The organism is Peptoniphilus sp. BV3C26 (assembly GCF_000478985.1).
GTDB lineage: Bacteria > Bacillota > Clostridia > Tissierellales > Peptoniphilaceae > Peptoniphilus_B > Peptoniphilus_B koenoeneniae.
In genome coordinates this window covers 57,672-103,669 of the sequence record NZ_AWXB01000057.1, presented here as the reverse complement: position 1 = coordinate 103,669, position 45,998 = coordinate 57,672, and the positions used below count along the sequence as shown (strand labels likewise).

General features: G+C 31.5%; 44 protein-coding genes (1 of these 44 only partly in view). 40 read left to right on the top strand and 4 right to left on the bottom strand.

Annotation, left to right across the window (positions count from 1 at the left end):
- Positions 1 to 191 precede the first annotated feature (191 nt).
- The 10 genes from HMPREF1253_RS06625 to HMPREF1253_RS06580 all read left to right on the top strand — a co-directional run bounded on the left by HMPREF1253_RS06625 (position 192) and on the right by HMPREF1253_RS06580 (position 11,389).
- A complete protein-coding gene (locus HMPREF1253_RS06625) occupies positions 192 to 914 on the top strand; it encodes a FadR/GntR family transcriptional regulator (protein WP_023055936.1) in 723 nt (240 codons plus the stop codon).
- 390 nt (positions 915 to 1,304) lie between these two features.
- Positions 1,305 to 2,447 (top strand): acyl-CoA dehydrogenase family protein, encoded by a 1,143-nt coding sequence (locus tag HMPREF1253_RS06620; RefSeq protein ID WP_023055915.1) that lies wholly within the window; start codon positions 1,305 to 1,307, stop codon positions 2,445 to 2,447.
- A 265-nt stretch (positions 2,448 to 2,712) separates the two neighbouring features.
- Positions 2,713 to 3,501: an electron transfer flavoprotein subunit beta/FixA family protein gene (locus tag HMPREF1253_RS06615; RefSeq protein WP_023055951.1), complete on the top strand. Its 789-nt coding sequence runs from the start codon at positions 2,713 to 2,715 to the stop codon at positions 3,499 to 3,501.
- A gap of 11 nt (positions 3,502 to 3,512) precedes the next feature.
- Positions 3,513 to 4,520 (top strand): electron transfer flavoprotein subunit alpha/FixB family protein, encoded by a 1,008-nt coding sequence (locus HMPREF1253_RS06610; protein ID WP_023055919.1) that lies wholly within the window; start codon positions 3,513 to 3,515, stop codon positions 4,518 to 4,520.
- A 23-nt stretch (positions 4,521 to 4,543) separates the two neighbouring features.
- Entirely contained in the window at positions 4,544 to 5,752 is a 1,209-nt protein-coding gene (locus tag HMPREF1253_RS06605; RefSeq protein ID WP_023055917.1) for a CaiB/BaiF CoA-transferase family protein, read from the top strand.
- A 33-nt stretch (positions 5,753 to 5,785) separates the two neighbouring features.
- Complete coding sequence (locus tag HMPREF1253_RS06600; protein WP_023055925.1) at positions 5,786 to 6,574, top strand: acyl-CoA dehydratase activase; 789 nt, start codon at positions 5,786 to 5,788, stop codon at positions 6,572 to 6,574.
- Positions 6,567 to 7,811: a 2-hydroxyacyl-CoA dehydratase subunit D gene (locus HMPREF1253_RS06595; RefSeq protein WP_023055892.1), complete on the top strand. Its 1,245-nt coding sequence runs from the start codon at positions 6,567 to 6,569 to the stop codon at positions 7,809 to 7,811. The genes HMPREF1253_RS06600 and HMPREF1253_RS06595 overlap by 8 nt, the downstream gene beginning before the upstream one ends.
- Position 7,812: 1 nt before the next feature.
- The gene (locus HMPREF1253_RS06590) at positions 7,813 to 8,931 is read left to right on the top strand and encodes a 2-hydroxyacyl-CoA dehydratase subunit D (RefSeq protein ID WP_023055928.1); all 1,119 of its coding nucleotides are present in this window, start codon (positions 7,813 to 7,815) and stop codon (positions 8,929 to 8,931) included.
- Between the two features lie 10 nt (positions 8,932 to 8,941).
- Complete coding sequence (gene acdB / locus HMPREF1253_RS06585; protein ID WP_023055893.1) at positions 8,942 to 10,075, top strand: putative isocaproyl-CoA dehydrogenase AcdB; 1,134 nt, start codon at positions 8,942 to 8,944, stop codon at positions 10,073 to 10,075.
- Between the two features lie 174 nt (positions 10,076 to 10,249).
- Positions 10,250 to 11,389: a transporter, SSS domain protein gene (locus HMPREF1253_RS06580; protein ID WP_023055942.1), complete on the top strand. Its 1,140-nt coding sequence runs from the start codon at positions 10,250 to 10,252 to the stop codon at positions 11,387 to 11,389.
- A 140-nt stretch (positions 11,390 to 11,529) separates the two neighbouring features.
- Here the strand turns inward: HMPREF1253_RS06580 and HMPREF1253_RS06575 are convergent, their stop codons facing one another.
- Entirely contained in the window at positions 11,530 to 12,660 is a 1,131-nt protein-coding gene (locus tag HMPREF1253_RS06575) for a cell wall metabolism sensor histidine kinase WalK (protein ID WP_023055960.1), read from the bottom strand.
- Positions 12,657 to 13,331 (bottom strand): response regulator transcription factor, encoded by a 675-nt coding sequence (locus tag HMPREF1253_RS06570; RefSeq protein WP_023055943.1) that lies wholly within the window; start codon positions 13,329 to 13,331, stop codon positions 12,657 to 12,659. The genes HMPREF1253_RS06575 and HMPREF1253_RS06570 overlap by 4 nt, the downstream gene beginning before the upstream one ends.
- Before the next feature lie 157 nt (positions 13,332 to 13,488).
- Between HMPREF1253_RS06570 and HMPREF1253_RS10505 the strand changes: the two genes are divergently transcribed.
- The 4 genes from HMPREF1253_RS10505 (at position 13,489) to HMPREF1253_RS06555 (ending at position 16,512) form a co-directional block, all read left to right on the top strand.
- A complete protein-coding gene (locus HMPREF1253_RS10505; protein WP_369758376.1) occupies positions 13,489 to 13,605 on the top strand; it encodes a CD1871A family CXXC motif-containing protein in 117 nt (38 codons plus the stop codon).
- Positions 13,592 to 14,491: a 4Fe-4S binding protein gene (locus HMPREF1253_RS06565; protein ID WP_052648947.1), complete on the top strand. Its 900-nt coding sequence runs from the start codon at positions 13,592 to 13,594 to the stop codon at positions 14,489 to 14,491. The genes HMPREF1253_RS10505 and HMPREF1253_RS06565 overlap by 14 nt, the downstream gene beginning before the upstream one ends.
- Entirely contained in the window at positions 14,488 to 15,375 is an 888-nt protein-coding gene (locus HMPREF1253_RS06560; RefSeq protein WP_023055902.1) for a TlpA disulfide reductase family protein, read from the top strand. The genes HMPREF1253_RS06565 and HMPREF1253_RS06560 overlap by 4 nt, the downstream gene beginning before the upstream one ends.
- Positions 15,376 to 15,558: 183 nt before the next feature.
- The gene (locus HMPREF1253_RS06555; protein WP_023055986.1) at positions 15,559 to 16,512 is read left to right on the top strand and encodes a DMT family transporter; all 954 of its coding nucleotides are present in this window, start codon (positions 15,559 to 15,561) and stop codon (positions 16,510 to 16,512) included.
- Positions 16,513 to 16,575: 63 nt separating this feature from the next.
- On the opposite strand, the gene HMPREF1253_RS06550 is transcribed toward HMPREF1253_RS06555, so the two are convergent.
- The gene (locus tag HMPREF1253_RS06550; RefSeq protein ID WP_023055978.1) at positions 16,576 to 17,244 is read right to left on the bottom strand and encodes a hypothetical protein; all 669 of its coding nucleotides are present in this window, start codon (positions 17,242 to 17,244) and stop codon (positions 16,576 to 16,578) included.
- A 55-nt stretch (positions 17,245 to 17,299) separates the two neighbouring features.
- Between HMPREF1253_RS06550 and HMPREF1253_RS06545 the strand changes: the two genes are divergently transcribed.
- The 7 genes from HMPREF1253_RS06545 (at position 17,300) to trmB (ending at position 27,158) form a co-directional block, all read left to right on the top strand.
- Positions 17,300 to 18,244 (top strand): RluA family pseudouridine synthase, encoded by a 945-nt coding sequence (locus HMPREF1253_RS06545; RefSeq protein ID WP_036739686.1) that lies wholly within the window; start codon positions 17,300 to 17,302, stop codon positions 18,242 to 18,244.
- Positions 18,207 to 20,552 (top strand): cation-translocating P-type ATPase, encoded by a 2,346-nt coding sequence (locus HMPREF1253_RS06540; RefSeq protein ID WP_023055922.1) that lies wholly within the window; start codon positions 18,207 to 18,209, stop codon positions 20,550 to 20,552. The genes HMPREF1253_RS06545 and HMPREF1253_RS06540 overlap by 38 nt, the downstream gene beginning before the upstream one ends.
- A gap of 113 nt (positions 20,553 to 20,665) precedes the next feature.
- Positions 20,666 to 22,282 carry an alkaline phosphatase gene (locus HMPREF1253_RS06535; protein ID WP_036739707.1) on the top strand — a complete coding sequence of 539 codons (1,617 nt, stop codon included), beginning with the start codon at positions 20,666 to 20,668 and terminating at the stop codon, positions 22,280 to 22,282.
- A gap of 208 nt (positions 22,283 to 22,490) precedes the next feature.
- On the top strand, positions 22,491 to 22,697 hold the full coding sequence (locus HMPREF1253_RS06530) for a hypothetical protein (protein ID WP_023055910.1): 207 nt from the start codon (positions 22,491 to 22,493) through the stop codon (positions 22,695 to 22,697).
- Between the two features lie 133 nt (positions 22,698 to 22,830).
- Positions 22,831 to 24,171 carry a butyryl-CoA:acetate CoA-transferase gene (locus HMPREF1253_RS06525; protein WP_023055900.1) on the top strand — a complete coding sequence of 447 codons (1,341 nt, stop codon included), beginning with the start codon at positions 22,831 to 22,833 and terminating at the stop codon, positions 24,169 to 24,171.
- 142 nt (positions 24,172 to 24,313) lie between these two features.
- A complete protein-coding gene (locus HMPREF1253_RS06520) occupies positions 24,314 to 26,422 on the top strand; it encodes a 5'-nucleotidase C-terminal domain-containing protein (protein WP_023055961.1) in 2,109 nt (702 codons plus the stop codon).
- A gap of 97 nt (positions 26,423 to 26,519) precedes the next feature.
- Positions 26,520 to 27,158, top strand: a complete 639-nt coding sequence (gene trmB, locus HMPREF1253_RS06515) for a tRNA (guanosine(46)-N7)-methyltransferase TrmB (RefSeq protein ID WP_023055913.1) — start codon at positions 26,520 to 26,522, stop codon at positions 27,156 to 27,158.
- Positions 27,159 to 27,252: 94 nt separating this feature from the next.
- Here trmB and HMPREF1253_RS09695 read toward each other — a convergent pair whose 3' ends face one another.
- Positions 27,253 to 28,806, bottom strand: coding sequence for a copper amine oxidase N-terminal domain-containing protein (locus HMPREF1253_RS09695; RefSeq protein WP_023055944.1), 1,554 nt, complete (start codon positions 28,804 to 28,806; stop codon positions 27,253 to 27,255).
- A gap of 1,086 nt (positions 28,807 to 29,892) precedes the next feature.
- On the opposite strand from HMPREF1253_RS09695, the gene HMPREF1253_RS06505 reads away from it, so the two are divergent.
- The 19 genes from HMPREF1253_RS06505 to pstB form a co-directional block, all read left to right on the top strand.
- Positions 29,893 to 30,249 (top strand): GntR family transcriptional regulator, encoded by a 357-nt coding sequence (locus HMPREF1253_RS06505; protein WP_023055962.1) that lies wholly within the window; start codon positions 29,893 to 29,895, stop codon positions 30,247 to 30,249.
- Complete coding sequence (locus HMPREF1253_RS06500; protein WP_023055990.1) at positions 30,242 to 31,588, top strand: PH domain-containing protein; 1,347 nt, start codon at positions 30,242 to 30,244, stop codon at positions 31,586 to 31,588. The genes HMPREF1253_RS06505 and HMPREF1253_RS06500 overlap by 8 nt, the downstream gene beginning before the upstream one ends.
- The gene (locus HMPREF1253_RS06495; RefSeq protein ID WP_023055896.1) at positions 31,563 to 32,279 is read left to right on the top strand and encodes an ABC transporter ATP-binding protein; all 717 of its coding nucleotides are present in this window, start codon (positions 31,563 to 31,565) and stop codon (positions 32,277 to 32,279) included. The genes HMPREF1253_RS06500 and HMPREF1253_RS06495 overlap by 26 nt, the downstream gene beginning before the upstream one ends.
- The gene (locus tag HMPREF1253_RS06490; protein ID WP_023055924.1) at positions 32,276 to 33,937 is read left to right on the top strand and encodes a hypothetical protein; all 1,662 of its coding nucleotides are present in this window, start codon (positions 32,276 to 32,278) and stop codon (positions 33,935 to 33,937) included. Before HMPREF1253_RS06495 ends, HMPREF1253_RS06490 begins: the two co-directional genes overlap by 4 nt.
- 227 nt (positions 33,938 to 34,164) lie before the next feature.
- Complete coding sequence (rsxC, locus tag HMPREF1253_RS06485) at positions 34,165 to 35,496, top strand: electron transport complex subunit RsxC (RefSeq protein WP_023055903.1); 1,332 nt, start codon at positions 34,165 to 34,167, stop codon at positions 35,494 to 35,496.
- Positions 35,497 to 35,499: 3 nt separating this feature from the next.
- Positions 35,500 to 36,480: an RnfABCDGE type electron transport complex subunit D gene (locus HMPREF1253_RS06480; protein ID WP_023055939.1), complete on the top strand. Its 981-nt coding sequence runs from the start codon at positions 35,500 to 35,502 to the stop codon at positions 36,478 to 36,480.
- Positions 36,477 to 37,073: an FMN-binding protein gene (locus HMPREF1253_RS06475; protein ID WP_023055979.1), complete on the top strand. Its 597-nt coding sequence runs from the start codon at positions 36,477 to 36,479 to the stop codon at positions 37,071 to 37,073. The genes HMPREF1253_RS06480 and HMPREF1253_RS06475 overlap by 4 nt, the downstream gene beginning before the upstream one ends.
- Positions 37,073 to 37,669 (top strand): electron transport complex subunit RsxE, encoded by a 597-nt coding sequence (rsxE, locus tag HMPREF1253_RS06470; protein WP_023055923.1) that lies wholly within the window; start codon positions 37,073 to 37,075, stop codon positions 37,667 to 37,669. Before HMPREF1253_RS06475 ends, rsxE begins: the two co-directional genes overlap by 1 nt.
- Complete coding sequence (gene rsxA, locus HMPREF1253_RS06465) at positions 37,669 to 38,247, top strand: electron transport complex subunit RsxA (protein WP_023055909.1); 579 nt, start codon at positions 37,669 to 37,671, stop codon at positions 38,245 to 38,247. The genes rsxE and rsxA overlap by 1 nt, the downstream gene beginning before the upstream one ends.
- 10 nt (positions 38,248 to 38,257) lie before the next feature.
- Positions 38,258 to 39,226: an RnfABCDGE type electron transport complex subunit B gene (locus HMPREF1253_RS06460; RefSeq protein ID WP_023055958.1), complete on the top strand. Its 969-nt coding sequence runs from the start codon at positions 38,258 to 38,260 to the stop codon at positions 39,224 to 39,226.
- A 191-nt stretch (positions 39,227 to 39,417) separates the two neighbouring features.
- Positions 39,418 to 39,702 (top strand): 30S ribosomal protein S6, encoded by a 285-nt coding sequence (rpsF, locus tag HMPREF1253_RS06455; protein WP_023055916.1) that lies wholly within the window; start codon positions 39,418 to 39,420, stop codon positions 39,700 to 39,702.
- 10 nt (positions 39,703 to 39,712) lie between these two features.
- A complete protein-coding gene (locus HMPREF1253_RS06450; protein ID WP_023055945.1) occupies positions 39,713 to 40,213 on the top strand; it encodes a single-stranded DNA-binding protein in 501 nt (166 codons plus the stop codon).
- A 12-nt stretch (positions 40,214 to 40,225) separates the two neighbouring features.
- Positions 40,226 to 40,450 carry a 30S ribosomal protein S18 gene (gene rpsR, locus HMPREF1253_RS06445; protein WP_023055959.1) on the top strand — a complete coding sequence of 75 codons (225 nt, stop codon included), beginning with the start codon at positions 40,226 to 40,228 and terminating at the stop codon, positions 40,448 to 40,450.
- A 183-nt stretch (positions 40,451 to 40,633) separates the two neighbouring features.
- Complete coding sequence (locus HMPREF1253_RS06440) at positions 40,634 to 42,253, top strand: ABC transporter substrate-binding protein (RefSeq protein ID WP_023055932.1); 1,620 nt, start codon at positions 40,634 to 40,636, stop codon at positions 42,251 to 42,253.
- Complete coding sequence (locus HMPREF1253_RS06435; RefSeq protein WP_023055973.1) at positions 42,253 to 43,233, top strand: ABC transporter permease; 981 nt, start codon at positions 42,253 to 42,255, stop codon at positions 43,231 to 43,233. Before HMPREF1253_RS06440 ends, HMPREF1253_RS06435 begins: the two co-directional genes overlap by 1 nt.
- Before the next feature lie 2 nt (positions 43,234 to 43,235).
- Positions 43,236 to 44,123, top strand: coding sequence for an ABC transporter permease (locus tag HMPREF1253_RS06430; RefSeq protein WP_023055975.1), 888 nt, complete (start codon positions 43,236 to 43,238; stop codon positions 44,121 to 44,123).
- Positions 44,124 to 44,127: 4 nt separating this feature from the next.
- Complete coding sequence (locus HMPREF1253_RS06425; RefSeq protein ID WP_023055952.1) at positions 44,128 to 44,931, top strand: ABC transporter ATP-binding protein; 804 nt, start codon at positions 44,128 to 44,130, stop codon at positions 44,929 to 44,931.
- A complete protein-coding gene (locus HMPREF1253_RS06420; RefSeq protein WP_023055953.1) occupies positions 44,919 to 45,536 on the top strand; it encodes an ABC transporter ATP-binding protein in 618 nt (205 codons plus the stop codon). Before HMPREF1253_RS06425 ends, HMPREF1253_RS06420 begins: the two co-directional genes overlap by 13 nt.
- A gap of 167 nt (positions 45,537 to 45,703) precedes the next feature.
- On the top strand, positions 45,704 to 45,998 hold the 5' end (the start) of the coding sequence (gene pstB, locus HMPREF1253_RS06415; protein ID WP_023055966.1) for a phosphate ABC transporter ATP-binding protein PstB. 458 nt of this gene lie beyond the right edge of the window; 295 of the gene's 753 nt are visible here — the first part of the coding sequence; its start codon is at positions 45,704 to 45,706; its stop codon lies beyond the right edge, outside the window.

Here is a 45,998-nt window from a genome sequence, read left to right as displayed (position 1 = left end):
TTTTTTTATAAATAAAACGAATAAAAACCATTTTTCTTTTCTGTAAGAATAGATATGTTTCGGATTCAAATTATCAGAGGTAATTAAAAACATAGAAATCATTGAAAAAAGTGATATACTAAATTGTATATGATATAAAAATAGAAAAGAGATTTATAAAAAATAGAGTTTTAAATGAGTAGGTGTTTTAATTGGATATAAAAAGTTCAGTTCAAAATAATGATGATAAAAATAACAAACCGCAATATTTGCAAATAGCGGAAACTATAAAAAATAAGATTTTTTTGGGGACTCTTTCAGTGGGAACCAAACTACCACCTGAAAGAGAACTTGCAAAAAAATATGACTCAGGAAGACCTTCAGTTAGAGAAGCAATAAGAAGTCTTGAGAACATGGGCTTAGTTGAAACAAAACATGGAGACGGCTCCTATGTTGCTAATAACATGAAGAATGTAATGTTTTCATCTTTAAGTGCAATCTCTCGTATGAATTCAGTTACCATTTCAGAAATTATGGAGTTTAGAGAAATGTTTGAATATGAAGCTGTAAAACTTGCAGCAGAAAGAAGAACTACCGATCAACTTAAAAAGATGGAAGAAATTTTAATAAAAATAAAAGTGTCAGACACAATATATGAATTTCAAAAATTAGACGGTTTATTTCATACATTAATTTCGGAAATGTCTAATAATGCCTTAATAATAGAATCCTATTTAGCCATGAATAAACTATTTTATGATAGCATAAAAGATACAACGGTGGCAATTACCTTAGAGGGAGAAAGTTCAGAAGAACTTTTTAGCTATCACAAGCCAATTTATGATTCTATAAGGGATTCAGATCCAGTACTCGCACAAATATTTATGAACAAACATTTTAACAGAATAAGAAAATCAATTAAAGATATAAAATAAAAGGACAGTCCTCATAAAAGAGGGCTGTTTTTTTATGGAGAAAATTTTTATAAAAAATAAATAAATTCATAAGGTATTACCACTAAAAAAATTAAAAATAATTGATAATAAAAAATTTTTTAACAAAATATTGTAAAAATCGAAAAAAATAAAAAATTTTTTTATTTTTTATTCAATAAATAAAAAAATTTAAAAATTTTATTTTAAAGGTAGAAAAAGGCTAAATTTAGGCGTATAATTGGTATTACCAATAATGAATTAATTAAGTATTTCGATTATTTGATTATTAATATCATATACTTGACCTATAATTTTTAAATTAGTACAATAAGAGTGACGAGATAATTAAAAAATCGTTAATACTAAAAAAGAAAAAGAGGAGGTTTTTTGATGGATTTTCAACTATCAAAAGAACATTTAGAAGTTCAAGCACGTGCTCGTAAGTTTGCGGAAGAGAAAGTTCTACCTGGAGTATTGGAAAGAGATAGAGATTCTATTTTACCTATGGATTTATACAAAGAACTTGTTAAAGAAGGATTTATAGGCTTCCAATTCGATAAAAAATATGGTGGACTTGGAAAAGACTATATGTCTTATATTTTAACTTTAGAAGAACTTGCAAAAGTTGATGCTTCTCTTTGCGTATTTTGCTCAGTATCTCTTTCTTTATTCCTTGGAGGAATTTTGAAATATGGAACAGAAGAACAAAAGAAGTTTTTTGTAGGGGGAGTTTGCGACGGATCTATTACAGGATGTTTTGCATTAACTGAAAAGAATGCAGGAAGTGATGCAAGTGGTGTACAAACAATAGCAAGACGTGATGGAGATAACTACATAATCAATGGTACAAAAAGATTCATTACTAACGGAAAAGAAGCAGATTATGCAATGGTAGTTGCTAAAACTGATTTAGATGCACCGGGAACAAAAGGTCTTACCTCATTTATGATTCCAACAAATACACCGGGATTTGAACTTGTAAGATTGGAAGATAAAATGGGACTTAGAAGCCTTGAAGTAGCTGAGCTTAAATTTACAGACATGGTAGTTCCGGCAACTTGCCGCCTTGGTAAAGAAGGGGACGGATTCAAACTTGCTATGGACACTCTAAATGCAGGACGTGTTGGAGTTGCAGCACAAGCTTTAGGTATTGCAAAGGGAGCTTATGAAAGAGCTATTGAATTTTTGAAAAATAGAGTTCAATTTGGAAGACCTCTTTACAAAAATCAATATCTTGCTTTTAAAGCAGTTGACCTTGCAAATATTATTGACCAAGCTGAGCTTATGCTATACAAGGGAGCTTGGATGCTTGATCAAGGAATTGTTGAACCGAAAACATGTGCACAAGCTAAACTTTTATGTACAGATGCTGCTATGAAAGTTACAACAGAATGTATTCAATTAATGGGCGGCGAAGGATATATGAAAGAATTCCATGTAGAACGTATGATGAGAGATGCAAAAATCACACAAATCTATGAAGGAACTAATGAAATTCAACATATGGTTATACAAGGAGCTATCTTTAAGTAAATAATAGTTAATTGAAGGATTATAATAGAATTTTTAAAAATATGGCATTACCTTATATTTTTAGGTAATGCCATATTTTTATTTTGCCTTTTTTTGGATTTTTAATTTTTAAAAAATATGCTTAATAAAAAAATGGCATTAAAATATAACAAAAATCATTAAAAGTGTTAAAAAAATAAAATAAATTGAAAAAATATTGACAAAGTCATGCAAAACGTTTACCATAAAGAAAAAAGGTATTACCAATAAACAAGGAGGTATTATTTTGAATATTGTTGTTTGCATTAAGCAAGTACCTGATACGAATGAAGTTAAACTGGACCCCAAAACAAATACTTTAATTAGGGATGGAGTACCAAGCATAATAAATCCTGATGATAAATCAGGGCTTGAAGCTGCTCTTAAAATTAAAGATCAAACAGGAGCTCATGTAACTGTTGTATCAATGGGACCGCCTCAAGCAGAAAATGCTTTAAGAGAAGCACTTGCTATGGGTGCTGATGAGGCTATTTTAGTAACTGATAGAGTTTTTGGAGGAGCTGATACTTGGGCTACTTCTTGTACAATTGCAGGTGCTCTTAAGCATTTGGATTATGATTTAATAATCACAGGAAGACAAGCTATTGATGGAGATACTGCTCAAGTAGGACCACAAATGGCGGAGCATTTAAATTTACCCCAAGTTACATATGTTGAAAACATAGAAGTTAACGAAGGATTTTTAACTGTAACAAGACAATTCGAAGATAGATATCATAAAATAAAACTTAAAACTCCGTGTCTAATAACAACACTTTCAGAACTGGCTGAGCCTAGATTTATGAGTGTTGGAGGAATTTTTGAAGCTTTCAAAAAAGATATTAAAATTTGGCATTATGAAGATATAAAAGATGAACTTGATGATTCAAATCTTGGATTAAAGGGTTCTCCTACTAAGGTAAAGAAGTCATATCCTAAACAAGGTAAAGGTGCAGGTGTCATACTTACTGATTTATCTGCAGATGAAGCAGCTAAGGCAATCTTATCTAAACTTGAAGAAAAATATATTATCTAAGGAGGCTTGAAATGAGTAAAGATGTATTTGTATTCATCGAACAAAGAGATGGAGAAATTCAAAAAGTCGGCATAGAGCTTCTTGGAAAAGCGAGAGAATTAGCTGACGATTTAAAACAAGACGTTGTTGCAATTTTATTAGGAGAAAATATTAGAAATAAAGCTGATTTACTTGTTAGACATGGTGCTGACAAAGCAATAGTTGTAGATCATCCAATGCTTAAAGAGTATGTTACTGAACCATATTCTAAAGCAGTTTACGAGATAATAAAAAAATATGACCCTGAAATTGTAATATACGGTGCAAGTTCTATAGGAAGAGATTTAGCTCCCAGAATGGCAGCAAGAATTCACACAGGACTTACTGCAGACTGCACAGGTTTAGCAATTGAAGAAGATACTAAAAATCTTAGAATGACAAGACCTGCTTTTGGGGGTAATCTAATGGCTGAAATTTTATGTGAAAATTTCAGACCGCAAATGGCAACTGTAAGACCAGGTGTTATGCAAGCGTTAGATTCAGATCCTTCAAGAAAGGGAGAAATCATTGATGAAACTATTGAATTTGTAGATTCTGATATGAATATTGAAATTCTTGAAATAGCTAAAAAAGAATCAAAGAAAAAAGATATTACCGAAGCTAACATATTAGTTTCAGGTGGTAGAGGTATAGGAGGTCCTGAAGGATTCGAAACCTTAAAAGAGCTTGCTGATGAATTAGATGCAGAAATTTCTTCTTCAAGGGCAAACGTTGATTCTGGATGGATAGAAAAAGATGCTCAAGTAGGACAAACTGGAAAAACTGTAAGACCGGAACTTTATTTTGCTCTTGGAATTTCTGGAGCTATACAACATTTAGCCGGAATGGATGAATCTGAACTTATCATTGCAGTAAACAAAAATAAGGAAGCTCCTATTTTTGATGTAGCAGATTTAGGAATAGTTGGAGACTTACATTCAGTAGTTCCAAAATTAACTGAGTTAATAAGAAAAACAAAAAAGTTAAAGTCGGAAATTTAACTAAATAAAAGGAGTTGAAGGTTATGGAAAAACAAAACATGTTAGAAGGATTAAAAGTTGTTGAATTTGCTAACTTTGTAGCTGGTCCCTGCTGTGGAAGGCTTTTAGCTGACTGGGGTGCAGAAGTAGTAAAAATTGAGCCTGATTTTGGTGATACTATGAGAGTCGTTGGAGTTCAATGGCTATCACCTACAGAAGAAGATGAAAATCCTCTTTTTGAAAATGAAAATGCAGGTAAAAGAGGAATAGTAGTTAACGCAAACACAGAAGAAGGTGTTAAAGTTATCTATGATTTAGTAAAAGATGCTGATGTATTTTTAACAAATACAAGACAAAAAGCATTAGTTAAATCAAAATTAGACTATGAATCAATCAAAAAAATAAATCCGAAAATCGTTTACGGACACTTATTAGGTTATGGCGAAAAAGGACCTGCAAAAGATACTCCAGCATTCGATTATACAGCATATTTTGCAAGAGGAGGAGTTTCCTTAGGTTTAATGGAAAAAGGAACTAGCCCATGTAATACAGCAGCAGCTTTAGGAGACCACTATGCAGGTATGAGTTTAGCTGCAGGAATTTTGGCAGCTGTTCTTAGAAGAAATAGAACAGGTGAAGGAGAAAAAGTAAATGTAGCTCTATTCCATACAGCAATTTTTGGAATGGGTCTTTATGTTGTTGCTGGTCAATATGGCTACAAGATGCCTATAACAAGAAAGCAACCTCCAAATCCATTAAATACAACATTTAAATGCTCAGATGGAAGATGGATTCAAATAGCATTTTTCCAATATGATAAGTGGTTCCCGAACTTCTGTAACATGGTTATAGAAAGACCGGAATATATAGGTGGTAAGTATTCAACTTTGAAGAGTTCTGTAAATTATGTAGATGAACTTGTTCCTATAATGGAAGATATCTTCATTAAGCATCCTTCAGATTATTGGTGTGAAAGACTTCAAGCAGCAGGTATACCATTTGAAAAACTTCAAGCACCTCATGAATTATTAGAAGATGAACAATGCTGGGCAAATGATTACCTATTTAAGCACACTTATGATAATGGAAATGAAGGCGTTTTATACAATACTCCTGTTATGTTTGAAGAATATGGAATTAAAGATTTCGTAAGAGCACCTAAGAAAGGTGAACATACAGATGAAGTAATGGAAGAACTTGGATATTCAAGTGAAAAAATTCAAGAATTAAAAGACAATAAAGTTATAAAGTAATAAGGTAAAAATATAACCAAAAGGGATGTGAATATGTATACGTTGGGATTGGATTTTGGTTCAACGGCATCAAAAGGAATAATTTTAAAAGATGGAAAAGAAATAGTAGCTTCATCTATTGTTCCTTTTGGAACAGGAACGTCTGGACCAAAAAAGGTTAAGGATGATCTATTTTCTAAAAGTGGGATTACCATAGAAGATATAGCGAACACTGTTGTAACAGGATATGGAAGAATAAAATATAAAAGCGAAGAAGATACTCAAATATCTGAACTTAGTTGTCACGCTAAAGGAGTTAATTTTCAACTTCCCAGCGTAAGAACAATAATTGATATAGGCGGACAAGATGCAAAAGCTATGAAACTTGACAAAGATGGCAGAATGACAAATTTTGTTATGAATGACAAATGTGCGGCAGGTACAGGTAGATTTTTGGATGTAATGTCTAATGTATTAATGGTTGAAGTATCTGAACTTGGTGATATAGATAAAAAGGCTACAGCACCTGTAGCAATTTCAAGTACATGCACTGTTTTCGCTGAATCTGAGGTTATATCCCAACTATCGGGAAATGCAAAATTAGAGGATATTATTGCAGGGATTCATATATCTGTTGCCAATAGAGTAGCAGGGCTTGTAAAAAGAATTGGAGTTGAAGAAGACGTAGCTATGGTTGGCGGAGTTGCTCAAAATTCCGGAATTGTTAGAGCACTGGAAAGAGCTTTAAATGTCAAAATAATAGTTCCGAAAAATTCTCAACTTAATGGAGCACTGGGCGCAGCAGTATTTGCTTATGAAAAAATGGGAGGTAAAAATGTCTGATAATGAAGTAAAAAAAGAAGAAAAAAAAGAAGAAAAAATAACAGCGGCTAAGTTTATAAATGGATTATTAGCAAAATCATATAAAGAAGCTTGGGAAGCAAAAGAAAAGGGAATACCTGTAGGTTGGTCAACATCAGTATTCCCACAAGAAATTGTGGAAACTTTCGGTCTTCCTCTTTGCTATCCCGAAAATCAAGCAGCAGGTCTTGCAGCTAAAAAAGAATCTTTAGGATTAGAAGAAAAAGCAGAAGCTCAAGGATATTCAATAGACCTTTGTGCATATGCAAGAACAAATTTTGGTTTCCTTGAACAAGGAGGATCTGAAAGTCTTAATATGCCAGTACCTGACTTTGTATGCTGCTGTAACAATATTTGTAATGAAGTAATTAAATGGTATGAAAACCTATCTAAAAAACTTAATATACCACTAATAATGATAGATGTTCCATTTAATAACGAAGATTATGTTACGGAAAGTCGTATAAAGTATTTCAGAGGTCAATTTGAACATGCAATAAAACAACTTGAAGAAATTAGTGGCAAAAAGTTTGACCCTGAAAAACTAAGAGAAGTTATGAACATTTCAAGAAAAAATGGTCGTCTTTGGAGAGAATCAATGCAAATGTCAAAAGACGTTTATCCATCACCTATGAATGGATTTGATTTATTTACCTATATGGCTTGTATCGTTTGTTATAGAGGTAAAAAAGAGACTACTCAAGCCTTTGAAATGTTAATGGAAGAACTTAAAGAAAATGCTAAAGAAGGAAAGACATCCTTTAGAGGCGAAGAAAAATACAGAATCATGATGGAAGGTATACCTTGCTGGCCGTATATAGGATATAAAATGAAATCACTATCTAAATATGGCGTAAACATGACAGGATCAGTATACCCACACGCATGGGCATTGGAATATGGTGACAATGACTTAGATGGACTTGCAAGAGCTTATTCTTCAATGTTTAACAATGTAAACATTGACAAGATGGTAGAGTATAGAAATAACGCTCTAAGAGATGGAAATTGCGTAGGAGCTTTTTACCACATGAACAGAAGTTGTAAACTTATGAGTTTTATACAATATGAAATGGCAAGAAGAGTAAATGAAGCTACAGGACTACCATATGCTGGATTTGATGGAGACCAAGCTGATCCAAGAGGATTCTCTCAAGCACAATTTGAAACGAGATTACAAGGTCTAATTGAAGTAATGGAAGATAAGAAGGAGAATTAATGTGAAAAGTTATATAGAAGAATGTAAAAGTATTGCTTTAAATCCCTTATCAAAGCTTAAAAGTTACTTGGAACAAGGGGTAAAGGCCATAGGAATGGTTGCTTTTTTTGGACCTAATGAAATAGTAGAAGCAGCAGGATTTTTACCTTTCGGAGTTTGGGGAGGTTATGGAATAGAACTTGATTTATCAAAACAATATTTCCCTGCTTTTTGTCCGTCAGTTATATCTATTATCTTAGAACAAGGATTAAATGGAAGCTTAAACGGATTAGAAGCTGTTATTATCCCTGGTCAAACAGACACAATGCAGTGTCTTGGACAAAACTGGAAATCTGGAGTAAAGAATATACCTTTTATTTCTATAGTTTATCCTCAAAATAGAAAACTTGAATGTGGTATTGAGTTTTTAGAAAGTGAATGTGTACATGTTAAAGAAGAACTTGAAAAGATAAAGGGTTCAAAAATAACAGACGAAGAAATTAATAAGACAATAGAACTTTATAATGAACATAGAGCTGAAATGAGAAAATTTTCAGAACTTGCTGCTAAACATCCAAATTCAATAAATAATCTTGAAAGAAATTATGTATATAAATCAGCTCTTTATATGAAAAAAGAAGATCATTTAAAGATTATTAAAAAAATCAACGAAGAGTTAGAAAAAATGCCTGAAGAAAAATATTCAGGACATAAAATTATAACAACAGGTTTGTTACTGGATGATGAAAATATTTTAAATTCTCTTGAAGAAAATAATCTTAGAATAGTTGGAGATTATGTTGCTCAAGAATCAATACAATATAATACTGATGTGCCAGATGGGAAAAATCCATTTAGGAGATTAGCAGAACAATGGGCTAATGTTGAAGGATTTTCATTAGCATACGATCCTGACCTAAAAAGAGGAAAATTAATATCTAAGCTTGCTAAAGAAAGAGGCGCAGAAGGCATTGTATATGCCACAGTTAAGTTCTCTGATTATGAAGAATATGATATGCCTATTTGTGTAAAAACAGTAAGAGAAAATGGCTTACAAGCAGTTGTATTTGAAACAGATCAACAGGATAACAACTCAGAACAAATAAAAACAAGAATTCAAACATTTGCAGAAATCTTGTAATGGAGGAAATATGAATTTTAGTAAGGAACATGAACTGTTAAGGCAAACAGTAAGAGATTTTGTAGAAAGGGAAATGTCTGAATACCCTGACAATGTAGATGAAACAGGTTGTATTCCAAAAGATATAATAGAGAAACTTGCAAGATATCAATTTATAAGCCCTATAATACCAAAAGAGTATGGTGGAGCAGGAGCTGACTATGTATCTTATGCAATAATCATGGAAGAAATAAGCAGAAGATGTGCATCTACAGGAACATTTATAACAGCAGGTGCATCATTAGCAGCATTACCTCTACTTAATTTCGGAACTGAAGAACAAAAACAAAAATATTTAAGACCACTTGCAACAGGTGAATATATAGGATGTTTCGGACTTACAGAGCCCGGAGCAGGTTCAGATGCATCAGCAACAGCTACAGTTGCAAAATTTGATGGAGAAAACTATATACTTGATGGTAGAAAGTGCTTTATAACAAATGCACCTTTCGCTGATTTTGCAATAATTTCAGCATCTACAGATAGATCAAAAGGTACAAAAGGAATATCTACATTTATAGTTGAATCAAAATGGAAGGGATTTTCTACAGGAGCTCATGAAAATAAAATGGGTATAAGAGGAACTCAAACATCAGATATTATTCTTGATTCAGTTGTTGTACCTAAAGAAAATTTGCTTGGTAGAGAAGGAAAAGGCTTTAACATAATGCTTAACACACTTGACTATGGAAGAATAGGTGTAGCAGCTCAAGCATTAGGAATCGCACAAGGAGCTCTTGACGAAGCAATAAAATATACAAAAGAAAGAGTTCAATTTGGAAGAAGCCTTTCAAAATTCCAAAATACACAATTTAAGATAGCTGAAATGGCAACAAAAGTTCAAGCAGCAAGACTATTAGTATATGATGCAGCTCAAGTTAAAGATTCAGGAAAAACTCCGGGTCTACAATCTGCAATGGCAAAATATTATGCAGCTGAAATAGCAAACGAAGTTGCATATTGGGCTTTACAACTTCATGGTGGATATGGATATATGAAAGAATATCCTATAGAAAGAATTTATAGAGATGCAAGAATCACATCTATTTATGAAGGAACAAGCCAAGTTCAACAAATGGTAATAGCAGCACATTTATTAAAGTAAAAAACATAATCAGACAATATCTCGGCTGATTATAGCGAGATATTGTCTGTTTAAAATTACTGACATTCAGTAAAAAAAATAATAAAGTTGTTTCTAAATTTTAAAAGTTTAAATAAGCTTTTAAGAGTAATTTAGATAAAAAAAGATATTTTATAAATTGAAAAGGAGGTTTTTATGCAAAATAAAAATTTTAGCGAAGTATCTTGGAAAACTATATTTGGAGTAGTAGCAGTTTGGTTTGGAGCTCACGTTGGTGGTGGATTCGCAACAGGAAATCAAACAAGAACATTTTTTGTTCAATATGGATTTACATCTATTTTCATGCCATTTTTAATAGTGGCTTTAATAGGATGGGTTTTTTATGAAGGACTTTTATTTGCGAAGAACACAAACTCATACAATTACCATAATTGGATAGCAAACCTATATGGTCCTTTGGGCGGTTTGGGAGGATATTTATTTGATATAGCATACTTACTTTTAACTATAGTTGCAGTAGGTGCATCAATAGCCGGCGGAGCATCACTTTTTGAAAACTTATTTGAACTAAAGTACATAATAGGAGTTCTTATAACTGGGGGAATATTTTTCATATTAACTATTTTTGGAGCAGACTTAGTTAGAAAATCTTCAGCAATAATAACAGTATTATTACTTGTATTTTTAACAATGATAACTTTTGTAGGAATTTCAAAGGGATCAAGTGATCTTTCAACAATAATTTCTACAAAACAAACAACAGCCCCAATGTCAACTATTTTATATAATTCATTAAAATATGCAGGGTTCCAATCTCTTGTAATAGCAATAATGCTTGGAGCAGGACAACCTTTATCTACAGATAAATCTGTAAAAAGATTTGCTGTACTTGGAATAATAATTAACGGTATAATGATAACTTTGTCTTGCTTAATGATGCTCGCTTGGCTTCCTTTAATAGATGGAGAAACTCTTCCAATTTTAACAATAATAAAAGAATTTGATTCTGAAATTTTGATTTGGATATATTCTATAACATTATTTTTAGCCTTTGTATCAACAGGAGTTGGATGTATTTTTGGAATAGTTGCAAGATATGAAAATTCTTTCCAAACATTCCATATTACAAAAAGAAGAATGTTAATTTCTTTACTTGGAATGATAGTTTCAATGCTTATTTCCCTATTAGGGCTTAATACCTTAGTTATTAAGGGTTATGGTTATTTAGGAGTTTTATCAATATTCTTCTTAATAATTCCAACAATTGTAATTGGAAGAATTAAAAATTCTAAATTTAAAAGAGGAATAAATAGCACTTCAGAAGTGGAAAAATAAAAGACACTAAATAAATACAAAGCGAAAATGCAAAAATATTTCATTTAATTTAAAAGTAATTAAAGAATAATCCTTAAAATTTTTATATACTAAAAAAATCCCTGGAAAATAAAATCCGGGGATTTTTAATTTATAAAATATTAAATTTTATTTAAGGGTAAGCTTATTTTAAATTTGCTTCCAATACTACTGTCAATAACTTTAATATCTCCTCCGTGAAGTTTTAAAGTTTCGTAAACAAGAGCAAGACCCAGGCCAGACCCTTTAATTTTGTCCTTGGACTTGTCTGCCCGGTAAAAAGGCTTAAAAATATTTTCTCTTTCTTGAAAATCTATGCCAATACCGCTGTCTTCAATAAAGATTTCAGCAAAATTATTGTTTTTTATGGAACTTATATTTATAAAACCATTTTCTTTATTATATTTTATGGCGTTTTCAATTAAATTGAAAAAGACCCTGTAAAGTAAAATATCACTGCCTAAAATATTTATCTCTTCACACTTATTTCTAATGCTTATATTTTTTTTATCTGCAAGGGAAGAAAGATCTTGAATAACTTCATCAATAAGGGGCAAAAGTTCAATTTTTTCATTTCTTGGAATTGAATTAAGCTCGCTCATATCAAGAAGACTTGTAAGAAGTTTTGAAAGCCTATCCGTTTCATTTTTAATTTTTAAAATAAGGTCTTCTCTTTCTGCATCAGTCATAGGAAGATCTTTATAAAGATCAAGTTGAGATGCAATTACAGCAAGAGGAGTCCTAAGTTCATGGGCAGCCCTTCCAGTAAGCTGCCTTTGATTTTCAAAAGAGTTTGAAAGTCTAAAAAGCATTTGGTTAAAAGATTTACTTAAAACTCTAAATTCTTTAGCAACATCTTCATTAACCCTGTACTCAGTAATGTTTTTCATTTGAATTTGCTCAATCTGTTCTGAAAAATCCTTAAGAGGTTTTAAAGATTGTCCACTAACAAAATAAGCAACAATACTACCTAAAGAAGTTACACTTAAAGTTATAATCCAAGCCCTCTTATTAAAATTTACCTTTGTATCTGTAACCTCATCGGAAAATTTATCTAAAAAATCATTCATCCTGTATTGAGGGATGTTAATATAAATTTCATTTCCATTTTCAAAATTATTGACATAACCACCTAAAGAATCAATATAAAAAGAAGCAGTCCTGTTCATTAAAAGATTCATGGTTATACAGGTTATGGCAATTAAAAGACCGGTCATCAAAGTTATTCTCAGTTGCAAAGATATTTTTTTCATTTTTCTGCACCTAACAAATAACCTATGCCTATTCTGTTTTCTATAGGATCATAACCCATTTGGCTTTTTAATTTTTTTCTTAAAGCCGAGATATGCACTCTTATGGAATTACTCATAAGGTCCACACTGGAATCCCAAACGTGTTCTATAAGCTCCTCTTGACTCACAGGACGGCCTAAATTCAACAAGAGATATTCCAGTATGCCTGTTTCTTTTCTTGTTAAATTTAAGGGATTTCCATCAACCTTGGCAATTCTCTTTTTAGTGTCAAAGGATATATTTTTAAAATTTAATTCCGTATTATTTTGAATAAAATTCCTTCTTGTTAAACTTCTTATTCTTGCCTTAAGTTCATCTAAATGGAAGGGCTTTTGCAAAAAATCATTGGCGCCAGCATCGAGACCTTCAACCTTATCTTGAATTTGGCTTCTGGCAGATAAAATTAAAACCTTGGTTTCTTTGTCAAAAGTTCTTAAATTTTTAAGAATTTCCATTCCGTCAATTTCAGGCAAATTTAAATCAAGGACTATAAGATCATAATTTTCAACTTCAACCATTTCCATGGCATCATTTCCCCTTGAACAAGTATCAACTTCATAACCTGAAGCCTTTAAACTTTTTTCAATTGTCTCTAAAAGTATTTTTTCATCTTCTACAATTAAAAGTCGCATATTACCTCCCTTTCTATGAATAATTATATCAAAAAAATATAAAGTTTATGTTAAGTTTTATTTCTTAACAATAATTTTATACAGGGGGGTGTATTATAGAAACATAAAATGTGAGAGGGTGGTAAAAATAAAATTTAAGAAAAATAAAATTTTACAAATATCTCTTCTTGTTCTTGCCCTCGTCTTTATAGGCTATGGGGCAAAAAGAGGAGAAATGGCAACAGTTCTTGCAAAAGCAATTAAACTTTGTCTGGAGTGTGTTGGAATTGGATAGGATAAATTCAAAAATTTTAGCAAAATTCCGCTACTTAATTCAAATATTTGCAAGCTTACTTACAAATATCCATTTGCCAAATTTTTTAAAAGGACAAATTTATAGGGGTGGAGGCAAAAATTTCTGCGTGCCCGGACTAAATTGTTATTCCTGTCCAGGAGCAGCGGGAGCTTGTCCCATAGGAGCATTTCAAGCTGTAGTAGGCTCATCAAAATTTAAATTCAGTTATTATATAAGCGGATTTATAATCCTTATGGGAGTTTTACTTGGAAGATTTATATGCGGATTTTTATGTCCCTTCGGATGGTTTCAAGAAATATTGCACAAAATACCCACAAAAAAATTCTCGACTAAAAAATTTAAAATTTTAACTTACTTAAAATATTTAATTTTATTAGTTACAGTTATGATACTTCCTGTGGTATTAACAAATAAATTAGGTATGGGTAATCCATATTTTTGTAAATATATTTGCCCAGCAGGAGTATTAGAAGGAGCAATTCCCTTATCTCTTGTAGATAAAAGTATAAGAAGTGCCTTGGGAAATTTATTCACTCTTAAATTTACAATTTTAATAATAACAATTGTATTGAGCATTATATTTTTCAGACCTTTTTGCAAATGGATCTGCCCCTTGGGAGCCTTTTATGCACTTTTTAATCACATATCTCTATTTAAAATAAATTTAGATCAAAATAAGTGTATAAGTTGTAACAGATGCGTAAAAGCTTGTAAGATGGATGTAAATGTAAGAAAAGACCAAAATCACAATGAGTGTATAAGGTGCGGAATGTGTATAAGTGCCTGTCCAACTAAAGCCTTAAAATATAATTATGGCTTTGATAAAGAAAGTGAAAATAAAAAAATATTGGAGGAAACAAAATGAAATTAAAAAAATTAGGAGTATTTGCCCTTGCGGCAACAATGGTATTTTCTTTGAGTGCTTGCTCAAAAAAAGAAGGAAATGCAAATCAAAAAGAAGGACAAAAAGTTGAACAAAATGAAGATATAGAAGGTAAACTTAATGAGCTTACAAAAAAAGAAAATGAAATCTTTGAAAAGCACAAAGGTCTATGGGAAAAAGCCTTTAGCAAGGCAGATAAAGCTGACGTAGAAGCAAGCAAGGAAATGGCTTATGAAGACTTTTTGGCATCTTTAGTAGAAAAAGTTAAAGGGGACTTAAAGGAAGAAGAAGTAAAAAGCCTTGAAGAAGATTTAGAAGCAATAAAAGCAATTGAAAAAGAAATGGCACCCTTAAAAGAAAAAATGGCAAAAAATGTCCAAGAAAAAACAAAAGAAAACATGGAAAATAAATTTCCTGAATTTAAAGCAAAAGACTTAGATGGAAATGAAGTAACAAGTGACACCTTTAAAGACCATGCAGTAACTTTAGTAAACTTTTGGTTTAACGGTTGTGCCCCTTGTGTAGGAGAACTTCCTGACCTTCAAAAATTAAATGATGCAATAAAAGAAAAGGGTGGACAAGTAATAGGAATAAACACTGAATGTATGGATAACAACGAAGGTTCAGTAAAAGAAGCAAAAAATATAGTGAAAGAACAAGGAGTAACTTATTCTAACCTTATTTTAGATTCACAAAGTCCAGCTGGAAAATTTGCCCTAAAAATTATGGCATTTCCAACTTCAATCTTAGTAGATAGAAATGGCAACATAGTAGGAGATCCTATAGTTGCAGGAGTTGACAGAAAAGATGTCTTAGAAGAAGTTCAAAAGAGAATAGACCAAATAATAGCTAATGACAAAAAATAAAATTAGATAATGTCTTCTTAAAATTAAATAAATAAAGAAAGCGGGCATTTTGCCCGTTTTTTTATTTTGTAAAATAAAAATCAAAAAAAATAAAAATTATCTTTAAAAAAGCAGTAGATTAGGTATACGCTAAAAAGCGAGAAAAAAATCTTATTTTATAAAAGATAAGACCAAGGAGGAAAAATGGAAAAAAACAAAAGGAAAGAAATGGAAGAAAAAAGGGAAAAAGGCAATTTAGGAAAACTATTTTTACTTATAGTAGCAATACTTTGGGGAAGCTCCCTTACCTTTGTAAAAGTTGCATCAGCAACCTTTAAGCCTAACATGATACTTGCCACAAGATTTACAATTTCAGTAATAATACTTGGGATTATCTTTTGGAAAAAAATAAAAAAAATGACAAAAGACGACCTTAAAAGCGGACTTATAATAGGAGTTTTTTTATTTTTAGCATACTCAGTTCAAACCGTAGGAGTTGGCTACACTGATCCTGGAAGAAGTGCATTTTTATCAGCATCTTATTGTGTAATAGTTCCATTTATTTCCTGGTTTGCCATAAAAAAAAGACCGGATAAATTTAATTTAATAGCAGCAGTTTTTTGTATAATAGGAATATATTTCGTATCCATGACGGGAGGAAATGGAGGATCAGTTTTAGAAAGAGGAAAAGAAGCAATCTTAGGCGATGCATTTGCTATTTTAAGTGGATTTTTATTTGCCTCCCATATAGTTGCAGTTGCAAAATTTTCAAAGGGAAAAGACCCGATTTTAATGACAATTTTACAATTTTTTATGGCAGCAGTTTTATCTTGCCTTGCAACCTTAATCTTTGAAGACAACTCAGGTCTAGTCATAACAAAAGAAGCCATATTGGAAGTTTCCTACTTGGCAGTAATGTGTACAACAGTCGCTCTTTTACTTCAAAACATAGGTCAAAAATATGCAAGTGCATCTTCTTCAGCTATAATACTTGCTCTGGAATCAGTGTTTGGAATATTAATTCCTGTACTTATTGGAATAGAAGCCTTAACAAAACATACAATAATAGGCTTTGTAATGATATTTCTTGCAATAATAATCTCAGAAACAAAATTAAGTTTTTTAGGTCTTGGACAAAAAAATAAAAAATTTATATAAAAAACCGATAGGAAAATTGTATTTTTAAATTTCAATTTCCATCGGTTTTTTTAAATGTAAATTTTATTTTGTGAAAATTTCAATTATTTTTGAAACTCTTATAGGACTTGTAAAGACAAAATCTCCTTCTTTAAATTTATCCAAGACTCCCATTTTTTCACATTCATTTAAAAAAGCATTTTTATCTTTAATAACTCCAGATTTTAAAAGTTCTTCCGCAACATCTGCAGCCCCCATGGCTTGGGTAACTTTTATTTCATATTTTTTAGAAGTGGAGTTTGATAAAAGAACTAAAATATCTCTGACTTTTAAATCTTTTTTCATCTTATAGGCGCCTGGTTGAAACTTATTTTCTATTGCCATGTCATAGCACATTTTCTTAAAAGTAGGTATATCTTTTATAAGTCCCATATCCTTTAATATCTTTCCCAAGGTATCAAGATCGCAGGCTTCAGGAATATTTACAGTTACATAATTTAATTCATCCTCATTTTCTATAAAGGGAATTTCTTTAGGTTCTTCCTCCTTATTTGTAAGGGAGTGAAATTTTTCTTTTAAAATTTTTGCTTCTTCCCTTAGAGTTAGTTCTACATTGCTGTTAACAAGGGCAACACGATTCATGTGGTCGTTTCTCCACTTTGCAATAAAAAGAAGAAATAAAATTACAAGAGCTACCAGTAAAAAACCCAGTAATTTAAAAAACAATTCTTTTAATTTTATAAAAAAATCCAATTTATCACCTCAATTATTCTTTAAGTATAACAGAAAATGGGTATTAATTAAACTGATGAAAGAAATTATTATTTACAAAAACGATTCAAACCAGCGAATTGACAGGTTCTTAAATAAATTTATGCCGGAAGCTTCTAAAACTTTAATCTATAAATCTTTGAGAAAGAAAAATATTACCTTAAACGGCAAAAAAGTAAGTCCGGAAGTTTTTCTTGAGGAAGGAGATAAAATTCAAATTTATTTTTCAGATCAAACTATAGAAAAGTTTAGAAGAGAAGAAAAAAGGACTTTTTCTTCCAAGCCTAAAATTATTTATGAAGATGAAAATATTGCTCTTATTAATAAAAATAAGGGCCTTTTAAGTCATAATGACCAAAAGGTCTTTCAAAAAAATGCTCTTGATATGTTTGTGGATTACTTAATTTTTAAGGAAGAATATAATCCTCGTCTGGAAAAATCTTTCAGACCTGCAATTTGCAACAGACTTGACAGAAACACATCGGGCATTTTAATCGGAGCTAAAAATGCTGAGGCTTTAAGGGAAATAAATTTTGCCATAAAAAATAGACATGTGGACAAATTTTATTTAACCCTTGTCAAGGGCAAAACTCCAGACTTTTTTGAGGATAGGTCCTACATGGTAAAGGATGAGAAAAAAAATTTAGTTTCAATTTTTGATAAGGAAAAGGAAAATGGAAAATTAATTGAAACTCATTTTAAGACTCTTTCTTATGCCAATGGATATAGTCTTTTGGAAGTTAAACTAATTACAGGAAGGACTCATCAAATTCGAGCAAGTTTAAATCATCTTGGCTATAAAATAGTGGGAGATCCAAAATATGGATTTGCAGATTTAAATTTAAGAAGCCAATTTTTACACAACTATAAGTTAGTTTTTCACAACTTAAAAGCCCTTGATTATTTAAACGAAAGAGAATTTATTTGTCCTCTTGAAGACACATATGAAAAAGTTTTACAGAAAGTTGGTGTTAACTATTAAAGAAAAATTTAATGTAAGTGGAATGACCTGTTCCGCTTGTCAACAAAGCGTTGAAAAGGCAGTTAAAAATTTAAAAGGCGTTAATGAGGTTTCAGTAAATCTTTTAAATAACTCTATGCTTGTGGATAGGGATGACTCTATAAGTTATAAGGAAATAGAAGAAGCTGTAAAAAATGCAGGTTATGAAGCAAGTTTAAAGGATGAAAAAAAAGAGGGAGAAATTACAAAAGAAGATCCCTTTGAAGAAGATTATAAAAATATGAAAAAAAGACTTTTTTGGTCTTTTTTATTTATGATTCCTCTTTTTTATATTGCCATGGGATCAATGATGGGTTTTCCTCAACCGAAATTTTTTGTGGGAAGAGAGGGCCTTTTAAATCTTGTCCTTACTCAGTTAATCTTAACAAGCCCAATTCTAATTATAAATAAAAAATATTTTACAGGCGGTTTTAAAGCTTTATTTAAGGGTCATCCAAACATGGATTCCCTTGTAGCCATAGGTTCTTTTTCAGCCTTTATATATGGAATTTTTGCCATTTACAGATTGTCAAATGGATTTGTTATGGGAAATGAAGAACTAATTAAAAGATATTCTCATGAATTTTATTTTGAATCAGCAGGTATGATTTTAACCCTAATAACTCTTGGAAAATCCCTTGAAGCAAGGGCAAAGAGAAAAACTACAAGTGCAATTAATTCTCTTATGAATTTAGCTCCTGAAAAAGCTATTGTAGAAAGAGAGGGAAAAGAAGTTGAAATTGATGCAAAAGACCTTGTTAAGGGAGATTTAGTAATAATTAAACCGGGAGCAAATATTCCAGTAGACGGTAAAATTATTTATGGAAATACAGATATTGACGAATCTGCCCTTACGGGAGAATCCATTCCAGCAAGTAAGGGTCCTGGAGATAAAGTTTATGCAGGAACTACAAACAAAACAGGTTTTATAAAATTTGAAGCAACTGAAGTCGGAGAAGATACAAGCCTTGCAAAAATTATTGAACTTGTTGAAGATGCAAATGCAACTAAAGCACCCATAGCAAAACTTGCAGATAAAATTTCTGGAATTTTCGTTCCCTGTGTAATTTTAATTGCAATAACTTCAGCAATGTATTGGTATTTAAAGGGAGGGGATTTTGAATTTTCTCTTTCTATTTTAATAAGCGTCTTGGTAATTTCTTGCCCCTGTGCCTTGGGTCTTGCAACACCAGTTGCCATTATGGTGGGGACAGGTAAGGGAGCAAAACTTGGAATACTTTTTAAATCTGCTGAAGCTCTTGAAAATTTACACAAGGTAAATACTATTTTAATGGATAAGACAGGAACTATAACCTTGGGAAAACCTCAAGTCAGTCAAATAATTTTAAAGGGCATAAGCCATGATGAGGCGATTAAAATTTTATCGGGACTTGAAAAACATTCTGAGCATCCCTTGGGACAGGCTATAATTAAATATGGAGAAGAAAAAAATTTAGAACCCTATGAATTTAATGAATTCTATTCTTTAACAGGCATGGGAGTTTCCGGAGTTTATAAAGATAAAGCCTATCTTGCAGGAAATTTAAAACTTGTGGAAGAAGAAGAAATAGAAAATGAAGATTTTAAAGAAGAATTAAAAAATCTTTCTCAAAAGGGAATGACTCCAGTTTTTCTAACAGATCAAGAAAAAGTTTTGGCTCTTTTGGGGCTTAGAGATAATGTAAAAGAAGATTCAAAACTTGCCATAAAAATGATGAATGACTTAGGTTTTAAAACCATAATGGTAACAGGAGATAATAAAATAACAGCAAATGCCATTGGAAAAGATTTAAATTTAAGTGAGATTTATGGAGAAATTTTACCTCAAGATAAGGAAAAAATTGTAAGAGATCACCAAAAAAATGGAGATTTTGTCGCCATGGTAGGAGATGGAATAAACGACTCGCCAGCCCTTGCAAGAAGTGATGTGGGAATAGCCATAGGGGCAGGAACCGATATAGCAATTGAATCGGCAGATGTAATCTTAATAAAAAACAGCCTTATGGATATTGTAAATGCCTATAAGTTGTCAAAAGCAACTATAAAAAATATAAAAGAAAATTTATTTTGGGCATTTTTTTACAATACCATAGGAATTCCCATAGCGGCAGGACTTTTTTACACCTCCTTTGGTCTTAAATTAAATCCTATGATAGGAGCCTTGGCAATGAGTTTTTCATCAGTATTTGTAGTAACAAACGCCTTAAGGCTTAACACTTTTAAGATTCATGAAAATAAATTTGAAAAAGACTCCTTTGAAGAAAATAAAATAATTATAAAAAACTTATAAAATAAAAAACCTTGGATTTAAAAATCTGAGGTTTTTTTAAATTTTACAATAACTAAAAATTAACATAACATTTAGGCCTTATAATTAAGAAAAATCAAATGGGGGAAATAAAAGTGAAGAAATTTAAAAAATTCATATCCTTAAGCTTAGCGGGATTGATGTTAATTCCGAGTATTGCTTTTGCAAAAGAAAAAGATTATGGCAGTGCAAAAAATATTATTATGATGATACCAGACGGAACAAGTGTTGAAACTGTAACTGCCGCAAGGTGGATAGATGAAGACAATCATCTTACAATGGACGAAATGTTAACAGGACTTGTAAAAATTCATAATTCAAACACACCAATTGCAGACTCCGCACCAGCAGGAACAGCAATGTCCACAGGAATAAAAACTGAAACTCCATACATTGCAAGTTATCCTTCAAAATCAGGTCTACCTAATTCAGTAGAACTTGATAAAGAAAAAATAAATATGCCTATTGCAACAATTCTTGAAGGAGCAAAAAATATAGGAAAAGCAACAGGAATCGTTTCAACATCAAATATTCAACACGCAACACCAGCAGACTTTTCAAGCCATTATCCAAACAGAAATAAATATGAAATTTTAGGAGAACAACAAGTTTATCAAAAAATGGACTTAGTTTTAGGAGCTGGAAGCAAATATCTTTCAAAAGAAGAAAGAGCTGACAAAGAAGATTTAATTTCAGAAATTAAAAACTTAGGCTATGAATATGTAACAGATACGAAAGGCTTAAAAAATGCAAAAACAAATAAAGTTTGGGGCATGTTTGATCCATCAGCAATGAGTTATGACGTTGACAGAGATCCTGAAAAAGAACCGGCACTTTGCGAAATGACTGAAAAAGCATTACAAGTTCTTTCAAAAAATGACAAGGGCTTTTTCTTAATGGTTGAAGGTTCAGAAGTCGATTGGGGAAACCACGCAAATGATCCAGTAGGAGCCTTAAAAGACTTGTTAGCTTTTGATAAAGCTGTAAAAGTTGCAAAAGACTTTGCAGATAAAAATAAAGACACTGTAATTATTATTGCAGCTGACCACGGAACAGGCGGATTTACCTTTGGAAATAAAAAAATATCAAAAGGATATGACAAAGCACCTTTAAAAGATTTTGTAGATGTAATAAGATTTTCAAAAGCATCAGCAGGAAAAACTGCAGAGATGATTAAAGCCGACAGAAATAAAGCTCAAGAAATAATGAAAAACATTTATAACCTAGATTTAAGCACTGAAGAATTCAATCTATTAAAAACAGTAGATGAGAAAAAACTTGATGGCGAAATTGCAAACATTGTAAGTTTAAATTCAAATGTAGGCTGGACAACTGGCGGACACACAGCAGGAGATGTAGGACTATATTGTTATTCAACAAGCGAAAATGCCAAGGTTTTAAAAGGGCTTATAAACAACTGCGACATAGGAAATTATATGGCTGATTTATTTAATATAGATCTTCAAGAAATGACAGATAAATTTTTCCTTGAAGCAAGAAAAGAATTTGAAAAAATCGGAGCAGAAATAGAATTTAAAAATCAAGATAACAATCCTGTTTTAACTGCCAAAAAAGGCGATAAAGTTTTAGTAATTCCAATGTATAAAAATTATGGAATTATAGGCGGAGAAAAAATTGATTTGGGATCCGTTTCAGTATTTAACGGAAGCAAAGTATATGTTTCACAAAAAGCAATAGATCTTCTTAAATAAACCTTGAAAAAATAGGCACTCTCCTAGAGTGCTTATTTTTTTGTAAAATTTTCAGTATAAAGATCATTTTTTCTTATGGTATAATAAGTGAATAAAAGATCATTTTTTCTTATGGTATAATAAGTGAATAAAAGATCATTTATATTTATCAATTTCATTTTTTAAAACTTATCTTACAAAGGCAGAAGCTGTAAGCTTTTTAAACAGAATGTTTAACAGAGTTGCAGATGCGATTGCCATTGAAGGTTTTGAAAATTCTTTAAATTATTTTAATGATTTAAAGAAAACTGATTGGTTCTACTATGAAATTGTAGAAGCTTCAAATAGTCATGAGCTTATTAGAAGAGATAAGAGTGATAAATATAACAGAACTTATGAAGCTTGGACAAAGGTTTTTGATATAAAAAATAAATAAAAATTTATGAAAGCGGCTTATTATTAATAGGCCGTTTTGTATTTAATAATAATTTTATGAAATGAATATTAAATTAAAACATGATATAATATTTTTAAAAGAAATGTTTTCACATAACAAATAGGAGGCGTTTATGGATTATAAAAAAGAGTATGCAGATAAATTAATCAGCGCAGACAAGGCAGCAAGTCTTGTAAAAAGTGGAGATTATATTGATTTTGCTTGGTGTGTAAATACACCTGTTGCAGTTGATAAGGCTCTTGCAAAAAGAGCTAAGGAATTAAAAGATGTAAAAGTTCGTGGTGGAGTTTTACTTTGGGAACCTGAAATTTTTAAGGCCGATCCCAATGGAGATGCTTTTATTTGGCTTTCTTGGCATTCAGGTGGTGCTGACAGAAAAAGAATAAATGCAGGAGATGGAGGATTTTATATTCCTCTTAGATATTCAGAACTTCCAAAATATTATAGAGAAAATTGTGAAGTTGATGTTGCCTATATTACTACAACTTCTATGGACGAACATGGCTATTTTAACTTTGGACTTTCAGCGTCTCATTTAATGGCTGTTATTGAAAAGGCTAAGGTTGTTGTTGTTGAAGTTAATAAAAAAATGGCAAGGGGACTCCCTGGTTTTGAAGCAGATGTTCATATAAGTAATGTTGATTATATTGTTGAAGGGGATAATCCTGATCTTGGACAACTTCCAAAGGGTTCTTTCGGACCTGTTGATGAAAAAGTTGCAGAGCTTATTGTAGAAGAAATTCCGAATGGCGCTTGTTTACAACTTGGTATTGGCGGAATGCCCAACGCAGTAGGTTCATTAATTGCCAAATCGGATCTTAAGGACCTGGGAGTTCATACTGAAATGTATGTTGACGGTTTTGTTGATATGTATAAAAACGGAAAGATAACTGGAGCTAAAAAAACTATAGACAGATTTAGACAAGTTTATGGTTTTGCAGCAGGTTCACAAGAAATGTACGATTTTATAAACAACAATCCTCAATGTATGGCTGCACCTACAAGTTATACAAATGATGCAAGAGTTATTTCTCAAATAGATAATTTTATTTCCATTAACAATGCCGTAAATATAGATTTGTTCGGACAAGTTTCGTCTGAATCCAGTGGCTTAAAACATATTTCAGGTGCTGGCGGACAACTTGACTTTGTTCTTGGGGCATATTTATCAAAGGGCGGAAAATCTTTTATTTGCCTTTCTTCAAAGTTTATGAATAAAAAAGCAGGACAAGAAGAATCAAGAATTGTTTCAACTCTAGCTCCAGGATCTGCTATTACGGCAGCAAGACCTAATACTCACTGGGTTGTTACTGAATATGGAAAGGTAAATTTAAAGGGCATGTCCACATGGCAAAGGGCTGAGGCTTTAATTTCCATATCAGCTCCAGAATTTAGAGACCAATTAATAAAAGAAGCTGAAAAAATGAATATTTGGAGAAGATCCAACAGATAAGATTAAAAAAAGTGCAGAAATGCACTTTTTTTAATTTCAGTGTAAAAATTTTCATTAGAAACTTTAAAAAGAAACTTATTAAGATGGAAAATTTATATGATATATAATAAAATTAACTTATCAAATATAAGGAGGAATTATTTTGAAAAAGACACTTTCAATTGTGCTTTCATTTGTAATGTTGTTTACACTTGTTTTTTCTTTTCCTTTTGCAGAAGAAAATAAAGATGTAAAAGAAATAGTAATACTTCATACAAATGATACACACTCAAGAGCACAAGAAGACGAAAAAGGTAAAGCAATAGGTTTTGCAAAACTTAAAACTTATCTTGAATCAATTAATGATAAGAAAAACACTATTGTTTTAGATGCAGGGGACACTCTTCATGGAAAGACATTTGCAACTCTTTCAAGAGGCGAATCTATAGTTAAACTTATGAATGAAGTTGGCTATAGTGCTATGGCTCCTGGAAATCACGATTATAACTACGGATACGACAGACTTGTAGAACTTTCTAAAAAAGCAAACTTTCCATTCTTGGCTGCAAACGTTGTAAGAGATAATGGAAAAAGAGACTTTAAAGACAATACAATAATAGAAGTAAACGGAGTAAAGATAGGTCTTTTCGGACTTTGCACTCCTGAAACTCTTTTTAAATCAGCACCGGCAAACACAAAGGGAATTAAATTTATAAATCCTATAGACTGTGCTAAAGAAGAAGTAAAAGCTTTAAAGAGACAAGGGGCTCAAGTAATAATAGGAATAGGTCACTTGGGACTTGATAATTCTACAAAGGAAGAATATCGCTCAGAAGGACTTGTAAAAGCAGTTGATGGAATAGACATATTTATTGACGGTCATTCACACACAGCTCTACAAGATGGAAAGAGAGTAAATGATACTTTAATTGCACAAACAGGGGAATATTTTCACAACATAGGTAAAGTTGTAATAAAAGTACAAGACGGAAAAGTAATAGACAAAAGTGCAAGCTTAGTTGATTTTCAATCATTAAAAGATCAAAAGGGTGATCTTAAAGTTTTAGGCATGATAGAACAAGTTGAAAAAGACAACAAACCTTTCCTTGAAAAAATAGTAGGAAAGACAAAAGTTGAACTTGATGGAAAAAGAGAACACAATCGTGCTATGGAAACAAACTTAGGAAACTTAATAACAGATGCAATGAGACAAGTTGCAAAAGCTGACGTTGCTATAACAAACGGTGGTGGAATAAGAGAAACAATAAAGATGGGCGATGTTACAATGGGTGACGTTTTAACAACATTCCCATTTACAAACTACACTGTAAGCGTAAAAGTTACAGGAGAAGATATTGTAAAGGCTCTTGAAAACGGAGTATCAAAAGCACCTGCTCTTGACGGAAGATTTCCACAAGTAAGCGGATTAACTTTTAAATTCGATCCTTCAAAAGAACCAGGATCAAGAGTATTTGATGTAATGGTAGGAAAAAATCCTATAGATCTTAAAAAAGAATATACTCTTGCAACAAACGACTTTATGGCAACAGGCGGAGACGGATATGAAATGTTTAAGGGCAAAGTTCAAATAGGTCAATTTGAACTTCTAAGCGAAACATTAGCAAAATATTTTGCAGCAAATGGAGAAATAGAACCTAAAGTTGAAGGCAGAATAATAAGCGCAAGTAAAGATAATAAAGCTGAAGAAAAAGGCTTTATGGACATAAATAATCACTGGGCAAAAGACTATATAAATTATGTAACTGAAAAGGGATATTTTGCAGGACTTACAAAAGAAAAATTCGGACCTGAAGAAAATGTTACAAGAGCAATGCTTGTTACAGTAATAGGAAGATACGAAAAAGTTGATCCAGCAAAATATACACAAACAAAATTTTCAGACGTTAAAGGAAACGAATATTACGGACCATATGTAGCTTGGGCAGCAGAAAATAAAATAGTTGCAGGATATGAAGACGGAAGTTTCAAACCAAATAAAGAAATTTCAAGAGCTGAAATGGCAGCAATATTTGCAAGATATCAAAAAGATTTCAAAAAAGTTGAAATAAAAGAAGATAAAAAAGCAGAATTTAACGACATGGAAAAATTCCCAGCATGGGCAAAAGAAGATATTCTAAACTGTGCAAAACTTGGAATAATAACAGGATTTAAAGATAACAGTAAAAAAGACGGAACTTATTTCTTTGATCCTACAGGATCATCAACAAGAGCACAACTTTCATCAATAATGTACCACTTGGACAACAAATAAAAATTAATAAAAAGATAGAAACCTCGAAATTTTTCGGGGTTTTTATTTTTTTAAAAATTTAAGTTATAATGAAAATATTATAAAAAGAGTGGTGAACATGAGACTTAGAAAAAAACATTTTGCAATACCGGAGATGAAAGAAAACCCCTATGTTTATTTTGAAACTCAAGGCTTAAAAGATTTATGGCAAGAGATTTTTGGCAACAATAATCCCATAAGAATAGAACTTGGAGGGGGAAAGGGTCAATTTATTTCCATACTTTCTCAAAAAAATCCCAACTATAATTATGTAACTTTTGATAGAGAAACCAATGCCTTTATCTATGCCGGAAGAAAAATAGAAGCCTTAGAAAATAAAAATGTAAGAGCTGTTGCCATAGATATAGAACAAGTAGGGGAGTGTTTTAAGGAAAATACAATTGATAAAATTTATATAAATTTTTGCAATCCATGGCCCAAAGAAAGACACAAAAAAAGAAGGCTGACCCATCCGAGATTTTTAAAAGAATATAAAAAATTCTTAAAAATTGGCGGTACTATAGAATTAAAAGTAGACGACAGAGATTTATTTTTAGAATCTATAAAATACTTTGAAGAAAACGGCTTTGAACCAGTGGAAAAAACCTTAGACATGAAAATGGAAGACTATCCGGACAACATAGTGACAGAATATGAGAGCAAATGGAGAAAAATGAACAAGCCCATTTGTTTTGGAATCTTCAAAAGAATAAAATAAGTTTATAAATGTCTGTTTAGACATTTATTTTAAAGTTGAAATTGAAAAAAAGAGCTGGGAAATTTTCCCAGCTCTTTTTTCTATAAATTTAAAATTATTTTACATTTATTTTAATAGTCCTACTAGTCTTATCCCATTCAATATCCTGTTCAATACCATCATCACTATTACCATTTGTAAGGGAAAAGATTTGTGAAATCTTTGTAAGAGGCAGTAAAATTCTTCCCTTCATGCAAAGAACTTTAGAATCAAGTTTTATAATTTTACCATTGGATAAAACAATCTCCTTGCCATCAATTTGAATCTTTGCGCTTAAACCGTCCTTGGTAAATTGAGCAGTCCTTGTAGAAGCATCCCACTTAACATCAGCTCCGATTAAATCTGAAATAAATCTTAAGGGAAGCATAAGTCTTGAATCTTTAATAATAGGAGATACATCTGTAAATAAGTTTTCATCTTTTCCATTATCAGATTTAATAAAAGATGTCTCCCCGATTTTTAATACATAAGTTGCAGTAACCTTTGTATTTTTTTCCTCATCCTTTTTATCTTTTTTATTAGTTGAAGCATTTCCTATATAAAATTTCCTGTAACTTCTTGAATGATTTAGTGGATAATCATTCTTTTTTGGTCTTAAATAGGATATTTCAAGATTTCCAGTGTTTGTAGTAAAAAGTCTGCCATTTTTATTTAAAGTTACCCTTATAGGACCATTTTGATTTTCTAAAATAGTTCCATGCTTAGGATCTGTACTTATAGAATTTGATGCAAAATCATTAAATTTAACTTCTTTTTTAAGTCCATTTTGATCCACCAAGTTTATGGAAAGCTTTGATAAATCTAATTTTTCTTTAGAAGAATATCTAAGTCTTGGTTGATTTTTAACTTCAATACTTTGAATATAATCAGGTTCAAAGTCGAGGACCTTTATTGTAATTTCATCCTCTTTTGCAGAATCGGAACTTAAACTTACAAGGAGGATTTTACCATCATCAGCCTTTGTTAAAGGTCTATCTTCTAAGGGTTTACCATCAAACTTTAAATTAAATTTATTCATTGAATCTTTATAAGAAAATTCTTTTTCTTTGTCATTAGTATCAGTTAAAACAATTTTAAGATTATCTAAATCAAGTTTATCGCCAGCAATATAAGTTTTTTTAGTATCTTCCTTAAAGGCTAGGGTCTTAATATTACTCTCATCAAAAAGACCTGATGTAACTGACAAAGGATTTGTTTCTGCAGGAGGTACATTTCTTGTAGATGAAGTAATAGAAATTTTAATTTTTTTGCCGTTGTCCTCTTGTGTTAGAATCTGCCCATTTTGATAGTTAGTTGTCAAACCATAGTCACTAAAATCTGCAAATCTAACTACTTTTGAATTAAAGTTAGAATCTAATAAAGTTACACTAAGGTTTGAAAGGTCCAATTTATTTTTATTTTCATCACCATATTTGTAATTTAATTTAGGCTGATCAGTACAAGTTATACTTATAATATCGTTTTTGTTAAAGTTAGATACAGTTTGCGTGGAAACATTACCATATTCAATACCAGTATTTCCTTGTGCATGGGCATTAGCTGGAAGTATAGCCGGTATCATTACAAAGGCTAAAGCTAAAGATAGGGGTTTTTTAAAATTATTATTCATTTATTAAGCTCCTTTTCTTATTTTTATAATTTTAAATTTTTTGTTAAGTTCTTTTAAAGTTAAAGATACTAAAAATAAGTATAAAGGAGCGTCTTTATGGTTTTCAATATCAGATTATTAAGATTTGCCTAAAGAATTTTTTGAAAAATTCTAAGATTTTTCTTAGAAAAGACAAATAAAATTTTTTATGCTCTAGGTGAAGCATTTTTAAAATTAATTTTAAATTACTTAAGAAATCCTTTCATTTAAACAAACCTCTTTTTTATCATAACCCTTAAAAATCCTATAGGGACCAATTTATTGGTCCGCTTGTATAATGTGAGAGAACAAACCATACATTTGATTTAAAATTTATTTTAAATTTACATTTTTATTTTGTTTTTAATTTTTCAAAATACATTTTTTCTCCATTTATTCTTTTTCATTTTTTTATTTTGTTTTAATAAATTCGCCTGACGGCGACCGGACCAATAAATTGGTCCCTACATTCGCTTGCATAGGTTTAATCTTTTGAAACATCTTCGCATAAAATTACCCCACATTCACGTGTGGGATTTTGTGGGCTGTAGGGACCGGTTTACCGGTCCGTGTGTTTTTTGTGGGAGAACAAATATTGCATTTTTTATAAAATATTTTTTACGCTTTACGTAGAGCATTTTTATTTTAAATTTTTTCAACATACCTTTTTTCTACAATTTTTCTTTCTCATTTCTTATTTTATTTCAAATTATTCGCCTGACGGCGACCGGACCAATAAATTGGTCCCTACATTCGCGTGCAGGGCTTTAATCTTTTGAAACATCTTTGCATAAATTTACCCCACATTCACGTGTGGGTTTTTGTGGGCTGTAGGGACCGGTTTACCGGTCCGCGTGTATAATGTGAGAGAAAAAATTTAGCATTTTTTAAAAGTTTTTTTACGCTTTACGTAGAGCATTTTTGTTTTTTATTTTGTTTTGTTTTAATAATTTCGCCTAAGGGTGACTGGACCAATGGATTGTTTTCTACATTGGGTTGTATTTTAAATATAAATAAAAATTATTGTATTTTTTGTATTACTTGTTATAATACAAGTAGGTGGTATTTATGATTATAAAAATTGATTCTATAAGCCAAATTCCTATTTATTTACAGCTTAGAAATGAGATTGTAAGGGGTCTAGGGCTTGGGCTTTTAGAAAGGGGAGAGGAGCTTCCTGCCATTAGAAAAATTGCCGATGAACTTAATATAAATCCTATGACTGTGCAAAAAACTTTTAATATTTTAAAAGCTGAGGGTTTTATAGAGATTGATAGAAGAAGCGGGGCAAGAATTTATAGGGATGGCAATCTTAAAGATAAAAATTTTATAGAAAGTTTAAGAAATCAAGTTATTGAAGCTAAGGCAAGGGGTTATTCTTTTGATGATATTTTAAAAGTTTTGGAGGAGGTTAGGGATGTTTAATCTTATTATGTTTTTAACTTATATTTTTATTTGCATAATAACCCATTTTCAAATGGAAAATGCTTTTAAATATAAAAATGGATACCTATTTGCTACAAGGATTCCTTTTTCTTATATGGAGGATGAAAGAGTTATTGAAATTCTTGAAGATGGCAAGAAAAAAAAGAAGATTTTTCTTTTTTTAAGTCTTCTTATGGCTATTAGTATTTGGATTTCTGGCGGCTATTCAGTTTTTTTCTTCAGTCTTTTTATGATTATTCAAGTTGCTATTTATAATTTGATTATTTATAAGTGCATGAAGGACTTAAGAGCTTATAAAAAAACTTTTATAGGTGAAAAACATGATTATAAATTTACTGACACCAGGGCAAGCATAGAAATAAATAAAGAAAGGGTAAAGCCTTTTTATTATTTTCTTTTAATATTTTTAATGCTTTTAAGTATGAGTTTCACTCTTTTACTTATAAAGGGTCAGATGGGATTCATCCTATCTTTTACAAATTTTATTCTTATTTCGAGTTTAATTTTTATTGCTTTTATTTATAGGCAGCCTGTAAGAGTTTATTCTCAAGATACAAGGATAAATATTGAAAAAAATACTGAAAATATTATTAAGAGGGAAAGGGATTTTTTAAAAATAGGTTTTATATTTTGCCTTTTGTCTTTTCTTTTAGCTTTTATTTTAAGAAGGGATTTTTATAATATAAATTTTTTAATTACCTATGTTATTTTATTCGGTTTATCAGTCCTATTTATGTTTTTTAAATATTCCAGGGAAGATTCAAAGGGAAAGACAGATTTAGTGCAAGATGAAGATTCATATTGGGATATTTTCGGATATAAAAATCCCAATGATAGGAGAATTTTTATTCCTTCCCTTATTTTTTCGGGAAATTTTGAAATAAATAGGGGCAATAAGTGGGGCAGGATTATTTTTATAAGTATAAATCTTATTGTAATATTACTTGTTTTTTCAATTCCCTATTTTTTAAGTCCTTCACCTTATAAATATGATTTAAATGAAAATTCCATAAGCATCAAGGCAAAATTTTATAAGGACAGGATAGATTTTAAGGATATAAAAGATATTTCTCTTGGAGATTTTCCTAATGTAAGAGCTGTAAGGACAAATGGAACAAGCATTGAAAGTCAAGGATACGGATCTTTTTCCCTTGAGGGGTTAGGAGATGTAAGGCTTTATTATTACAAGGACTGCAAAGAAGTGATTACAATAAAGGGCAAAAAAATATATATGTTTAATGAAAAGAATAAAGAAGAAACTGAAAAATTATACAAAGAAATAAGGGGGACTTATGATAAATATAGAAAATCTAAGTAAGAGCTTTGGAGATAAACTTGCTCTTGATAATTTAAATTTAAAAGTTAAAAGGGGAGAAATTTTTGGATTTTTAGGGCCTAATGGGGCAGGAAAAACTACAACTATTAAGATGATTGTAGGCATGCTTAAACAAGACAAGGGACATATTTTAATTGATGGAATAGATACTCTTAAAGATCCCATTGAGGCTAAGAAAAAATTTGCCTTTGTTCCAGACAATCCAGATGTCTATGAAACTATGACTGGCAGGCAGTATTTAAATTTTATTGGAGATGTTTTTGAAATTTCCCTTGATAAGAGGGAGGAAAATATAAAAAAATATCAGGAAATTTTTGAAATGAAGGAAAATCTGGACCTTTTAATTTCTTCTTATTCCCATGGTATGAAACAAAAAATCGTCCTTATGGGTGCTTTAATTCACGAGCCGGACCTTTTAATTTTAGATGAACCTATGGTGGGTCTTGATGCAAAAAGCTCTTTCAGACTTAAAAATATTATGAGACAACTTTGTGATTCAGGAAAATCAGTATTTTTTTCAACCCATGTTATGGAGGTTGCGGAAAAAGTTTGTGACAGGATTGCCATTATAAATAAGGGAAAGCTTATTGCCGTAGGAAGTCTTGAAGAAATTAAAAATCAGGCTGATGATGAGGGAAGCCTTGAAAAAATATTTTTGGAGCTTACAGAATGAGAGAATTAAAATTACTTCTAAAAAAAGATTTTTATTTGTCCTTTACAGGACCTTTAAAAAAAGCGAAAGCAAAAAACAAGGGTTTACGTGGATATTTGCAACTTGTCCTCATAGGAATACTTTTTATATATTTTTTATTTTTATACTTTGCCCTATTTAATGGACTTATTCTTCCAGGTATTAAAAGGGGACAAAGTCAAAATATTTTATCCTTTTTCACAATAGCCATTTCCCTTGTGGCTATAATTTTTACGGTGGCTGAAATTATTTCAAAAATTTATTTTTCCAATGATGTAAAAATTCTTTTGAGCTTGCCTATTAGAAGAAACAATATTTTCATGTCTAAGATTTTAGTTTCAATGATTGATATTTGTGGACTTTGCCTTTTGGGATTAATTCCCATTTTTTATGGGACTTTAAAATACACGGATATAAATTTTTTCACTATGTTTGGGATTTTATTTTTAAATTTTTCAAATATTTGCTTAACTTTAAGCTTAATAAGTTTTTTAATTGTGGTATTTATGAAAATTTTCGGTGGCAGGGGAAATTTAAAGAATTTTCTACAAATTATAGGCTTTTTATTGATTATGTTTTTATCTTTTGGGCCTCAAATTATAGTTAACAGATTTTTTGCCTCTGGAGCAAATATTGATTATGAAAAGCTTTTAAATTTAATAAAATTTATTTTTCCGCAAATTTTTATTTTAAGTAAAATTTATACTTTAAACAATTTTTTAAGTTTAATTTTAGGAATTGGAGCCTTGATTTTTGACTTTTGTATTTTTTATTTTTTAAGCTTTCCTCTTTCGAAAATTATGGCTGAAGGAGTTTTAAAAAATGAAGTTACAGCAAATAAAAAAGCCCACAGGACTAAAAATAAGAAGACTTCCGCAAGCTTTGCAATTGGAAAAAAGGATTTATTAAATATTGTTAAAACTCCAGTTTATTTTTTCAACATAGGTATTACGGGAATTATTTTTCCAATACTTTTATTAATAAATTTAATAAATTTAAGTTCAAAAAAGGGAAATTTTGAAAGTTTAAGGAATTTTTTATCTAATTTAAACACTTACGGTTTAAAAACTTTTGATATTTTTATAATTTTTGCCTTTTTATTTTTCCTTTATAGTATTTTTTTACAACCTTCAACTTTAACCTCTTTCACAAGAGAGGGAAAGAGCATTTATCTTATGCAAACTTTGCCTATTTCTTATGAGGATCAAATAAGGGGAAGACTTTTTGCCTCTTTATTTTTTCAAATGTTAAATATTTTACCTATGATTTTTTTAATAGGCTATATTTCAGGCTTTAAGCTTATAAATATTTTTGCCATGTTTTTAGGGGGGATAGCAGGAAGCTTTTTTTCTTCAATTTTCGGACTTTTATTTGGGATAATTTATCCAAAGTTTGATTGGGACAATCCTCAACAGGCAGTTAAGAAAAATTTTTCAATTTTTATTTTTAACTTAATTTCTCTTGGAATAATTGGCCTTTTAATAATTTTTATCTACCTTTTATTTAAAAAGTTTAATTTGGACTTTAATATTATAAAAATTCTTATTCTAATATTAATTTTATGTTTTTTAATTTTGTCAATCTTTTTAAAAAAGAGGTCAAAAGACCTGCTTAGGGAAAAACTTCCTAGTTACAACTAAAAAAACTTTTTTAACTTTTTAAGGGCGATTAAAAATCGCTCTTTTTCTTTTCTGTAAAAATTTAAGATTTATTTTATTTATAATATTTAGGCTAAAGTCAATATATTTTATAAGATAAGATTGTTATTATTTATGATGATTAATTCACAAGGGCTTTTTTTAGTGTTATAATGAAGAACATGAAATATTATGTATTTTTGCAATTATTCTTTTGAGAGGTGAAAATTATGAGTTCAAGGAATCTCACCTTTAAAGTAGGTGGAATTCACTTTGACGAACACAAAGAACTTTCAGAAAAGGCTTCAATTGAAGTAATGCCTGAAGTAGATGTTGTTTACATACCAATGTCTCAACATATAGGTGCTCCATGTAAGCCTATAGTGAAAGTTGGAGATGAAGTTAAAGTCGGCACAAAAGTTGGCGATTCAGAAGCTTTTATTTCCGCTGCTGTTCACTCAAGTGTATCCGGTAGTGTAACCGGAATTAAAAAAATGTATACTGCCGATGGAAGATATTGTGATTGCGTAGTTATCAAAAACAATGGTAAAAATGAAATGGAAGAAAGAACTCCCATAACTAAGGAAGAGGACCTTACTTTTGACAAACTTATACCGTTTGTAAAAGACAAGGGCCTTGTTGGTATGGGTGGAGCTGGATTTCCTCTTCATGCAAAGCTTAAAAGCGAAAACCCAGTTCTTGATGAATGCGTAATTAACGGGGCGGAATGTGAACCTTTCCTTACCTGCGACCATCGAATCATGCTTGAAAAGACTGAAGAGATTTTAAAGGGTCTTGACATCTTTTCAAAATTCTACAACAAAGAAGCTTCTTATATGGCTATTGAAGAAAATAAGCCTGATGCTATTGAAAAAATGGAAGAAACCATTAAAAAGCATCCAGAATACAGTCATCTTAAAGTTGTAGGATGTAAGACAAAATATCCCCAAGGGGATTCAAAAAGACTTTCTGAAGCTGTTTTAGGAAGAATAGTTCCACAAAACGGTGTTACCAACGACGTAGGAGTTTTCCTTACTAATGTGGGAACCACTCTTGCTTTCTATGAAGCTGTAGTTGAAGGTAGAAGCTCTTATGAAAGAGTTATTACCGTTTCAGGTTCAGGTATTAATACGCCTAAAAATATTTTAGTTAAAATAGGGACTCCTGTTAAAGATATCCTCGATTTTTGTGGAGGAGTTAAGGAAAATACCCTTGAAATTATTTGTGGCGGTCCTATGACTGGAAAATCAGTCTTTGATCTTGAAAGTCCAATTACTAAGACTACTTCAGGTATTTTAGTTTTCACTGATGTTGAAATTGAACAAACTGAAGAAAGTCCTTGTATAAAATGTTCAAGATGTATTGACCATTGTCCTGCAAGAATTAATCCTACGGACATTAATGCTTCTATTTTAATAGGAGATTTGGACAGATGCGATGAACTCCATGCTGATCAATGTATGGAATGTGGTATTTGTTCTTTTGTATGTCCTGCAAAGAGATATTTAACTCAGTCGGTTAAACTTGCAAAGCGTGAACTTAGAATGAGAACAAAGAGGTAAGATATGGAAAATATAAAAACTAATTCGCTAAAAGGTAACGATTTTTATGTATCCCTTGCCCCTCACATCAGGTCTAAGGATACGGTTACAAAAATTATGCTTGATGTTATCATCGCCCTTATTCCGGCCTTAATAGGCTCTGTTTACTTTATGGGAATAAGAGCTTTATGGATGACACTTATTTGCGTAGTTTCTTGTGTTTGTGCTGAATATATAATTCAAAGAATTTTGAAAAAACCCGTTCAAATAAGAGACTTATCTGCAGTTGTTACAGGTATTTTAATTGCCTTTAACCTGCCTATTAAATTTCCATTTTGGATGGCTATTTTTGGATGCTTCTTTACAATGATAATTGTTAAAGAATGTTTTGGGGGAATAGGTCAAAACTTTATGAACCCTGCTCTTGCTGCAAGAATTGTCTTAATGGCTTCTTGGGCAAAGGATATGACAAGTTATATTGATTATAATTCAATAGCTTCTTCTACAATTGACGGAGTTGTTCAAGCAACACCTCTTCAAATGATAAAGGCAGGAACTTTTGAAGGACTTCCACCTCTTCAAGATATGATTATCGGAAGATGCTATGGAGTTATAGGTGAAACAAGTGCTATACTTCTTGCAATTGGTGGAATCTACTTAATAATCCGTGGAGTTATCTCTTGGAAAACTCCTGTTGTATTTATTGGAACAACAATTGTATTTTTATTTATTTTTGGAGTACCTGCAAATATTATTCCTTATGAAGTTTTCGGAGGCGGACTTTTCCTTGGAGCCTTCTTTATGGCTACAGACTATGCTTCAAGCCCAGCAAATGGAAAGGGAAAACTTATATTTGCATTTGGCTGCGGGCTTATAACGGCTCTCATTAGGACCAAGGCAAGCTTACCTGAAGGTGTAAGTTATGCAATTTGCTTAATGAACGTTGCAAGTCCTCTAATAGATAGACTTACTAAAACACAAGCATATGGGGAGGCAAAAAAATGAAAGAACCTGTAAAATTTGGTATTATTCTAATTGCCTTTTGTGCACTTTCAGCCGGCCTTTTGGCATATGTAAACGGAGTTACAGCTCCTAGGATTGCTCAAATGGAGCTTGAACAAACTCTTGCATCCTACAAAGAAATCTTTGGAGATGCAGCTGATAAATTTGAAAAGTATGACGAAGCAAAACTTGCAAAAGTTCAAGAAAAATACCCAGACATCTTAGACATATTCGTTGCTACAAAAGGTGACAAGGTTGTAGGATATGGTATTAATGCAGCAACATCAGGTTTTGGTGGATCCATGAAAAATGCCATTGGAATTTTGCTTGACGGAGATAAAATAGCTGGTTTTAGAAATATTTCCAATGGAGAAACAAAGGGATTTGGTTCTCACATAGCTGATGAAGATTATATAAAATCTTATGAAGGCAAATCAGCTGCAGGGCCTCTTGAATATTCAAAAGATCCTCAAGGTGAAGATCAAGTTATGTGGATTACCGGTGCAACTGTAACATCAAAAGCTGTTGTAAAAGGCGATAATATGGTTATAGAAGCCTACAATGACCTTTTAAAGAATGATGGGGGTGCTAAATAATGAATTTATTTAAAGTATTTAAGGATTCAATGCTTAAAAACAACCCGATATTCATCCAACTTATCGGTCTTTGTTCTACACTTGCCATTACAAATAACTTAATGAATGCAATAGCAATGGGAGTTGCCGTTACTTTTGTACTTATTATGAGTAATGCAGTTGTATCAATATTTAGAAAGATTATTCCTGACAAAATAAGGATTCCTTGTTTTATAGTAGTAATTGCTACATTTGTAACTTTAGTAGAAATGATTTTGCACGCATTTAGCCCTGCAATCTATTCAGCTCTTGGTATTTTCTTACCTCTAATAGTTGTAAACTGTTGTATTCTTGGGGAAGCAGAAGGCTTTGCTTACAAAAATAAAGTTATTCCTTCAATCGTTGACGGTTTAGGAACAGGTGTAGGATATAGTATAGCTGTAATTTTAATGGGCTTTTTCCGTGAACTTTTCGGATACGGAACTCTTTTAAATCAAAGAATTTTACCGGAAGCTTTTCCGGGAATCGGTTTAATGGGAGCACCAGCAGGAGCTTTTATTCTACTTGGATTTTTAATTGCGGCCTTTAAATATCTATTATCAAGGAGGAGTGAATAATGTTAGGTAAGTTAATAACAATTTTAATATCTACAATTCTTGTTAATAACTATGTATTTGCTCAATTCTTGGGTATTTGTCCCTTCCTTGGAGTTTCTTCAAAAACTGAAACTGCAACAGGAATGGGTGTTGCAGTAACATTTGTAGTTGTTATTGCATCAATTATCACTTGGTTATTACAAACTTATATTTTGAATGTTTTTCATCTTGAATATCTACAAACAATCGTATTTATTCTTGTAATAGCATCTCTTGTACAATTTGTAGAAATGGTTATAAAGAAGACATCACCTGGTCTATATACTGCCATGGGTGTTTATCTTCCCCTAATAACTACAAACTGTGTTGTACTTGGTGTAACAGTATTAAACATTCAAAACAAATACAATATTATTGAAACTATTTTTTCCGGATTTGGTGCATCAGTAGGTTTTGCCCTTGCACTTATACTTATGAGTGCTCTTAGAGAAAAACTTGCAATAGGAAATGTACCTAAGGGATTACAAGGAGTACCTATAGCTCTTGTATCAGCAGGTCTTATGGCCCTTGCTTTTTCCGGATTCGGCGGATTAGTATAGGAGGGAAAAAATGGATATAAAAACAATTATTTACCCTATAATCATCCTTGCAATTATGGGAGGTCTATTTGGAGTTGTCCTTTCTATAGCTTCAAAGGTTTTTGCCGTAGAAGTTGATCCTAAAGTTTTGGCAGTAAGAAATTGTCTTCCAGGAGCAAACTGTGGAGCTTGTGGATTTCCAGGATGCGATGGTCTTGCAGCTGCTATAGCTGAAGGAAAAGCTGATGTAACTTCCTGTGCAATAGGAGGAGCTGAAACCGCAGAAAAGATTGCTGAAGTTATGGGCGTAAATGCCGGCAACATTGAAAGAAAAGTTGCTATGGTAAGATGCCAAGGAACTTGCGGCAAGGCTAAAGATAAATATGATTATCACGGACTTGTAGACTGCAGACTTATAGGAGATTTTCAAAAAGGTTCTAAGGCCTGTGGCTATGGATGTTTAGGCGGTGGAACTTGCGTAGGAGTTTGTGAATTTGACGCAATTCATATTGTAGACGGAGTTGCACAAGTTGATAAAGAAAAATGCGTTGCTTGTTTAAAATGTATAAAGATTTGTCCTAAAAACATAATTGACTTAATACCTTACAAACAAAAAACAGCTGTAAAATGTTTCTCAAACGACAGCGGTAAAGATGTAAGAGTATCTTGTTCTGTTGGTTGTATAGGATGTGGAATTTGCGAAAAGAAATGTCCTAAAGATGCTATACATGTTGAAAACAACCTTGCAAGCATAGATTATGACAAATGTATAAATTGTGGAATTTGCGTTGCAAATTGTCCTACAGGAGCAATTTACTGCGAATATCCTGAAAGAATAGAAAAAATAAAAGCTCAACAAAAAGCAGCTCAAGAAAAGAAAAAACAAGCTGCTATGGAAGCAAAAAAAGCTGAAGAAGCTAAAAAAGCTGAAGAAGCTAAAAAAGCTGAAGAAGCTAAAAAAGCTGAAGAAGAAAAAGAAGCTCAAACAACAAATGCATAAAAAAATGAGAGGACCTTAATAAGGTCTTCTTTTTTTGCAAAATTTTTTGAAATATAATTAAAATAAAATTTTTATAGAAACTATAAGATAAAACAAAAATATTGACAAAAAAGGACTTTGTCTATACAATAATAAAGATCGTTATATCCTTGCACAAGTATGTGCCTAAGAGTCCACAAGGAGGTGTAGAGATGAATAAATATGAAGTAGTTGTCATGTTTTATCCTGAAGTAGAAGAAGAAGCAAGAAACAGTGCTTTAGAAAGACTAAAAGGTATCATTGAAAAAGAAGGAACTATTTCAAACATCGATGAATGGGGAATGAGAAAGCTTGCATATGAAATAGAATATAAAAATGAAGCTTATTATGTTCTAATAACATTTGAAGCAAAACCGGCAGCTGTAAAAGAATTTGACAGAGTTGCCAAGATTATGGAACCCGTTATGAGAAGTATGATAGTTCGTTTAGACAAATAAAGGTGATTTTATGAATGTTGTAATATTATATGGAAGATTAACCAGAGATCCAGAAATTAGATATTCTCCAAACGGAAATGCCGTTTTAAGAACAAGCGTAGCAGTAGATAGGGCAATGAGCCGTCAAAAGAAAGAAGAAGCTCAAAGAAACAATCAGCCTACAGCAGATTTTATTTCTTGTGTAGCCTTTGGAAATACTGCTGAATTAATATCAAATTATTTTAGAAAAGGATCAAGGATAGCTCTTGAAGGAAGAATTCAAACAGGAAGCTATGACAAACAAGATGGAACGAAAGTTTATACAACAGATGTAGTTATAAACAGAGTTCACTTTGTGGAAACCGCTTCAGAAAGTCAAAATGGTGGCCAATATGTAAGACGTCCACAAGTAAATCAAGGAAGTAACTTTGATAACCCTCCGGTTAATTCTGCATATGAAGACAGCTCATTTAATTCGGATGATAATACAGACGGATTTTATCCTGTAGGAAATGAGGATATTCCGTTTTAAAGGAGATAGAACATGCAAAGAAGATTTAGAAGTAGAAAAAAAGTATGTGCTTTCTGCCAAGATTCAAACAAGGTAATAGATTATAAAGATGCAGCCGGACTTAGAAAATATGTGTCCGACAGAGGAAAGATTCTTCCAAGAAGAGTTACCGGATGTTGTGCAAAGCACCAAAGAGAAATAACAAGTGCTATAAAAAGAGCAAGACAAATTGCCCTTTTACCATACTCAGCAGACTAATAATAAGACCGAGAAAATCGGTCTTTTTTATTTATAAAGGCTTATTAATTTAAGTCTTTATTTTTTTTGTCCTAAAGTCTTTTTTTTATAAAAAATTTGTATTTAAAATTAAAATAAGTTTGAAATTGTAACAAACGTTATAATATGATAGTATGAATATTATAAAAAACCTTAGGAGGAAATATGAAAAAATTATTTACAATTTTAATTTTATCTCTTATTCTTACAGCTTGTGGAAATAAAGCTCAAGATAATAAAAAAGAAGAGGATAAAAATACAGCACAAGTAAAAGATGAATTGGTGCTTGGCTTTGGATCAGAGCCGGAAAAAGGATTTGATCCTATTACAGGATGGGGTCACTATGGAACATCAATATTTCAATCAGCACTTTTAAAACGTGATCTTGATTTAAATATTGTAAATGACCTTGCTAAAGAATACAGCTTAAGTGAGGATAAGTTAACTTATAATGTAACTCTTAGAGATGATGTTAAGTGGTCTGATGGAGAAAAATTTACTGCAAAAGACGTTGAATTTACATACAACCTTGCAAAAGAAAAAAATGCTCCGGGAAGTAACCTTTCAAGACTTGCATCAGCAAAGGCAACAGGAGATTATACTATTGAATTAAAACTCGATAAGCCTGATATTTCTTTTGTGTCCAGCATGTGTTCTCTTCCCATAGTTCCAGAACATGCTTATGATGAAAAAACTTACGGTTCCAATCCTATAGGAACAGGACCTTATAAAATGGTTGAATGGAAAGTAGGTCAACAACTTATAATTGAGCCTAATGAAAACTATTATGGAGAAAAATCCCCCTTTAAAAAAATCACTTTCTTATTTTTTAAAGATACCGATGCTTCTTTAGCAACAGCAAAAGAAAAAGTATGTGATGTAATAAGAGTTCCCTATACAGCTCATGATATAAATGTTGAAGGTTACCATATTGAAAGTTTAGATACCGTTGATAACAGGGGAATTTCTATGCCTATGGAAAAAAATACTGGAAAAGTTACAGGAGATGAAACTTTAGCGCCAGGTTCACCTATAGGAAATAATGTTACAAGTGATATAGCTATTAGAAAAGCCTTAAATATTGCTATTGATAGAAAAAAAATAATAGATGAAGTTTTAGATGGGCAAGGTTCAGTAGCATCTTCAATTGCAGACGGCATGCCTTGGTTCAATGAAGAAACAAGAATTACAAATGACGGAGATATAGAAGGAGCTAAAAAGATTCTTGCAGAAGGCGGATGGAAGCTAAACGATAAGGGCATCCTTGAAAAAGATGGAGTTGAAGCAAAATTCAACTTATATCTTGCCTATAAAGATAGAGAAGATATAGCTCTTCAATTTGCAAAAACTGCAAAAGAACTTGGAATAGAAGTAAACGTTGAATATGGAGATTGGGATGCCATAACACCCCACATGTATTCAGATGCAATTTTTTTTGGTTGGGGAGGATATGATCCTCTTGAAATGTATTACAACTATTCAGGCACTATGGTTGGTCGTGAATACTATAATGCAAACTATTATGACAACAAAACTGTAAATGAACACTTTGAGAAAGGCCTTAGTGCAACAAGTGCTGAAGGCTTAAATGAAGAATTTAAAAAAGCTCAATTTGATGGTCAAACAGGACTTTCAAGTCTTGGAGATTGCCCATGGATTTGGATTTTAAATGAAAATCACCTATATCTTGTAAGAGATGATTTAGATATAGGAAAGCAAAAAATACAACCTCACGGTGGCGGATGGCCAATTGTAGATACTATAAGTAATTGGAAGTGGAAATAATGAAGATTGAGAGAAAGAAAGTTTTAAATTTAATAATTAAATTTATTTTACTTCTTCTCTTTGTATCCTTTATAGCTTTTGTTTTAATGGATATTTCACCAATTGACCCTATAGCCGCTTTTGCAAGGTCTAAAAATGTGGGACTTACAAATGAGCAAAAGCAAATGCTAATTGAAGAATGGGGGCTTGATCGCCCCCTTTTATCAAGATATTTTTCTTGGATAAAAAATATTTTAAGGGGCAATTTAGGCGTAAGTAACATTTATGGAATAGAAGTGTCAAAAATTATAAAAAGAGGATTTTCCTCTTCAATTCTTTTAATGAGTGCAGCTTGGATTTTTCAGGGAATCTTAGGATTTGTTCTGGGAATAATTTCAGGAGTAAAGAGAAATACTCTTATAGATAAGATTATAAAAGCATATGCAATTATACTTTCAGCTACACCGACCTATTGGGTTGGAATAGTGTTAATAACAATTTTTTCATTAAAACTTGGAATATTTCCTGCATCAATGGCAGCACCTATAGGAATTGAATCTTATAAAGTTACAATTTTTGACAGACTCTACCACTTAATACTTCCTGCAATAACTCTTGCCCTTGTAGGAACGGCAAATATAATTTTGCATACAAGGGAAAAAGTAATTGAAATATTAAATAGCGACTACTGTCTATATGCAAAAAGTAAAGGACTTAGTGATTTTAAAATAATAAAAAACTTTGCCTTAAAAAATATAATGCTTCCGGCAATCACTTTGCAATTTTCATACTTTAGTGAACTTTTCAGCGGAACAATACTTGCGGAAAATGTCTTTAACTATCCAGGACTTGGAAACTTAACAGTTCAAGCAGGACTTAGAGGAGATCTACCCCTTTTATTGGGTCTTGTATTATTTTCTGCAATCTTTGTGTTTCTTGGAAATAGAATGGCGGATTTATTTTATATAATAATAGACCCGCAAATGAGAGAGAAGGCATAATTATGAAAATGGAAGTAAAGACTTATAGAAAAGAGCTCCAGTCTGACAGAATTTATCCTGCAAAGGAAAAATTTTTCAACACAAGAAGAAAAACTATAATTTTAATAAGTATAAGCCTTTTATTTATAGCTTATATTTTTATACATGGAAGCCTTATAAATGAGGATATGCTCCAAGTAGACTTTCAAAACAAATTAAAAGGCCCCTCAGTCCTTCATATTTTTGGAACTGATGCTAAGGGTCGAGATATGTATTTAAGAACCGTTAAAGGGCTTTGTATAAGCTTACAGGTGGGTATTATTGCATCAGGCTTAAGTATATTAATTGCAATTTTACTTTCCCTTTGTCTTGCAGGCTCTTCAAAAAGAATAGACGGATTTATAAACTGGCTTATAGATGTATTTTTATCAATACCTCACATGATGTTTTTAATACTCATCTCAGTTGCCGTTGGAAGAGGTTTAAAGGGAGTAGTAATTGGAATAGCTCTTACTCACTGGACAGGCATAACAAGACTTATAAGAGCTGAAATAAAACAAATCAAAGAAGAAAATTTTTTAAAAATTTCAAAGGCTCTTGGAAAAAGCAATCTTTATATTGCCTTAAACCATGTCTTGCCCCATTTATTACCTCAAATTTTAGTGGGAGCGGTACTTTTGTTTCCCCATGCAATACTCCATGAATCGGCAATAAGTTTTTTAGGCTTCGGTCTTGACATTACAAAACCTGCCATAGGAATAATCCTACAGGAATCCATGACCTACCTTGCAAGAGGCTACTACTATCTTGCATTTTTTCCAGGCCTTATGTTAGTTTTAATAGTTTTGGTCATAAATGGCCTTGGAGAAAATTTAAGAAAGATATTTGATCCATATTCTTATCATGAGTGATTTTATGAATTTATTAGAAATAGAAAACCTTTCAATTTCCTTTGAACAATATGTAAAGGGAATGAGAAAGAGAATTATAAATGTTGTACATGACTTAAATATTACAGTAAAAGAGGGGGAAATTCTTGCAATTTTCGGAGCAAGCGGTTCGGGAAAGAGTCTTCTAGCCCATAGTATTTTGGGCCTTTTGCCATATAATGCAAAGGTAAGTGGCAATTACGTATTTAAAGGCAAAAGTTATAATTATTCCCAACTGTGCACATTAAGAGGTCGTGAAATTTCACTTGTACCCCAATCAATAACATCTTTGAATCCCTTGTTGAAAACAAAAAAACAAATAAACTTGGGACTTAATTCCTACGAAAAATCAAAGGCAGATAAAATTTTTAAAGATTTTGGTTTAAGTGAAAAAGTATACGACCTCTATCCCCATGAATTATCAGGAGGCATGGCAAGAAGAGTTTTAGTTTCATCGGCAATTGTAAAAGACGTAAGCCTTATAGTGGCAGATGAACCAACTCCTGGCATGGACGATGATTCTCTTGAAGAAATAACAAAAATGTTTAAAGCTCTTAGAGGCCAAGGAAAAAGTCTTTTATTAATAACCCATGACATTGATATGGCAACAGCTTTAGCAGATAGAATAGGAATTTTTTACGATGGAACAATAATAGAAGTAGAAGAAGCCTGTAAATTTAAGGGACAAGGTTTAGAATTAAAACATCCCTATTCTAAAGCCCTACTAAGAGCCCTGCCAAAAAATGGATTTTTAGGACCAGACGAGGACATAAAAAAATGCTTGAAGTAAAAAATTTGAGTTTTTCATACGAAAGACCTATTTTAGAAAATATAAATTTACAATTAAATTCCGGAGAAATTTTGGGTCTTATGGCTCCCAGTGGCTACGGTAAAAGTACCCTGGGAAAAATAATATCAGGCTATTTAAAACAAGATAAGGGTCAAGTTTTAATAGATGGTAAAAAAATAGAAGATTTTAAAAGCTTTAGACCTGTTCAAATGGTCCATCAAAATCCTGAAAAATCAGTAAATATTAGATGGAAAGTTGACAAAATTTTAAATGAAGGTTGGAAAGTTTCAGAAGATGTAAAGGAAAAACTTGGAATAGAAAATTTTTGGCTTGAAAAATGGCCAACTGAATTGTCAGGAGGAGAGCTTCAAAGAATTTGTATTGCAAGAATCCTTTCACCACAAACAAAATATTTAATAGCAGATGAAATTACAACAATGGTAGATGCCATAACTCAAGTTCAACTTTTAGAAGTTTTAAGGCACTTTGCAAAAAAACACGGAATGGGAATTTTATTTATAAGTCACAACAAAGATCTTATAAATATTTTTACAGAAAGACAAATTGATTTAAGACAAATAAACAAAATAAATATAAAAAATTAAGCAGGTAAAACCTGCTTTTTTTCTTAGAAAATTTCAATTGTAAAATTCTTTACACAATCTTTACAATTGAAGATAAAAATGTTTACAGGGTTTTAATATACTCAAATTGGACAAAAATATAAATAAAATTATGTAAATTTGTATTTATAAGATTTTGGAGGAAGAATTTGAGTAAGATGCTTATAAAGGACTTGGATTTATACTACGGAGATTTTCAAGCCCTTAAAAATATCAACTTAAACATTGAAGAAAAAGAGATAACAGCCTTTATAGGGCCATCAGGCTGTGGGAAATCAACTCTTTTAAAATGTTTAAATAGGATGAACGACCTTGTAACAGGATGTAGAATAGATGGAGAAATAAGACTTGACGATCAAGATATTTACAATAAAAATTTTGACGTAAACCTTTTGAGAAAAAGAGTCGGAATGGTTTTTCAATCTCCAAACCCTTTTCCGATGT

Excerpts from the sequence above, each read along its gene's own strand:
- HMPREF1253_RS06620 (WP_023055915.1), top strand. The coding sequence starts at position 1,305 with ATGGATTTTCAACTATCAAAAGAACATTTAGAAGTTCAAGCACGTGCT.
- HMPREF1253_RS06610 (WP_023055919.1), top strand. The coding sequence starts at position 3,513 with ATGAGTAAAGATGTATTTGTATTCATCGAACAAAGAGATGGAGAAATT.
- HMPREF1253_RS06605 (WP_023055917.1), top strand. The coding sequence starts at position 4,544 with ATGGAAAAACAAAACATGTTAGAAGGATTAAAAGTTGTTGAATTTGCT.
- HMPREF1253_RS06600 (WP_023055925.1), top strand. The coding sequence starts at position 5,786 with ATGTATACGTTGGGATTGGATTTTGGTTCAACGGCATCAAAAGGAATA.
- HMPREF1253_RS06595 (WP_023055892.1), top strand. The coding sequence starts at position 6,567 with ATGTCTGATAATGAAGTAAAAAAAGAAGAAAAAAAAGAAGAAAAAATA.
- acdB (WP_023055893.1), top strand. The coding sequence starts at position 8,942 with ATGAATTTTAGTAAGGAACATGAACTGTTAAGGCAAACAGTAAGAGAT.
- HMPREF1253_RS06580 (WP_023055942.1), top strand. The coding sequence starts at position 10,250 with ATGCAAAATAAAAATTTTAGCGAAGTATCTTGGAAAACTATATTTGGA.
- HMPREF1253_RS06575 (WP_023055960.1), bottom strand. The coding sequence starts at position 12,660 with ATGAAAAAAATATCTTTGCAACTGAGAATAACTTTGATGACCGGTCTT.
- HMPREF1253_RS06570 (WP_023055943.1), bottom strand. The coding sequence starts at position 13,331 with ATGCGACTTTTAATTGTAGAAGATGAAAAAATACTTTTAGAGACAATT.
- HMPREF1253_RS06560 (WP_023055902.1), top strand. The coding sequence starts at position 14,488 with ATGAAATTAAAAAAATTAGGAGTATTTGCCCTTGCGGCAACAATGGTA.
- HMPREF1253_RS06555 (WP_023055986.1), top strand. The coding sequence starts at position 15,559 with ATGGAAAAAAACAAAAGGAAAGAAATGGAAGAAAAAAGGGAAAAAGGC.
- HMPREF1253_RS06545 (WP_036739686.1), top strand. The coding sequence starts at position 17,300 with ATGAAAGAAATTATTATTTACAAAAACGATTCAAACCAGCGAATTGAC.
- HMPREF1253_RS06540 (WP_023055922.1), top strand. The coding sequence starts at position 18,207 with ATGAAAAAGTTTTACAGAAAGTTGGTGTTAACTATTAAAGAAAAATTT.
- HMPREF1253_RS06530 (WP_023055910.1), top strand. The coding sequence starts at position 22,491 with ATGTTTAACAGAGTTGCAGATGCGATTGCCATTGAAGGTTTTGAAAAT.
- HMPREF1253_RS06525 (WP_023055900.1), top strand. The coding sequence starts at position 22,831 with ATGGATTATAAAAAAGAGTATGCAGATAAATTAATCAGCGCAGACAAG.
- trmB (WP_023055913.1), top strand. The coding sequence starts at position 26,520 with ATGAGACTTAGAAAAAAACATTTTGCAATACCGGAGATGAAAGAAAAC.
- HMPREF1253_RS09695 (WP_023055944.1), bottom strand. The coding sequence starts at position 28,806 with ATGAATAATAATTTTAAAAAACCCCTATCTTTAGCTTTAGCCTTTGTA.
- HMPREF1253_RS06505 (WP_023055962.1), top strand. The coding sequence starts at position 29,893 with ATGATTATAAAAATTGATTCTATAAGCCAAATTCCTATTTATTTACAG.
- HMPREF1253_RS06500 (WP_023055990.1), top strand. The coding sequence starts at position 30,242 with ATGTTTAATCTTATTATGTTTTTAACTTATATTTTTATTTGCATAATA.
- HMPREF1253_RS06495 (WP_023055896.1), top strand. The coding sequence starts at position 31,563 with ATGATAAATATAGAAAATCTAAGTAAGAGCTTTGGAGATAAACTTGCT.
- HMPREF1253_RS06490 (WP_023055924.1), top strand. The coding sequence starts at position 32,276 with ATGAGAGAATTAAAATTACTTCTAAAAAAAGATTTTTATTTGTCCTTT.
- rsxC (WP_023055903.1), top strand. The coding sequence starts at position 34,165 with ATGAGTTCAAGGAATCTCACCTTTAAAGTAGGTGGAATTCACTTTGAC.
- HMPREF1253_RS06480 (WP_023055939.1), top strand. The coding sequence starts at position 35,500 with ATGGAAAATATAAAAACTAATTCGCTAAAAGGTAACGATTTTTATGTA.
- HMPREF1253_RS06475 (WP_023055979.1), top strand. The coding sequence starts at position 36,477 with ATGAAAGAACCTGTAAAATTTGGTATTATTCTAATTGCCTTTTGTGCA.
- rsxE (WP_023055923.1), top strand. The coding sequence starts at position 37,073 with ATGAATTTATTTAAAGTATTTAAGGATTCAATGCTTAAAAACAACCCG.
- rsxA (WP_023055909.1), top strand. The coding sequence starts at position 37,669 with ATGTTAGGTAAGTTAATAACAATTTTAATATCTACAATTCTTGTTAAT.
- HMPREF1253_RS06460 (WP_023055958.1), top strand. The coding sequence starts at position 38,258 with ATGGATATAAAAACAATTATTTACCCTATAATCATCCTTGCAATTATG.
- rpsF (WP_023055916.1), top strand. The coding sequence starts at position 39,418 with ATGAATAAATATGAAGTAGTTGTCATGTTTTATCCTGAAGTAGAAGAA.
- HMPREF1253_RS06450 (WP_023055945.1), top strand. The coding sequence starts at position 39,713 with ATGAATGTTGTAATATTATATGGAAGATTAACCAGAGATCCAGAAATT.
- rpsR (WP_023055959.1), top strand. The coding sequence starts at position 40,226 with ATGCAAAGAAGATTTAGAAGTAGAAAAAAAGTATGTGCTTTCTGCCAA.
- HMPREF1253_RS06440 (WP_023055932.1), top strand. The coding sequence starts at position 40,634 with ATGAAAAAATTATTTACAATTTTAATTTTATCTCTTATTCTTACAGCT.
- HMPREF1253_RS06435 (WP_023055973.1), top strand. The coding sequence starts at position 42,253 with ATGAAGATTGAGAGAAAGAAAGTTTTAAATTTAATAATTAAATTTATT.
- HMPREF1253_RS06430 (WP_023055975.1), top strand. The coding sequence starts at position 43,236 with ATGAAAATGGAAGTAAAGACTTATAGAAAAGAGCTCCAGTCTGACAGA.
- HMPREF1253_RS06425 (WP_023055952.1), top strand. The coding sequence starts at position 44,128 with ATGAATTTATTAGAAATAGAAAACCTTTCAATTTCCTTTGAACAATAT.
- HMPREF1253_RS06420 (WP_023055953.1), top strand. The coding sequence starts at position 44,919 with ATGCTTGAAGTAAAAAATTTGAGTTTTTCATACGAAAGACCTATTTTA.